The sequence below is a fragment of the Faecalibacterium sp. HTF-F genome, from assembly GCF_023347535.1.
In the GTDB taxonomy this organism is placed as follows: domain Bacteria; phylum Bacillota; class Clostridia; order Oscillospirales; family Ruminococcaceae; genus Faecalibacterium; species Faecalibacterium wellingii.
Map to the genome: position 1 here is coordinate 284,125 of NZ_CP094473.1, position 56,404 is coordinate 340,528.

The following is a 56,404-nucleotide window of genomic DNA, read 5'->3' on the forward strand; positions in this document are numbered from 1 at the left end:
CTGCTGCCGCTGGACAATGTGCTGCGCACCGGCCTGTCCATCATCGCCTGCTGCCCGGCCGGCAGCCTTGCCGCGGTGCTGGCCAAGCAGACCGGCACCGAGGCGACCCTTGCCAGTCAGGCGGTGGCCCACTCCACCGTGTGCATGCTGGTCACAGTGCCTGCCATGCTGCTGCTGACCGGTGCGATGTTCCCGATGTGAGAAGCTGTAAAAAAAGCCCGCTGTCTTTGGACGGCGGGCTTTTTTACAGCATAATGTTTGTGATCATTGCCAGCACCAGCAGATGCACCGGGTAGAACCAGTAAAAGGCCTTTTTCAGCAGCGGACTGCACGCGCCGCGCTGTCCGTTATAGAACCAGACCAGAACAAAGGCCAGCGGCGCGGTAAGCTCGAACAAAAACAGCACTGCGCCTGCAAGGCACTGCCGCTTGCGGTCTGCGCGGGTCAGGTACAGGGTGCAGATGATGAGCACGCCGATGGCGTGGTAGTCGGTGTTGGCAGCCAGCGCCAGCGCGGCGCAGCCGCCCGCCCACACAAGCCCCTGCCAGCCGGGCAGGCCGTTTTCCTTTTCAAAGCGCTTGAGCCCTGCCATGGCCAGCACGCCCAGCGCCAGCGTCCAGTAAACGTTCTGGTGCTGCGGGGCGAACGGCGTGCGGAAGAAGGCCAGATCAAAGGGTGCCTCGCTGACAAGGCCGAACAGCAGCAATCGCTGCACATAGCGCTTGACATCGTGGGTGTGGATGAAGCCCTCCACCAGCAAAAAGCAGAACAGGGGAAAGGCCAGCCGTCCGGTGAAGCGCAGCACCATGTCCAGCCGGTACAGCGGATAGGCGGAAAGGGTGTCCTGCGAGAGGGTGCCGACGTCCAGCCCGGGCGTAAGGATACCGGCCTCGATGCAGGACGCGCCGATGTGGTCCACCAGCATGGTGATGCAGGCAATGGTTTTAAGAGCGGTGCCGCTGAAGCTGCGGCGCGGGGAAAGTGCGGTCATAAAAACACCTCGGTCAGTTTGAAAAATCGTTACAGGAATTATAACGGAGGAAAGGCGGCATTTCCTGCGTCTGCTGCGGCAAAATCTGCACAGAGCGTGCAAAAACGGGGCAAAAATGCTTGACAGAAAAGGTGCGGGATAGTACAATCAAGAAGATAATTGAACTATCGCAAACCAAAGATGAAAAAGATTCACAGAGAATCGGGCGTCTCCGAACCGGATCAGAAGGAAGGAGGCTTTGGGCATGACGCTTTTTTCCTACGAGATCTTTGATGCAGTGGCACGCCAGGGCAGCTTTAACAAGGCGGCACAGCAGCTGCATCTGACCCCCTCGGCCATCAGCCACGCCATTGCCGTAATGGAGGAGGAGCTGGGCTTTGCTCTGTTCAACCGCGGCAAGAACGGCGTTTCCATGACCAGCTACGGTGCCTCGCTGTACCCGTCCATCCGCGATGTGCTCAACAGCGACGAGGCCCTCAAGCAGAGCATCGCCCGCCTGAACGGCCTTGAAAAGGGCAAGGTGAGGCTGGGCGTGTTCAACTCGGTATGCGCATCGCTGCTGCCGGGGCTGCTGAAAAGCTTTATGACCCACTACCCGCAGATCGAGATCGAGGTCTATCAGGGCACCTACGATGATGTGAAGGAATGGCTGCGCACCGGTCAGGTGGATGTTGCGTTCCTTTCTTCCACCTGCCGGGAGGAATTCAACCTCACCGAGCTGTTCCGGGAGCCGCTGCTGTGCATCGTGCCGCAGGACTGGCCCGAACCGGAAAACGGCGTCATGACCCCTGCCCTGATGAACGGTCAGAGCTTTGTGGTGCAGTGTGACGCCACCGACGCAGAAATGCGTCAGTTCCTGAAAAAATACAAGGTCGGCACCGAGCGCCGCTGCCACGTCATCGACGACCAGTCCAATATTGCCATGGTGGAAGCCGGTCTGGGCATTTCCATCATGCCGCAGATGCTGCTGCGGGACTGCAAGGCCGCTGTGAAGATCTACCCCATCGAGCCGGAGGAATACCGTGTGGTGGGTCTGGCTGTCCAGCGCCCTGCCGCGATGGCTCCTGCCGTGGAGCAGATGTTCCACCACATCGTGGACTACTGCAAGCAGGTCGAGCTGCAGTAACGCGGGATCCCTATTACTATAGCACATTTCAGCCGGTGTTTGGTGCGCCGGCTGAATTTTTTTGCAAAATGCGCCCGGATGCAGGGGTGCGGGTGGCAAGTCTATTGTATCTGCTTGGGAAATCCGGTATACTAAACAAAAAACAACAGGAGAATGCAATGCATACTTTTTCTACCCTGCCCGCCGCCGAGGGCTTCCGGATGCCGGCGGAATATGAGCCGCACCGCGGCTGTGTGATGATCTGGCCGGTGCGGCCCGGTTCCTGGCTGTACGGCGGCCGGGACGCCCAGCCTGCCTTTGCGCAGGCCGCCCGCGCCATTGCCGAGAGCGAGACGGTGTGGATGCTGGCCGGCCCGGCAGATACCGGTGCCGTGCAGGCGGAGTTTGCCGGGGACGAGAACATCCATGTGCTGACCATCGAGACCGATGACGCATGGGCGCGGGATGTAGGCCCCACCTGCGTGGTGGACGATCACGGCACCGTGCGGGGCGTGGACTGGCAGTTCAACGCATGGGGCGGCATGGTGGACGGCCTTTACGCCCACTGGGAAAAGGACAACGCAGCCGCCCGCGCCATCTGCGCGGCACTGGGCATGGACTGCTATGATGCACAGCACTTTGTGCTGGAGGGCGGCTCCATCCACTCGGACGGCGAGGGCACCATCCTTGCCACCGAAGCCTGTCTGCTGAGCCGTGGCCGCAACCCGGAGCTGAGCCGGGCCGAGATCGAGCAGGAGCTGAAAAACTATCTCGGCGCACAGAAGATCGTCTGGCTGCCCCGGGGCATCTACAACGATGAGACCAACGAGCATGTGGACAACGTGTGTGCCTATGTGGGCCCGGCAGAGGTGGTGCTGGCGTGGACGGAGGACGAGAACGACCCGCAGTATGCCCTGAGCAGGGCAAGTCTGGATGCGCTGGAAGCAGCCACCGATGCAAAGGGCCGGCACTTCACGGTGCACAAACTGCCCATCCCGGCAAAGCCCATCTGCGTGACCGAAGAGGAACTGCAGGGCTATGCCTTTGAAGAGGGCGAGGATACCCGCGAGGCCGGGGAGCGCCTTGCAGCAAGCTATGTGAACTTTTACATCTCCAACGGCGGCATCATCCTGCCGCAGTTCGGGGACGAGAACGACGCCGAGGCAGTGCGCATTCTGGGCGGACTGTTCCCGGGCCGCAGGGTGTACCCCATCCCGGCCCGGAGCATTCTGGTGGGCGGCGGCAACATCCACTGCGTCACCCAGCAGATCCCCAGAGGCTGACAGAAACGATACGAGGAGGAAAGCAGTATGAGAAACGTAACGGTGGCCGTGGTGCAGATGCAGTGCGCCAAAGAGGTGGAGGCCAACATCGCCAAGGCAGATGCCATGGTGCGGGAGGCGGCGGCAAAGGGAGCCAAGATCATCCTGCTGCCGGAACTGTTCGAGCGGCCCTATTTCTGTCAGGAACGGCAGTATGAATATTACGCCTACGCCACCCCCACGGCACAGAATCCGGCAGTGCAGCACTTCCGGGCGGTGGCAAAGGAGCTGGGCGTAGTGCTGCCCATCAGCTTCTATGAGAAGGCGGGCACCCAGCTGTTCAACAGCATCGCAGTGCTGGACGCAGACGGCACCCTGCTGGGCGTCTACCGCAAGACCCACATCCCGGACGACCACTACTATCAGGAAAAATTCTACTTTACCCCCGGCGACACCGGCTTCAAGGTGTGGGATACCCGCTTTGGCCGCATCGGCATCGGCATCTGCTGGGATCAGTGGTTCCCGGAGACGGCCCGCAGTCTGGCCCTGATGGGGGCCGAGCTGCTGCTGTACCCCACGGCCATTGGCAGCGAACCCATTCTGGACTGCGACAGCGCCGGGCACTGGCGCCGCTGCATGCAGGGCCATGCCGGCAGCAACCTTGTGCCGGTGCTGGCGGCAAACCGCATCGGTCTGGAAACGGTGGAGCCCTGCGAGGCCAACGGCGGGCAGAAGTCTGCCCTGCGGTTCTACGGCTCCTCCTTCATTGCAGACGAGACCGGTGCACTGGTGGCAGACGGCACCCGCGATACCGAACAGGTGCTGACCGCGACCTTCGATCTGGACAAGGTGGAAGAAAACCGCATGAGCTGGGGCGTGTTCCGGGACCGCCGCCCGGAGTGGTACGGAGAGATCACCCGTCAGGGCCGGGGCGTTTGAGAAAAGACCATGAAACGAAGAGATTTCTGTAAAACGGCTGCCGCGCTGCTGGCGGCGGGAACACTGGCTCCCCACGCAGCGGCAGAGGCTCTGCTGCCGGAAGAAACACAGGCCGTGGTGGGCAGCATCGTGCCGGAAGACCGGTATCCCATGACCTTCCGCAGCGACCACAGTGAGACCGACCTGACCCATGACTTTTACTATACCGACGCCTTTTTTGAGAACACGGCGCTGAAGTATGACCATCGGCTGGCGCTGGCCACGCTGGGCCTTGTGGCGGCATGCGGCAATACCTACCGCAGCGATGACCTCTATTGGCTGGAGGGGGAAGCGGGCCGCGAAGACCACATTGCAGCGGCCTACCGGGAGCTGGGCTTTGCCAATCCGGTCTGCGTGGGCTATCAGAGCAGCCTGAATACACCGGCAGACCGGGCGGGCTGCGCCTTTGCCCAGAAAACGCTGGTGCAGCAGGGACGGCGCACCACCATCATTGCGGCGATGCTGCGCGGCGTGGGTTATGGCGCAGAGTGGGTCAGCAACCTGCATCTGGGGGAGAACAGCTGGCATTATGGCTTTGTCACGACGGCAGAGCAGTTCTTTGCAGACCTGCAGGACTATCTGGCCTGCGCAAAGGCCGCAGCCGGAGAGCTGGGCACCATCAAATTGTGGCTGGGCGGTTACAGCCGCGGCGCGGCAGTGGCAAATCTGGCCGCCGCCCGGGTGCGCAGGGAGCTGCCGCAGATCGCGCAGGAGGACACCTATGTGTACACTTTTGCAGCCCCGGCGGCACTGACAGCGGCAGACCTGCCGGAGCTGCAGGCAGACTACGACAACAACCACACTGCCAGCGGCCAGCTGAAAGCGGACTGGGACGAGAGCAACATCTTCAATCTCATTTCCAGCGGCGACGTAGTGGCCCGGGTCATGCCGGAAGAGTGGGGTTATCACCGCAACGGCAACGATCGTTTCCTGCCCGCCACGACCTATCGGAACGAGCTGGACGATCTGAACATCATCGAGAGCCGCATGGGCGGCGTGCCGCTCCGGTTCGACCAGCTGGCGACCCGGGAAGATGTGGATTCGGTGATCGCGGCGGCCCTGCGTTTCTGTAAGAGCCGCGAGAACTATCACCAGAAATACGAAGCGGCATTCATGGATATGATCCAGTGCGCCTTTACCCGTTCGGAGGAAGAGGTGGCCGACGGCGTGATCCTGGACGACGAGGCCGTGATGGCCCGTCTGCGCAGCATGCCGAACATCCGGCAGATGGACTGGAGCAGAGTGCTGCGCTGCGTAATGACGGCCTCTTCCATGAGCCGCCCCATTCTGGAGCGGGTGGGGGCCATCATCCCGCTGCAGGCACGGCAGATCGTGATCCCGGTGCTGGCCGTGGGTCTGTGCTATGAGGTGGAGACCGATGTGCTGAAGCTGCTGGTGTACTACATCGTCAGTCTGATGAGTGTGAACAGTCCGGCAGACAGCGTTCTGCGTGCGGCATTCTGCCACTACCCGGAAAACTACATCACCCTGATGGAATACTACGACCCCGCCGAGCACGGCATGGCAGGATATACCAGAAGATAAAAAGCCCCGCACACCGCCGTGCATCCCATCCAAACAGAAACCCGGAACCCTTTTTGAGCCACTGGCCCTGAAAAGGTTCCGGGTTTTGTACATGATTTTTTCAGAGAGCTATTTTGCAACAGCCTCTTTCATCGCTGCGCAAACGCGAAGTTATTGATCTTCTGAATCCAATCCAAGTTCTTTCAGCTCTTTTTCGTTTTGGATATCTTCATCGGTTTTCTTTCCGGTGATAGCACTATATGCTTCTTTGATGCCATTTTTAACTGCCCATTTGATAACGAAATACAGCGCAATCAAAATAATAATTGCGGTTCCTCCGCTTATGCCTAATTCATTCCACATGATTCAATCCTCCAAATGCAGATTTGTTGAACTGAGCCGAGTATACCATACTCTATTAAGAATGGCAAAAAGCAGGATACTGCACTCATGGTGATACCCTGCCTTTGCTTGTTCCGGTTCTCGTCCTGTACCGTCCACCACGAAAAAAGTCTCCAGACCGAATGGTCTGGCGGCATCTTTCTTGGTAGACATTCCTATGCGTTGGGAACCTTGACGGAATCTGACGGCTGGCGCCTGTACGGGTTGCGTTTGCTGATTTTTCCGCAGCCCCTTGGCAGGGCTTTGAAAAATCAGAACGCGGCCCCAGCCTCGGCTCCCTGTTTCCGCCGCAGGCGGTGGTCGCCTCCGCTGCTGTTCGAGTCCTGTACCGTCCTGCTCTGACGTGGGTTAGTGGATGACGCAACAAAAAAGCCCCTGACCAAAGTCAGAGGCTCTTGTTTTGGTGGACGGTACAGGACTCGAACCTGTGACCTCCTGCACGTCAAGCAGATGCTCTACCAGCTGAGCTAACCGTCCATATTCCGTTTTTGCTGAAATCAGCTTGTTTATGTTATCATACCTTTTGAAAAAAAGCAAGCCTTTTTTGCAAAAAATATAAAACTTTTTTGAAATTACGGTCTCAAAAAGGCCTTTTCTGCGCGGGAACGCAGATTTCGGCGCAAAGGATCGGCGGCTTTCTGTTGCTCACACTGTTTTGTTGTGATATAATAATAAAGTTATAATAGGAATAGTATCGGAAGGTATCGCAGCATGAGAGTTTTGGGCATCGACCCCGGCTACGCCATCGTGGGCTGGGGCGTGGTGGATTACGGGGGCAACCGGTTTGCGCCGGTGGATTTCGGTGCGGTGTGCACCGATGCAGGCGTGCCGTTCGAGCAGCGTCTGGATGAGGTGTACACCGGTATCAAAGAGGTGATCGATCGCACCCGGCCTGAAGTGCTGGCCATCGAAAAGCTGTTCTACCAGCACAACCAGACCACCGTGATCGGCGTGGCCGAGGCGCGCGGGGTCATTCTGCTGGCGGCGGCGCAGGCGGGCCTGCCCATCTACGAGTACACCCCCATGCAGGTCAAGCAGGCGGTCACCGGCTACGGCAAGGCCGTGAAAAAGCAGGTGCAGGAAATGACCCGCGTGCTGCTGCATCTGCCCGCTGTGCCAAAGCCGGACGATACCGCCGATGCGCTGGCAATGGCCATCACCTTCTGCCACACCAACGGCAACCAGCTCAACCGCTTTGTCCGCCGTGTGGCCGGGCCGATCTGACCCTCTCACCGGTTCCGTCCGCCTGCGGCGGCGCGGTGCCGGAGCTCTCCCGAAGGGAGAGCTGAACAGAGGAAAATTGGCCGACACAGAAACTGAGAGGGTTTCAAATGATCTACTGTCTGACAGGAAAAATCGTCAAAAAAAGCATGAATGCCGTGGTGCTCAGCTGCGGCGGTGTGGGCTACTACGCCCAGTGCCCGGCCAGCGTGGCGGGCGCACTGCCCGGCGTTGGCAGGGAAGCCACCATCTACACCGTGATGAGCGTCACCGAGAACGATGTGAGCCTCTACGGCTTTGCCACCGAGGAGCAGCAGGCCTGCTTTGAGATGCTGACCGCCGTGTCCGGCGTGGGCCCCAAGGTGGGCCTTGCCATCCTGAGCGTGATGGAGCCGGAGCGGGTGGCACTGGCGATCTCGGCGGGGGACCACAAGGCGTTCAAGGCGGCTTCCGGCGTGGGCCCCAAGCTTGCCCAGCGCATCGTGCTGGAGCTGAAGGACAAGGTCGCCAAGGGCTTTGTGGATGGCATCTCGCTGGAGGATGTGGCGGGGGCTTCTGCGCAGACGCCCGCTGCCCAGAGCAGCAGTCAGGCCATTGCGGCGCTGGTATCACTGGGCTACAGCCAGAGCGAGGCCGCACTGGCTGTAGCCAAGATCGATGCAACATTGCCCGTGGAAGAGATCATCAAGCTGGCCCTGCGCGGCATGGCAGCAGGCAGGAGGTAAACGATGCAGGACGAAACCGCGCTGTATGGCGCAAAAATGATGCAGCCCGGCATGACTGCGGCGGACAGCGAGGAAAACAACCTCCGCCCGCAGCATCTGGAAGACTACATCGGGCAGGAAAAGGTCAAGCAGAACCTGAAGATCTATCTGGAAGCCGCTAAGCGGCGGGGGGAGCCCATGGACCACATCCTGCTCTACGGCCCGCCGGGTCTGGGCAAGACCACACTGGCGGGCATCATCGCCAACGAGATGGGGGTGCAGATCCGCATCACCAGCGGCCCGGCCATTGAAAAGCCCGGCGACCTTGCCGCCCTGCTGACCAACCTGCAGGAGGGCGATGTGCTGTTTATCGATGAGATCCACCGCCTGTCCCGGCAGGTGGAAGAGGTGCTGTATCCGGCGCTGGAAGACTATGCGCTGGATATCATGATCGGCAAGGGCCCCAGCGCCCAGAGCATCCGCATCAATCTGCCCCGGTTCACGCTGGTGGGGGCCACCACCCGTGCGGGCCAGATCACCGGCCCGCTGCGGGACCGTTTCGGCGTGCTGCTCAAGCTGGAGCTGTACGGCCCGGACGAGCTGAGCCGCATCATCCAGCGCTCGGCAGGCATTCTGGATCAGCCCATCACCCCGGAGGGCGCATACGAGCTGGCCAAATGCAGCCGGGGCACCCCCCGCGTGGCCAACCGCTTTTTGAAGCGCATCCGCGACTTTGCCACCGTGCTGGGCGATGGCATCATCGATCAGGACGTGGCCCTGATGGGTCTCAAGCGGATGGACGTGGACGCGCTGGGTCTGGATGAGCTGGACCGCAGCCTGCTGCGTGCCATCATTGAAATGTACAACGGCGGCCCGGTGGGTCTGGAAACGCTGGCGGCGGCTCTGGGTGAGGAAGCCGTCACGCTGGAAGACCTGTGTGAGCCGTATCTGATGCAGATGGGCTTTCTGACCCGGACGCCGCGGGGCCGCTGTGCCACCCGGCTGGCCTACGAGCATCTGGGCCTGAAAGCGCCGGAGACCGGCGCGCCTGAAGAGAATGGGCAGCAGAGTTTGTTCTGACCCTCTCAGGCCGCTTCGCGTCCAGCTCTCCCGAAGGGAGAGCTTCATGAGCGAAAAAACAAAAGATGCCAAAAAGCTCCCCCTTTTGGGGGAGCTGGCAATGCCGCAAGGCATTGACTGAGAGGGTTCTTCTTTCTATAGAAAGTGGGGTTTTATTATGGGAAAATACTTTGGAACCGATGGCGTGCGCGGTGTAGCGGGCGCAGACCTGACCTGTGAACTGGCTATGAAGATCGGCCGCGGCGCTGCTGCGGTGCTCACCGGCAGCACCGGCCACCGTCCGCGCATCCTCATCGGCAGGGACACCCGCCAGTCCGGCGATATGCTGGAAGCAGCCCTGACAGCCGGTCTGTGCAGTGTGGGTGCGGATGTGGAGAGCCTTGGCGTTCTGCCCACGCCCGCTGTGGCCTATCTGGTGGGCAGATACAATGCAGATGCCGGTATCGTGATCTCGGCGTCCCACAACCCGATGGAGTTCAACGGCATCAAGATCTTTGCCGGTACCGGCTACAAGCTGCCGGACGAGGTGGAGAACGAGATCGAGGTCTACATCGACAACGACTGCGCGGGCATCGAACTGAAGACCGGTGCCGAGGTGGGCCGTGTTTACCGCCGCGACGACGGCCTGCAGGACTATGTGGATCACCTGTATGAGTCCATCCACGGCGACCTGACCGGCCTGAACGTCTGCATCGACTGTGCAAACGGTGCTTCTGCCGCTGTGGCGCAGAAGCTGTTCCCCCGTCTGGGCGCAAAGTGCACCTTTATCGGTATTGCACCGGACGGTGAGAACATCAACAAGGGTGTGGGCAGCACCCATCTGGAAAATCTGGAAAAGGCCGTGGTGGAAGGCGGCTTTGACTGCGGCATTGCATTTGACGGCGACGCCGACCGCTGCCTTGGCTGCGACGAAAAGGGTCAGGAGATGGACGGCGACAAGATCATTGCCCTGCTGGCGATGACCATGAAGGAAAAAGGCCGTCTGGACGGTGACACCGCTGTGGTCACGGTCATGTCCAATCTGGGCTTCATCAAGTACATGGAGGCACAGGGCATCAACACCGAAAAGACCGCCGTGGGCGACCGCTATGTGCTGGAAAACATGCGCGAGAACGGGTTTGCCATCGGCGGCGAGCAGAGCGGCCATGTGATCCTGCTGCACCATGCCACCACCGGTGACGGTGAGCTGACCGCCGGCAAGCTGCTCAAGCTGCTGGCGGAGAGCGGCAAAAAGATGAGCGAACTGAACGGGATCTATGCCCAGTACCCGCAGGTGCTGGTGAATGTGACCGCCAACGCCGCCCAGAAAAAAGCCTATAAAGAGGACGAAGTGCTGGCCGGTTTCATTGAGAACGAGCAGCAGAAGCTCATGGGCATGGGCCGCGTGCTGGTGCGGGTGTCCGGCACCGAGCCGAAGATCCGCGTGATGGTGGAGGGCCAGGATCTGGACGCCATCCACCGCTGCGCCGACCGCATCGTGGATAAGATCAACAAACGCATTCTGGGACAGTAAAAGAAGGGAGGACGCCATGCGCCCTGCAGATACCTGGAAAGATTACGAACTGCTGGATGCCACCGACGGCAACCGTCTGGAGCGCTGGGGTGAGACCATCCTCATCCGCCCGGACCCGCAGGTGGTGTGGAAAACGCCCAAGCAGAGCCCCCTGTGGGCAAAGGCGGATGCGGTGTACCACCGCTCCAATCAGGGCGGCGGCGAGTGGGAGTACAAGCGCCGTCTGCCCGAAAAGTGGAAGATCAGCTGCGGCGAGGGCGAGGATAAGCTCACCCTCATCGTCAGCCCCACCGGCTTCAAGCACACCGGCGTGTTCCCGGAGCAGGCCGTCAACTGGGCATGGTACGCCAAAAAGATCCGTGCCGCAGGCCGCCCGGTAAAGGTGCTGAACCTGTTCGGCTACACCGGCGGTGCCACGCTGGCCTGTGCGGCGGCAGGTGCCACCGTCTGCCATGTGGATGCCTCCAAGGGCATTGTGGCGTGGGGCAAGGACAATGCCGCGGCAAGCGGCCTTGCCGACCGGCCCATCCGCTGGCTGGTGGACGACTGTGCCAAGTTCGTTGCCCGCGAAAAGCGCCGCGGCAACACCTACGACGGCATCATCATGGACCCGCCCAGTTACGGGCGCGGCCCTGGCGGTGAGATCTGGAAGCTGGAGGACTGCATCTACGATCTCATTAGCCAGTGCGAAGAGGTGCTGAGCGATACGCCGTTGTTTTTTGCAGTGAACAGCTACACCACCGGCCTGTCCCCGGCGGTCATGGAATATATGCTCAAGACCACGCTGGTGCCCCGCTTTGGCGGGCAGACCTCCTGCGATGAGATCGGCCTGCCGGTCTCTGCCACCGGCGGCGTGGTGCCCTGCGGCGCAACCGCCATCTGGGAAGAATAAGGAAAGAACCCTCTCAGTCGCCTTGCGGCGTCAGCCGTGACTGAGAGGGTTATACGATTCAAGAATGGGGTACAGCCCCTTTCAGAGGGGCGCACCACCAGAAAGAGAAACACAAATGGAAGAGACGATTTTAACAGCACAAAATCTGAAATTCCGCTACGACAGCGACCAGCCGGTTTACGCACTGGACGGTGTCTCAACGGAAGTAAAGCGCGGCGAATTTGTGGCCGTGCTGGGTGCCAACGGCTGCGGCAAGTCCACTCTGGCAAAGCACTTCAACGCCATCCTGCTGCCGGAGAGCGGCAAGGTCTACGTGGAAGGCATGGACACCGCAGACGATGACAAGATCTATGATATCCGCCAGACCGTGGGTATGGTGTTCCAGAACCCGGACAACCAGATCGTTGCCACCGTGGTGGAGGAAGACGTTGCCTTTGCACTGGAAAATCTTGGCGTGCCGCCGGAGGAGATGCGCCGCCGCGTGGACGACTCCATGAAGATGGCCGGCATCTATGAATACCGCGAGCGTGCGCCCCACAACCTTTCCGGCGGCCAGAAGCAGCGCGTCGCCATTGCGGGCGTGGTTGCCATGCGGCCGGACTGCCTGATATTAGACGAAGCCACCGCCATGCTGGACCCCCGGGGCCGTGAGCAGGTGATGCAGACCATCCACTACCTGAACAGGAATATGGGCATCACCGTGGTGTCCATCACCCACTACATGGAGGAAGCTGCGCAGGCAGACCGTGTGCTGGTGATGAGCAAGGGCCATGTGGTGATGGAGGGCACCCCCAAAGAGGTGTTCAGCCAGACCGAGAAGGTGCGCTCCCTGCATCTGGACGTGCCGCAGGCCGCAGAGCTGCGGGACGAGCTGGTGAAGGCCGGCATCCCGATGCCGGAGGGCATCATCAACACCGGCGAATGCGCACAGGCTCTGTACGAGCTTTTGCAGTAAGGGAGGCAGACGCAAATGGCAGATATCATCAAAGTAGAACATCTGAGCTACGTCTACAACCCCGGCATGCCCAACGCGGTCACTGCGCTGGACGATGTGAGCTTTACGGTGGAAGAGGGCGACTTTGTGGGCATCATCGGGGCCACCGGCTCCGGCAAGAGCACCCTCATCACCCACATGAACGGCCTGAACAAGCCTACCAGCGGCAAAATCTATATCGATGGGCGCGATCTGTGGGCCGACCCGGAGAAGATCCGGGATTTCCGCTTCCTCACCGGTCTGGTGTTCCAGTATCCGGAATACCAGCTGTTCGAGGAGACCTGCTATAAGGACATCGCCTTTGGCCCCAAGAACATGGGTCTGGACGAAGCCGAGATCGACCGCCGCGTGCATGAAGCCGCCGATTTCGTTGGTCTTGACCCGGCCCTGCTGGAACGCAGCCCCTTTGAGCTGTCCGGCGGTCAGAAGCGCCGGGTTGCCGTGGCGGGCGTCATGGCTATGAAGCCCCGCATCCTTGTGCTGGACGAGCCTGCTGCGGGCCTTGACCCGGAGGGACGGGACGACATCCTCAGCGAAGTAAAGGAATACCACAAAAAGACCGGCACCACTGTGCTGCTGGTGTCCCACAGCATGGAGGACATTGCCAAGTATGCCAACCGTGTTCTCGTGATGAGCAATAAGAAAATTGCCATGTACGACACGGTGGAAAAAGTCTTTGCCCGCGCTCCGGAGCTGCTGGAGCTGGGCCTTTCCGTGCCGCAGGTGACGAAAATTTTCCTCAAGCTGCGGGAGATGGGGGTGGATGTGCCCGCCGATGTGTACACCATCCCCTATGCGGTCAAGATGATCCTGGAGGCGAAGCGCCGCCGGGATGCAGGCGAGAGCCTTGTGCTCCCGCGGGAAGCAAAGCAGAAAGGAGGTGCTGACGGATGCTGAGAGATATCACCATTGGCCAGCACTTTCCGGGCAACAGTCTGGTGCACCGGTTCGACCCGCGCCTGAAGCTGGTGCTGACCATCGCTTATATCGTGCTGCTGTTTGCAGCCTCCAATCCGCTGGGCCTTACCCTTTCCATCCTGTTTCTGGCAGTGATGTACCGGGTGGCAAAGATCCCCGGCAAAATGATCCTGAAGAGCCTGAAGCCCATCCTGCCCATCGTGGTGTTCACGGCGGTGCTCAACCTGTTCTTTGTGTCGGGCGAGGGCGAACCGCTGGTGCATATCGGGTTTTTGACCATTTATGCCGAGGGCGTGCGCTATGCGGTGCTGATGGCGGTGCGCGTCATGGCGCTCATCGCGGGCACCAGCCTGCTCACCTACACCACCAGCCCCATCGTGCTCACGGACGCCATTGAGCAGCTGCTCAAGCCGCTGGGCAAACTGCACTTCCCGGTGCATGAGCTGGCCATGATGATGAGCATTGCCCTGCGCTTCATCCCCACCCTCATTGAGGAGACGGATAAGATCATGAACGCCCAGAAGGCCCGTGGTGCCCAGCTGGACACCGGCAAAATGACCGACCGGGTCAAGGCGCTGGTGCCGGTGCTCATTCCGCTGTTCATTTCGGCCTTCCGCCGTGCGGACGAGCTGGCCATGGCTATGGAATGCCGCTGCTACCGGGGCGGCGATGGCCGCACCCGCCTGAAGGTGCTGCGCTGCGAAAAGCAGGATTATATCGATCTGGCCGTGTGCATCGCCTGCTTTGCAGTGATCCTTGCCTCCCGGCTGGTGTTCCCGAATTTTTAAAAGGAGAACCCTCTCAGTCAAGGCCTGATGGCCTTGACAGCTCCCCCGAAAGGGGGAGCTTTTGCCCGGTGGACGTAAGGTCTGTTCTTTTCAACAGAAGTAGATATTTCCCCTTATAGCGCATAAAGCTCCCCCTGAGAGGAAAGACTTCCCCCGCTCCGGGGGAAGATGTCACCGTAGGTGACAAAAGGGGGAATCTGGCGCACAAGCGCCTGAGAGGGTTTTAGACTATGAATTTTTTACTTACTCTTGCCTACGACGGCACGAACTACTGCGGCTTTCAGGTGCAGCCCAACGGGCGCAGCGTGGCCGCTGCGTTTCAGGACGCGCTGGAAGCGGTGCTGGGCTCCCGGCCCGACATCAAGGGCTGCAGCCGCACCGATGCGGGGGTGCATGCGCTGGGCTTCCGGCTGAACTTCCACGCCGATACCCGCATCCCGGCAGCAAAGCTGCCGCTGGCGCTGAACCAGCATCTGCCGCCGGACATCCGGGTGCTGGATGCGCAGCCGGTGCCGGAGGACTTCCACGCCCGGTACGCCGCCCACACCAAGACCTATCTCTACCGCATCCACAACCACCCCATCGATTCGCCTTTTGATGCGGCCTATTACACCCGGGTGCCCCGGCATCTGGACGAATCCAGAATGCAGGCGGCGGCGCAGCAGTTCGTGGGCAGGCACGATTTTCTGGCCCTGTGCGCGGCGGGCTCTTCCGCTGCAGCCCATGGCGACACGGTGCGCACCATCACGGACTGTCACGTTACCCGCAAGGGGGACGAGATCGACATTGAAGTGACCGCCGACGGCTACCTGTACAACATGGTGCGCATTCTGGCGGGCACTTTGTGTGAAGCGGGTGCAGGCCGGCTGGACCCGGCGGAGATCCCCGCCATTCTGGCAAGCCGCGACCGCAGCCGCGCCGGGCCGACCCTGCCAGCCAAAGGCCTGTTTTTAAAATGTGTGGAGTATGATCTGTAAGGAGAACCATCCATGAGCAAAATTCGCCGCGGCGACCATTCCAGCGAAGGGGAGCCGCTTTCTGCCGGGCGCGTCGAATATCTGGAAGCCGCCCGGGCCCGGGTGCGCACACGGCGCATCCGCCGCACCGTCATCATCGTAGCGGTGCTGACCATCCTTGTCCTGTTTGCCACCGGCGCGGTGGGTTCCTCCATCGCACGGGCAAAGGATCTGGTGGATACGGCTGTTATCGCGCTGGCCCCGGCGCCCGGCTGGCCGCAGCAGACCGGCATCACCGACCCGGACACGGTGCAGCAGCTTTCCGGTGCCTTTGTGGAGATGGGCGGGGACAGCTGTGCTGTTTACAGCATGAACGGCACCCGGCTCAACAGCATCCAGAGCGGCTACGCCCGCCCGGCCATTGCGGCCGGCAAGACCCGCTTTGTGCTGTACAACCGCTCCGGCAGTGAGCTGCGGGTGGAAAGCCGCACCCAGAACCTTTATACCAAGACCATGGACAGCACCATCTACCTGTGCGCCGTGGCAGACGCCGGGCAGGTGGCTGTTGTGACCGACAATGCCGACAGCGCGGCAGCGCTGACCGTTTACAATTCCAGCATGCAGCAGCAGCTGGTCTGGAACCTGACCAGCGAGCAGGGCATACCCCTGCGCATGGCGTTTTCGCCGGACAGCCGCCGCCTTGCCGCAGCCGCTGTGACGGCAGTGGGCGGGCAGCTGACCACCAACCTGTATGCGCTGCCCCTTGCACAGGGCGATCCGGTGTTGCTGAGCACCGAGAACAGTGTGCCCCAGTGGATGGGCTGGCTGTCCAACGGCTTTCTGCTGGTGATCTACGAGAACCGCGCCGTGCTGTACAACACCACCGGCGGCAGCATCGGCGAGCGTGCCAGCTATGATTTTGGCGGCAGCACCCTCGTCAGCGTGTCTGCCGAAAACAATGGTGTGGCCCTGCTGCTGAGCAATGGCCAGACCAGCACGGCGGTGCTGCTGGACGGGGAGCTGACCGTGGGTTACAGCGGCAGCGTGCTCTCGGCCAGCCAGATCATCCGGGCAAAGAACGACGGCTTCTACCTGCTCACCGACAGCACGGTGGAACGCTTCAACAATGTGGGCGAGTTCCAGTGGAGCCAGCCGCTTTCGGCCCGGCCCCGGGCACTGGTCGAGGGCAGGCAGATCTTGGTGTTCACCGGCAACACGGTGCAGGTGCTCACGCCGCCGGAGCAGGCAGCTTCCAGCGGACAGTGACTTTTTCAGGTGGGAAATCATGCGGAAATAGCACTCTTGCGGGGAAAGTGATAAAAATAACAGGGAAAACAAGGTATGTTCAAGAATCCGTCATTTCTTTTTGATATTATATGCACTGTAGTATGGGTGATCCTGATGGTGCGCTATGCGCGCAAGGGCTTCCTTGCGTCCATGGTGGGGCTGGTGGGCAATCTGCTCAGCCTGCTGGGTGCCCACCAGCTTTCCGCCGCCTGTGCCGGATGGGTGTTCGAGCACATGCTGGCCGGCGGCTTCCGCACCCAGATCGCCGCCAGCATCGCCGCAGGCGGTGCGGTGGACCTTTCCGGCATTGCAGAAAAGTACGCAGGCTTTCTGCCCGCCAGCTTCCGCGCGTCCATCGTGGCGGCCTGCGAGCGCTCCATTGGGGCCGTTCTGGCCGACAATGCCGTGGTGCTGGCCGATTCCATTGTGGAGAATGTGCTGCAGCCCCTGCTCACCCCGGTGATCACACTGGTGCTGTTCTTCCTGTTCTACGCGCTTCTGCGCCTGCTGGTGAGTATGCTGGTCACGGTGCTGGGCCTTGTGAACAAGCTGCCGGTCATCGGCACGGTGAACCGCGGCCTTGGCTGGCTGGTGGGAGCCGGTACGGCACTGCTGGATGTCTATCTGGTGCTGTGCATCCTGTGGGGCCTCATCGTGATCACAGGCGGCAGCCTGAATGTGCTTAACGATACGGTGATGAGCACGAGCCTTTACTACAAAATCTTCAATCTCTTCAACCCTTTCCTGTAAAGGGTTTTGAATAAAGGAGGAACTATGCTCTGTATTCGATGCCAGAAACGTCCGGCGATCATCTTCATCCAGCGGATGGATGGCGGTCAGATGAAGCAGGAGGGCTACTGCCTGCACTGCGCACGGGAACTGCACATCAAGCCGGTGGATGATCTGATGAAGCAATTCGGCATGTCGGATCAGGACCTCGATAACATGGAGAGCCGCATGGAAAGCATGATGGAGGAAATGGGGGACTCGAACCCGCTCTCCATGATGATGAACATGGCAAACGGCGGCGAGGACGCCGACCCGGACAGCATGGACGAGGATCTTGTGCCCGGCAGCAATGCCACCTTCCCGCTGGGCTTTACCAGCAGCGATAAAAAGGAAGGCGATAAAAAGACCGACCGCAGGAACGGCAAAAAGCCGCCCAAGCGCAAATTTCTGGATACCTATTGCGAGAATCTGACCCGCAAGGCCCGGGAAGGAAAGCTGGACGATATCATTGGCCGCGACCGCGAAATTTACCGCACCATCCAGATTTTGAGCCGCCGCCAGAAGAACAACCCCTGCCTCATCGGCGAAGCCGGTGTGGGCAAGACCGCCATTGCCGAGGGCATTGCGGAGCGCATCGCAAAGGGAAATGTGCCCATCGGCCTGAAGGATAAGGAGATCTATCTGCTGGACCTCACCAGCCTTGTGGCAGGCACCCAGTTCCGCGGCCAGTTCGAGCAGCGGGTCAAGGGTCTGCTGAGCGAGGTAAAGGCTGCGGGCAATGTGATTTTGTTCATCGACGAGATCCACACCATCACCTCGGCCGGTGAGAGCGAGGGCGCCATGAACGCGGGCAACATCTTAAAGCCCGCCCTCTCCCGCGGAGAAATTCAGGTCATCGGTGCCACCACCTTCAACGAGTACCGCAAGTACATTGAAAAGGATCAGGCGCTGGAGCGCCGCTTCCAGCCCGTGCGGGTGGAGGAGCCCAGCGTTGCCGACACGTTGGCCGTGATGAACGGCATCAAGCGCTACTACGAGCAGCACCATCATGTTCAGGTGCCGGCCGATGTGCTTTCGGCCACCGTCACCCTGAGCGAACGGTATATCACCGACCGCTTCCTGCCCGATAAGGCCATCGACCTGCTGGACGAAGCTTGTGCCTGCTGCAATCTGGCCCATCCGGTCATTTCCGAGTATCTGGGGATGCAGAAGGAGCTGGATGCCCTGAAGCAGGAAGAGGCCGAGATGGAGAATGCGGACGTCAATGAGCCCATCGACTACGAGCGTGTGGCAGAGCGCAAGACCCGCATCGCCAAGCTGGAGGCAGAGCTGCCCGCAAAGCAGGCCGCCGCCAGCGAGATCCAGGTGACCATGGACGATGTGGCCAAGGTCATCGAGCTGTGGACCGGCATCCCGGCGGTGAAAATCCGCGAGACCGAGTTCGCGAAGCTGGCAAACCTTGAGAGTGAGCTGAAAAAGAAGATCATCGGGCAGGACGAGGCCGTGCATCTGGTGGCGCAGGCCATCAAGCGCAGCCGCGCCGACCTTTCGGGCCGCCGCCGTCCCGCAAGCTTTATCTTTGTGGGCCCCACCGGCGTGGGCAAGACCGAGCTGGTCAAGCAGCTGGCAAATCAGCTGTTCGATGGCCCCGATCCGCTCATCCGTCTGGACATGAGCGAGTATATGGAAAAATACGCGGTGTCCCGCATGATCGGTTCGCCTCCGGGCTATGTGGGCTACGAGGAGGCCGGTCAGCTCACCGAGAAGGTGCGCCGCCGCCCCTACAGCGTGGTGCTGTTCGACGAGATCGAAAAGGCACACCCGGATGTGATGAACATTCTGCTGCAGATTTTGGACGAGGGCAAGATCAACGATGCGCAGGGCCGCACGGTAGACTTCTCCAACACGGTCATCTGCATGACCTCCAACGCCGGCAGCAGCGACCAGAGCACCGGCGGGCTTGGTTTCAACAAGAGCGAGGAACAGCTCAGCGAGGAAAAAACCCGCAAGGCGCTGGCCCAGTTCCTGCGGCCGGAGTTCCTTGGCCGCGTGGACGAAGTGATCGCCTTCAAGCCTTTGACGGAACAGACCCTGCAGGGCATTGCGGCCCTGATGCTGGACGAGTATAAGCCCGGCATGGAGGCCAAGGGCATCGCTTACAGCTACACCCCGGCAGCGCTCAAGACACTGGTGCAAAAGAGTCAGGGCGGCAAGTTCGGCGCCCGCGACCTGCGCCGCGTGATCCGCAAGGCGGTGGAAGACCCCGCCGCCGAGCGCCTGATCGACGGCAGCCTTGCTTCCGGCAGCACCCTTGTGGTGGATGCCGATGAAAACGGCGAAATTATCTTGAAGTAAACAAAAAAGCCCCTGCATCCGTTTTGGAATGCAGGGGCTTTTCCGCTGTTTGGCGCTGTACGGCAAACTGGAATTTTTGTTATTCTACGATACCTTCAATATAGCTGTAATCAATATTTCCCTTTGTAACAGAATAGAAAAATGGATCTTTTCTAATTGTATCATCTGAATTGATAATAAAATTATTCCAATCGCCTGCCTCGTTGCCATCAGACAAATAAATAGTAACTTTGAAACTATATCCCATATATCCCAAAGACGGCTTTGACCGCTTTAATTCGACGCCATTCAAATTTTCGACAATATGCTGAATCTGCTCTTTGTCGGTAATATGTGTTGCGTTTCCGCTATTGCCATTGAAAACAACTATTTCCATGACCTCATTAGGGTCTAAGTCCATCAAGTCGAGTGGAATATTAAACCATACAACAATGCCCATCAAAAGAATTATCACAACAGACAGCAATAGGATGATTTTCTTTTTCATATCAGCTCAACTCCTTTGTCAACTTTCGATTTGTTGAATCAAGTATAGCATGTTGCGAACAAAAGGAAAAGGGTTAGATGTGAATGCATGATGTTATCCCGCATTGACAAAACAGCGCAGAATCAGTACAATAAAACATAGCTATCCGCAAATTTTTTGCATGAGAATAAAGGAGCGTTTTTCTATGCCGAGCAATAAAGTCCGCACCCGTTTTGCGCCGTCGCCCACGGGTTATATGCACGTTGGCAACCTGCGCACTGCCCTGTACACCTACCTGATGGCAAAGCACGAGGACGGCACCTTCATCCTGCGCATCGAGGATACCGATCAGGGCCGCTATGTCGAGGGTGCGGTGGATGTCATCTACAACACCCTGCGGGAGACCGGCCTGCTGTGGGACGAAGGCCCGGACATCGGCGGCCCCGTGGGCCCCTATGTGCAGAGCGAGCGCATGGGCATGTTCAAGCAGTATGCCGAGCAGCTGGTGGCCGAGGGCAAGGCATATTATTGCTTCTGCACCGAGGAGCGTCTGGAAGCCCTGCATGCTGAGCAGCGCGCCAACGGTGAGATGACCCACTACGACGGCTGCTGCCGCGACCTGCCCAAGGAGGAAGTGGAAAAGCGCCTTGCCGCCGGGGAACCCTATGTTATCCGCCAGAAGATCCCCCGCGAGGGCGTGACCGGCTTTGACGATGTGGTGTACGGCCACATCGAGGTGAACAACAGCGAGATGGACGACCAGATCCTCATCAAGACCGACGGCATGCCCACCTATAACTTTGCCAACGTGGTGGACGACCACCTCATGGGCATCACCCACGTCATCCGCGGCAGCGAGTATCTGTCTTCCACCCCCAAGTACAACCTGCTGTATCAGGCCTTTGGCTGGGAGATCCCCACCTACATCCACTGCCCGCCGGTCATGAAGGACGCCCAGAACAAGCTGTCCAAGCGCAACGGCGACGCCAGCTATCAGGATCTGGTGGCAAAGGGCTACCTGACTGAGGCCGTGCTGAACTACATCTGCCTGCTGGGCTGGAGCCCCAAGGGCGAGTATGCCGAGCAGGAGATCTTCTCCCTGCCGGAGCTGGTCAAGATCTGGTCTCCGGACGGCATCTCCAAGTCTCCCGCCATTTTTGACCCCCTCAAGCTGCGGGCCATCAACGCGGAATATATCCGCCGCCTGTCTCCCGAGGAGTTCCAGAAGAAGGCGGAGCCGTGGATCGACAGCGCTGTGCACACCTCCATCGACAAAAAGCTGTTGTGTGCAAACCTGCAGCCCCGCTGCGAGGTGCTGGGCGAGATCCCCGAGCAGCTGGATTTCTTTGACGTCATGCCGGAGTATGATGTGAGCCTGTATGCCAACAAAAAGCAGAAGACCACCCCGGAAACGGCGAAGGAGGCACTGGAAGCCCTGCTGCCGGTGCTGAGCGATGAGGCGCTGGATTTTGGCAATCGCGATGCCGTTTTTGATGCCTGCAAGGCCAAGGCTGAAGAGCTGGGCAAAAAGAACGGCTGGCTGCTCTACCCGCTGGGCATTGCCCTGTCCGGCAAACAGCGCACCCCCGGCGGCGGCACCGACCTTGCCTGCATGATGGGCCGTGAGACCACCCTTGCCCGCGTCAATGCGGCAATTGAAAAGCTGAACGGTTAAGCATAAGTACAGAGATCTGGGAGGTGGAACCTATGATGTACCCGTTTATGACATTGGATGACGATACCGAGATCGTGCATTCCGAGATGAAGCCCGATGGCCGGGTAAAGGTGTACCTTGAAAAACCGGATGCAGAAGATTGTTTCCACTCAGCAGTGTGCTGGCTGCCGGGTTATGACTGGCAGGAGGTACACGGCTTCACGCCCGAGGAGATCGTGCGGTATCAGAAGATCGTGGAGTCTACCGCGCATCTGATCTTGCGGTTCTCCCAAGAAGGAGGCGTGGAAAATGCCGCAGGTTTTTAAGGTTGGTTCCTACTGGGTCTATTTCTGGGCCAACGAGAATGAGCCATTGGAGCCAATCCATGTGCACGTTGCGCAGGGCGCACCCAACAGCAACGCCACGAAGATCTGGATCACCAAGGCGGGCGGCTGCTATCTGTGCAATAATAACTCCCAGATCCCACCCCGGGTGCTGCGTAACATTATGGCGGTTATTGAGGCCCGCAGCGGCGAAGTGATCGAAAAATGGACAGCCTTTTTTGGCGAGATCCGCTATTTCTGCTGAACAACTGAAAATCCTCCCAAAGCCCTGCGGCAAAATGACAGCCGCAGGGCTTTTTTGCGTCTTTGGGCCGGTTTGCGGCAGAACACTGCACTGCGCTAAAAATCGCCGCCGCCCCGCGCTACAGTATATGCAGAAAGCGCGGGGCACAGAACAACAGGACCCCGCCGGAAAGCGGGGAGTTTTTATGACAGAGCGGATGGGTCTGGTAACAGCAGGGCGGCAGGACGGGCGTTCGGCGGCATTGGCACGGCGGGCAGAGCTGCGCCCGGCAGCCCGCAGGCTGGCGGCGGTGGCAGTGGGATTTGCAGGCGGCTGGGCCGTTCTGTACGGTGCACTGATGCCCTTTGGTCTGGGCTTTGTGTTGGGCTTTGCAGAGGACTGCTTTGCCCCCTGCGCGGCAGGTGCGGCGCTGGGGATGCTGTTGCACGGGTTTGGCGCACTCTCGCTGCGCAGCGTCTGTATGCTGTGCGCATTGAGCGCTGCAGTGGCGGCACGGTGGATGGGAACCAGAAAGCTGGCTCCGGCTGCGCTGGCGGGCTGCGGCACGCTGGTCGGAATGGCGCTGTGCTTTGCCTTTGGCGGAGATGGGACGGAGCTGGTGCTCTACAGTGCGGCAGATGCCCTGCTGGCTGCAGCCATCGGGTTCTGTCTGCGGCAGTTCGCACCCGAAAAGCCGGGTGCAGGGATGCTTCTGGTAGGGGTTGCAGCGGCAGCGGCGCTGGGCAGTGTGCAGCTGTGGCAGCTGCAGCCGGGGGTCATTGCCTGCGCGGCACTGGAGCTGTACCTGTGCAGTAAGGCGCAGGTCAAGGCGGCCCTTGCCGCCAGCGCGGTGCTGGGGGCAGCCCTGTGCGCCGCAGACCCTGCCCTCAGTTTTGCGGCGGCGGGCCTTGCCTGTGCCACGGTGGCGGCAGCCGTGCTGGCACCCGGGCGGCGGATGGAAGCGGCCGCGGCTTATGCGGGCGGCTGCGTGACCGGCGCACTCTGTGTCCAGCCGCCCGGAAGTGCGTTCCAGTACCTGCTGAACGTCTGCATCGGCATCACGGCGACGGCATTGATGCCGGCGCGGTGGCTCGTGCCGGAGCCGGAGGACAAGACACCGCCCCGGCAGGCACAGCGCCCGCAGTACAGCGCTGCCGCTACCCGGCTGGAACAGGTATCCCAGAGTCTTGCATCGCTGGCCGAGACCGTGAACGATGTCTACGACACGCTGCCGCACCGGCGTGAAAATTTCCGGTGGGTGATCGACAACACGCATGATACCCTCTGTTTTAATTGTGGGCGGCGGGATACCTGCTGGAAACAGGAGTATGCCGCCACGCTGGAGGGAATGGAGGCACTGCGCCCGCTGCTGGAGCAGAACGGCGGGCTGGAAACCGCCCAATTGCCCGGGCAATTATCCCGCTGCATTCACCCGGCGGCGCTGTGTGCGGCCGCAAGCCGCTCCTTTGCGCTGTACCGCAGCCGCAGGGAGGCCCGCCTGCACGCGGAAGCCATGCGCACCGCCCTGACCGAGCAATACAGCGCGGTGGCCGAAGCGCTGGGCGTGTTGGGAGAACAGCTGGGCCGTCCGGGCGACCCGGAACCCTATAAATCCGGCCGGGTGGCGGACTTTTTTGCGCAGCTTGGCACTCCGCCGCAGGAGTGTGCCGTCACGCTGGATGATCTGGGCCGCACCCATGCGGCGGTCACGCTGCCGCGCACCCGCTTCTCGGCGCAGGAGCTGGCCGCGCTGGCCGGGGAAGTGGGCCGCATCTGCCGCCGCACGCTGGAAGTGCCGCAGGTGCTTTCCTGCAAGGGAATGACCACCCTGCTGTTCTGTGAAAAGCCTGTGCTGCGGGCGGTGTTCGGCATGGCGGGCGCGGCGGCGCGGGGCAGTATTTCCGGCGATGCGGTGCAGCAGTTCTGCAGCCCGGCAGCGGCGCAGATGATCCTGTGCGACGGCATGGGCACCGGCCGGCCTGCGGCGGTGGACGGAAACCTTGCCGCAGAGCTCACTGCCCGGCTGCTGAAGGCGGGGTTTACTGCGGAGCTGGCGGCAAGGCTGGTCAACGTGGCCCTTGCCCTCAAGAGCGAGGATGAGAGCGGGGCTACGCTGGATCTCATCAGCGTGGACCTTTACACCGGTACGGCAAGGCTCTTCAAGGCCGGGGCAGCGCCGGGGTTCCTTGTGCACGGCGGGCGAGTGCGGGCAGTTGGGGACGCCAGTCTGCCGGTAGGGATCCTGAGCGGGGTGAACGGTCAGAGCCGGGTGGTGCATCTGACGGCCGGGGATTACGCGGTGCTGGTGTCGGACGGCCTTCTGGTGGATGGCCCGGGCTGGGTGGCAAAACAGCTGGAGCTTTCGGCGGCAGCAGGGGAGCCGCCGGAGCAGATCGCAAAGACGCTGGTGGAGACGGCCCGTGTGCGTGCCCAAAAGACCGGCAGGCCGGACGACATCACGGCGGCGGTGCTGCGGCTGGAAAAGTGCTGAGTTCACACAAACTTCGTTGATTTTCGGCAGGGAAGAAGGTATACTATGGAAGCATAGAAACAAAACGGGAGGGCAGAAAGATGCTTACCATTACCGTGGCGCAGGACGGCAGCGGCGATTTTGCTTCGGTGTCCGAAGCAGTGCTGGCCGTGCCATATGACTGCAGGGCAGAGATCCATATCGGGCCGGGTACTTACCGGGAAAAGCTGGTCTGCGAAAAAAAGGACATTGCCCTGCTCGGTGCAGGCATGGACGAGACCCGCATCGTGTGGGGCGACGGCGGCAGGCTGCCGCACCCGGACGGCAGGCCCACCCATACCTTCCGCAGCTACACGGCGTTTTTCAGCGGAGAAGGTCTGCGGGTGGAAAATTTGACCATCGAGAATGATGCCGGTCCCGGGGCCGAGGTGGGTCAGGCTGTGGCGGCTTACGTGGACAGCGCCCGCGCGTTTTTTGCAGATGTGCGGCTGCTGGGTAATCAGGACACCCTGTTCTGCGCCCCTCTGCCGGAGAAGGAGCGGGAGAAGGACGGCTTTCTGGGCCCGCGCGGTCTTGCGCCCCGCCGCCCGACTGCCCAGTATTACCGGCACTGCCAGATCGCAGGGGACATCGATTTTATCTTTGGCGGTGCGGACGCCCTGTTTGAGCAGTGCACCATCCGCACCGTGAACAATCACCTGCCCGCCAGCTATGTCACAGCTCCCTCGGGCCGTGCCGATGGCCTCGGGTTTGTGTTCTGGGACTGCGACTTTGTTTCGGACGACTGCCCGGCGGGCACGGTGTTTCTGGGCAGGCCATGGAGGCCCACCGGAAAGACTGCCGTGCTGGACTGCTGTCTGGGAGCCCACATTGCACCGGAAGGCTTTTCGCCCTGGCAGAGCCGCACCGACTCGGACCTGGCCTGCTTTGCGGAAGCGGGCAGCACCGGTGCGGGCGCAGCAGCGCGCGGTGCATGGGTGAAGCAGCTGGACAGCCAGCAGGCCGAAGAGCTGCTCAGATGTGCGCGGAAGCTTTGCAGACCGGAATAAAAGCAAAAAATATAAAATAAAGTATAAAACGGATTTGAAGGATCTTCTATGAAAAAACTGCCGAATTTTGTCAAATGGCTCATCATTCTGGCGGCACTGGCTGCAATGGGCTGGATGATGTGGGCTGTGAACGATCGTGCCTCCCGGGTGGAAATGCCCGCACCGGATAATACATTCGGAATTTATCGCACAGCAGATTCCAATTCGTAATCGGCCCGTAACAGAAAAACGGCCTGCTGCAGCTGAGCAGCAGGCCGTTTTGGCTTTTCTGGGAGAACTCAGTTCCAGAGCTGGGAGAGCCGGTCCAGCAATGTGTCGGCCGGTGTACTGGCCCGGAGCGAAAGATCGGCCTTTTCCTTCAGGGTCAGGATGCGACGGACGCTCTCGTCAAGCCGTTCCTCGGAGATCCGGCCGGACTCCACGGCGGCAACGACACCGTCAAAGGCTTCCTGCAGGTCGGCAGGGAGCAGAAGGAGATCGGCACCGGCATCCAGAGCGGCAATGGCAGCCTCTGCCGGAGAATAATGGTCGGTGATGGCTTTCATGCCCAGCCCGTCCGTGCAGATCACGCCGGTAAAGCCAAGCTCGCCGCGCAGACGTTCGGTCAGCATCGTGTAGGAAAGCGAGGCCGGCAGGCCGTCCTCGGTGGCGTTGGGGGTTGTGATGTGTGCGGCCATGACCACATCGGCTCCGGCCGCAATGCCGGCCTCAAAGGGCAGCAGTTCCACCGCTTTCATCTCTTCCCATGTCTTTGTGCTGGTGGCAGTCCCGGCATGGCTGTCCTCAAGGGTGTCTCCGTGTCCGGGGAAATGTTTCAGCGTGCAGAGCATCCCGGCTTCATGGAAGCCCTGCACCGCAGCACGGACCATCCCGGCGGTGACGTCCGGGTCGGAGGAAAAGGCGCGGCGGCCGATGACCGGGTTCAGGGGGTTGGAGTTGACATCGGCGACGGGGGCAAGGTCCAGATTGAAGCCGTAAGGCTTCAGGTAGCCGCCGATGGTGCGTCCCATGGTCCTGGCCTGCTCGGGATCGCCGGTGGTGCCGATGGCGGAAGCACTCGGGAATTTCGGCAGGTCGAAGGCAGAGCTGTTTGCCAGACGTGCCACCGGGCCGCCCTCTTCATCCACCGCGACCAGAAGGCTGTTCCCGGCGGAACGCTGAAAATCCCGGATCAGTGCGGTCATCTGGGACTGGCTGGAAATATTGGTGGCAAACAGCACGATACCGCCCACCGGGTAGGAGCGCAGATGCTCCCGCATGGAGCAGGTCAGCTTCATGCCGCCGGAGCGCTGCTCAAAATCCAGCGCTTCCGGCCGCACGGCAAACAGCTGGCCTACCTTTTCCCGCAGAGTCATGGAGGCGAGTGCAACTTCCACTTCATCCGAAGCGGCTCCTGCCGCGGGGGGCATCCCGGCCAGCAGTGCCAGACTGACGATGGCGACCGCCGCTCTTTTCCAAAATTGCTTCATGAAGGCTCCTCCTGCTTTTGACGATATCTTATTCTATCATCTTTTCCCCGGGATTTTCACCGCCTCTGTCTTCCACCGTTTTCTTTTCGTTGGCGGGCAGATCGTTCATGACGAACCAGAATGTGGTGCCCATGCCAATGGCGCTCTGCACGCCAAAGCGGAAGCCGTGCTGCTGGAAGATCGCCTTTGTGATGGAAAGGCCAAGGCCGGTGCCCTGCTTTCCGGCGTCGGAGCGGGAGCGGTAGTACCGGTCGAAGATATAGGGCAGGTCGTCGGCGGCAATGCCGGGGCCGTGATCCTCCACCTCGATCCGCACGCCCTCGGTGCAGCGCTGGGCCCGCAGGATGAAGATGCCGTCTTTGCCGATGTGGTGCATGGCGTTGCCCAAAAGGTTGTGCAGTGCACGCTGCATCATATCCGGGTCGGCGTAGACCGGCAGCTCCTCGTCCGGCAGTTCCAGCTTCAGCTGCCAGCCGTTCTGGGCGCAGATGGCGTCGTAGCGCTCGCTCACCTCGTCACACAGCTGAGCCATGTCAAAGTGCACGCGCTCACATTTTGCCGCGCCGCTGGTCACTTTGCTCAGCTCCATCACGCTGGAGACCAGCGCGGTCAGACGGTCGGTCTCGTCCACGATAATGTTCATCTGTTCATCGCGGTGGGCCTTGTCATCGCCGGTAATGTCGCGCACCGTCTCGGCATAGCCCTTGATGAGGGTCAGCGGGGTGCGCAGGTCGTGGGAAACGTTGGCCAGCAGGTCGCGCTGCATCTGTGAAGAGCGCTGCACCTCGTTTGCCATGTGGTTGAAGTCCTGCGCCAGATCGCCCAGCTCATCGCTGCGGCGGGTGTCCACCTGCACGGCGTAGTTGCCCATTGCCATCTGGCGGGCAGCGCTGGAAAGCTGACGCAGCGGTTTTGTGAACCACTCGCTGAACAGCCACCCTGCCGTCATGGCAAAGGCGAAGATCACGGCTGCTGCCATGGGCAGCACGGTGCTCAGGATCTTGCCTGCCTCGGCCACATGCACAAGACTGGTAGTGACAAGCACGGTGTATTCGCCGCCGGCTGTGTTGCGCCCCACCAGCAGCTGGGCGGAGCCGGACAGCCGCGGCGGGTTCAGGGTCTGCACAAAGCCGCCGGTGGTGCGGCATTTTTTGCGCATGGCCACGGCGGTGGAAACGATCATGTCGTTGTTGGCAGAGTCGGAAAGCAGCGTTTCATGCAGGTTGCAGTAGGACTGGTTCTCGATCTTGTAAATGGTGCGCATGGTGGAATCCGAGATATCCACACAAAAGCTGTTCAGAGAACCGCTGGCGTACAGCTGGGTGGCCAGCCGGTCAAAAAAAGACGTGTTTACAGAAAGCCGGCCAAAGGACCAGGAGGAAAGCGTTTCGTCCTCCGCAAGGGCTTTATCCAGATCTGCCGTGATGTTTTCGGCCTGCGTGGTCAGCTGCTTTTCAATGTGCTTGGTGTACAGCGGTTCCAGCAGCTGGGTGGACAGAAACCACACCAGTGCCAGCAGGAACAGACAGATACAACACAAAAACCACATCAGCTGGCCGCGGATACCGGGAGAGTGATGGTGCCGCATGAACCCTACACTCCTTTATCAGCGCGTTGCGTCGGGGTCGAATTTGTAGCCGATGCCCCACACGGTAGCAATGTAGCTGCGGCACTTGCCCAGATGGCCCCGCAGCATTTTGACATGGGTATCCACCGTGCGGTCCTCGCCGAAGTAGTCGTAGTTCCACACCTTCTGCAGGATCTTTTCACGGCTGAGGGCGATGCCCTTGTTGGAAGCAAGGAACACCAGCAGGTCGAACTCCTTGGGGGTCAGGGCGACCTCCTCGCCGGAAACGCGCACGGTGTGGCTGGCGGTGTCGATGGTCAGTTCGCCGAAGGTCATGGTGTCGGAGGCTGCAGCGGGCTTGGGCATGGTGCGGTTCAGCACCGCTTTCACGCGGGCCACCAGCTCCCGGGGCGAGAACGGCTTGACCACATAGTCGTCTGCACCGCCCTCAAGGCCCGCCAGCTTGTCGTATTCCTCGCCGCGGGCGGTCAGGATGATGACCGGCGTGTTGATGTGACGGGCACGCATCTCCCGCAGGCAGGTCATGCCGTCCATGAACGGCATCATCAGATCCAGAATGACCAGATCAAAGGCCCCGCCGGAAAGCTGCGTCAGCGCAGCAGTGCCGTCAGCGGCCTCTTCACAGATGTAACCGGAATATTGTAAATGTTCACGGATCAGCTCGCGGATACGCGGCTCATCGTCAACGATCAGGATCTTAGCCATAGTACACAGTCCCCTTCCTCGAAAATAGACTTCATCTCTATCATATCATACAGCAAGAATAAAAAAAAGCTGTGAAGTTTGCGTGAACGCTTTTCAAAAAGCATCGGCAGGGCAGCCTGCAGCCCTGCTGTCAGTATACCACAGAAAACCGGCCCTGCACAGCCGGAGTCTGCCGCAGGGGAAAACAAATGCCCTCCCGGAAGGACCGGAAGGGCATCGCTCCGCGGAATGGTCAGGAAAGTCACTCAGCCGCTTCAATGCGCACAAAGCGCGGCTGCACCCTGCCGTCCCGCTCCACGGTCTCACACCACATGGCGGCCGGGCGCACCCAGAGGCCGCGCTCACCGTACAAAGCGCGGTACACCACCATTTCCTCTTCGGTCTCGCTGTGCCGGGCCATGCCCAGCACCTCGTATTCGTTGCCCTTGAAATGCCGGTAGCGGCCCGGCAGAACGTTGTATTTGAATGGTTCCATTTTCATCCTCGATTCCGGTCGTTTGTGCACGATGTTATCACCAAACGGATTATAGCATACTTTCGTGCAGCTAAAAAGCCTTTTGCAGGAAAGATGCGGAAAAAGGTCTGCGGCGGAAATCAACTTTTGATGCTTGACCCAGAGCAAAAGCCTTCACCCCTTGGGGGGAAGGTGGCGCGTAGCGCCGGATGAGGGGTATTTAGAGCAAAATGCTGTTGTCCTGCGCCCTCATCAGTCACCTGCGGTGACAGCTTCCCCCGACCGGGGGAAGCCTTTAGAGGAAAATTGATTTCCTTGAAGGTCTGCGGCGGATGCTTGCACTGCCGCGCCGCAAATGCTATACTGAAACGATAAGGGCAGGCAAACCTGCCAAGACTGCTGACAAACAAAGGAAATAGCCCTATGAGGATCGGACTTGTTGAATTTCTGCTCATCCTTGCCATTGCGTCGCTCACCATCGGGCCGCAGGTGGCATTGTTCGTGGACCGCTGGCTGCGGCGGGCAAACCGCGTCAATGCCAGAGCCGCCCGCCGCCGGGCAGAATATGCCGCGCAGGCGGCTGCCGAGCGGGACGCCCTGCTCAAGCGCTTCCGCACGGCCAGCACGGTGTTTGGCGTGTGCATTCTGCTGGCGCTGGTATATACACTGGTGTTCCGGCCCATCGATACACCGCCGCAGGCGTACGATGCCCCTGCTGTGCGGCAGGATACCGGTGCAGCACAGACGGCCCTTGCAACCGACGATAAGGGCACGCTGGATCTGGGCGGGTATCAGAACGTGGACTGCATCCGCGCCCGGGACGGCCTTGTATATGCTGCGGCCTGCGATGGTGCCGCGCTGAAAAAGTGCAGCAGCGACCTTGTGCGCACCGATGGCGGTCACACGGCGGCGGTGCTGACGGTGGACGGAGAGCTGACCGGCTTTGCCTTTGACGGCAGCGGGGACCTGTGGCTGAGCATCCTCACGCCCGGCGGCGGCAGTCTGTGCCGTGCCGCCCACGACAGCTGGGGCACGGCGGTGGAGCAGGTGGTGACCCAGATCGACGGTGCACCGCTGGGGGCAGTCTCGGCGGTGGAAGCCGCGCCGGACGGCAGGATCTATTTTGCGGTTGCTGCCGCTGCCGGTGCTGCCGACGGGCTGGAGAGCGCTCTGCGCACCGAACTGCTGGCCCACACCGGCACCGGCTGTGTGTATGTGTACGACCCGGCGGCACGCTCGGTGCAGAAGGTGCTGGGCGGCGTGGCCGGTGCTGCCGGTCTGGCGCTGAGTCCGGACGGCAGCACCCTGTATGTCTCCGACCTTGCAAACCGCTGTGTGTGGAGGGTGAGCGCTGACGCGCAGGATCTGACCGCAGGCGGAAAGAACTGCAGCAGCTTGGTCTCCGGCCTGCCGGGGTATCCCGGTGCGCTGGCGATGGACCCGGACGGGACCCTGTACATCGGCTACCGCTGGGCCCGCAGCAGCTGGCTGGAAAAAAATGCAGGCAGCACCCTGCTGCGGGGCATCGCCCTGCGTGCAGGCCGGAATCTGCAGGAGAAGCTGTTCAGCCTGCCTGCGGACGCCCCCTGCACCGAGGTGGTGGACACCGCAGACGGCAGCTGGCAGCGGGTGGTCTCCGGCCGGGGCGCAGGCAGCGTGACGGCCCTGTGCCCGGTGGAAAGCAGGCTGTATCTCGGCCTTGCAGGCAGCGAAAAGGTGCGCAGTGCAAATCTTTGATTTTTGATAAAAAACGAGGTGTTTTTTATGACAGAGGAATTCAAAAAACAGATCGAAACCGAGGCGCGGCAGGCCGTGACAGAGCTGCTGGCGCAGGCTAAGCTGAAAAAAGGGGACGTGTTCGTAGTGGGCTGTTCCTCCAGCGAGATCGTGGGCGGGCACATCGGCAAGGATTCCAGCCTCGAGGCGGCACAGGCCGTGTATGCAGGCGTGGCACCGGTGCTGGCCGAAAACGGCATCTGGCTGGCCGCGCAGTGCTGTGAGCATCTGAACCGCGCCATCATAATTGAGCGGGAAGCCGCCGAAAAATACGGCTGGGAAGAGGTGTGCGTGGTGCCCCGCCCCCATGCAGGCGGCAGCTGGGCCACCACCTGCTGGAAGAAGTTCCGGGAGCCGGTGGCCGTGGAAGAGATCCGCGCCCACGCAGGCATTGATATCGGCGGCACCCTCATCGGGATGCACCTCAGAAGGGTGGCAGTGCCGGTGCGGCTGAGCCTTTCAAAGATCGGCGAAGCCAACATCCTGTGCGCCCGCACCCGCCCGAAGCTCATTGGCGGCGAGCGCGCCAAGTATACCGAGGAGGACTGAGCATCATGGCAGAAAAGAATCTGGAACAGATGAAGGAGGCCGTGGCGGAGATCCGGGAAAAGATGGCTGCTGCCGCCCGTGAAGCAGGCCGCGACCCGGCAGCGGTGCAGCTGTGCGCTGCCTGCAAGACCCGCACTGCACAGATGGTGGCCGCAAGTGCCGCGCTGCCCATCGATGTGTTTGGCGAGAACCATGTGCAGGAGCTGTGCGCAAACTTTGACGCCGGTGCCTACTGCGGTAAGCCCAGCCACTTTATCGGCCATCTGCAGACCAACAAGATCAAAAAGGTGCTGGGCCGCGCCAGCCTCATCCAGAGCGTGGACAGTGAGCATCTGCTGAATGCCATCGAGAAGGAAGCAGCCAGGGCCGGCATCGTGCAGGACGTGCTGCTGGAGGTGAACATCGGCGGGGAGGAGAGCAAGACCGGCGTGGCACCGGAAGCGCTCTGGCCGCTGCTGGATGCCGCTGCCGCACAGGAGCACATCCGGGTCAAGGGGCTGATGGCCATTCCTCCCGTGAACGACGATGATGCCCGCAACCGCCGCTATCTGGCCGAGGTGTACAAGCTGTTCGTACAGGCAGGCGAACGCGGCTATTCCAACGTGTCCATGGAGACCCTCTCCATGGGCATGAGCGGCGACTTTGAAAACGCCATCCGGGAGGGTGCCACCCTCGTGCGCATCGGCACCGCCATCTACGGTGAACGGGATTACAGTAAAAAGTAAGAGAACGAACCCTCTCCGTCATTGCTGCGCAATGCCAGCTCCCCCGAAAGGGGGAGGTTTTGTACAGCTTCCCGAAAGATGCAAAGGCTCCCCCTCTCGGGGGAGCTGGCGAACGAAGTGAGCCTGAGAGGGTTTTACAACAGGAGGAACCATGTCAAAAACCAAGATCAACGACCCCGGGGCGCACCACGCAGGCAGCGGTGCGCTGATCCAGCGGTTTCTGCCCTATCTGGCAAAGTACAAAAAGACCCTGTTTCTGGATCTGTTCTGTGCAGCACTGACCACCCTGTGTGATATCGTGCTGCCCAAGATCATGAGCACCATCACCAACGCCGCCATGGGCGTGGGCATCACCCTGACGGCAGGCATCGTGCTGCGGCTGGCAACGCTCTATTTTGTGCTGCGCATCATCGACGGTGCAGCCAGCTACTACATGTCCAGCATCGGTCATATCATGGGCGTCCACATCGAGACCGACATGCGCCGCGATGCCTTTGACCACCTGCTGAAGCTGGACCACACCTACTACAACAACACCAAGGTGGGCACCATCATGGGCCGCATCACCAACGACCTGTTCGATGTGACCGAGTTTGCCCACCACTGCCCGGAGGAATTTTTCATTGCGGCCATCAAGATCGTGGTGTCCTTTGTCATCCTGTGCCGGGCCAGTGTGCCGCTGACGCTGGCGGTGTTCGCCTGCGTGCCGCTGATGGGGGTGGTATCGGTATACCTGAACGGACGTCTGCGGGCACGGTTCCGCCAGCAGCGCGTGCAGATCGGCGAGCTGAACTCCACCATTGAGGACAGCCTGCTGGGGCAGGGCGTCGTGAAGGCCTTTGCCGCCGAGAATGAGGAACGGGAAAAGTTCGCCAAGGGCAACCGGGAGTTCGAGGAGATCAAGACCCTCGGCTACTACGCCATGGGTGCCTTCAACACCTCCACCCGCCTGTTCGACGGCCTGATGTATCTGGTGGTCATTCTGGCAGGCGGCCTCTCGCTGGTATACGGCAGGATCACCGCCGGTGACATGGTGGCCTATATGCTGTACGTCACCACCCTCATTGCCACCATCCGCCGCATCGTGGAGTTTGCCGAGCAGTTCCAGCGCGGCATGACCGGCATCGAGCGCTTTGCCGAGATCATGGACACCCCGGTGACCATCGGCGACGCCCCGGACGCGGTACCGCTGCAGCCCGGCCCCGGTGACATCCGGTTTGAAAATGTCAGCTTTGAGTACCCGGACGACCACAACAAGGTCCTGCACAACGTCAGTCTGGATATCCGGGCGGGCGAACGGCTGGCGCTGGTCGGCCCCTCGGGCGGCGGCAAGACCACCCTGTGCAACCTCATCCCCCGCTTCTACGAGGTGACCAGCGGCCGCATCCTGATCGACGGGCAGGATATCCGCCATGTCACCCTGAAGAGCCTGCGGCAGGATATCGGCATCGTGCAGCAGGATGTGTACCTGTTCAGCGGCACGGTGGCCCAGAACATCGCCTACGGCAAGCCCGGTGCTACCCGCGAAGAGATCATGGAAGCGGCGCGTCTGGCGGGTGCGGAAAAGTTCATTCTGGCCCTGAAGGACGGCTTCGACACCTATGTGGGTGAGCGCGGCGTCAAGCTCTCCGGCGGGCAGAAGCAGCGCATCGCCATTGCGCGGGTGTTCCTGAAGAACCCGCCCATCCTCATTCTGGACGAGGCCACCAGCGCACTGGACAACGAAAGCGAGATCCTGGTGGGCCAGAGCCTTGAAAAGCTGGCCCATGGCCGCACCACCCTCACCATCGCCCACCGCCTGACCACCATCAAGGACTACGACCGCATCCTTGTGCTGGGCGAAGAGGGCATCGTGGAGTCCGGCACCCATGACCAGCTGCTGGCAAAGCAGGGCGTCTACTACCGCCTGTGGAACCAGCTGCCGGGGGATGAAACGCTGTAAAAAACACATGCATACAAAAAAGCTCTGCCGCAAGCACGGCAGAGCTTTTTGCGTACAGAAGGATCATTCGCCCACGATCAGGCGCACAGAACCATAGATACCGGCATCGTTGCCAAGGATGGCGGGCACGATGGGGGTCTCACGGCAGGACTTGAAGGCATAGACCTTGAAGTGCTCCCGCAGCGGGGCAAACAGCACATCGCCTGCGCGGGACACGCCGCCGCCCACCATGAACATCTCCGGGTCCACGGTGGCGGCAATGGTTGCCAGCGCCATGCCGAGGGTATCGGTCATCTCGTCCACCTCGCGGGCGGCAAGGACATCGCCGCTGCGGGCGGCATCAAACACGTCCTTGGCGGCAAACTCGGTGCCGCGCAGGGTGCAGGGGGTGTCCGGGTTCTCGTCCAGCAGCTTCTTCATGCAGCGCACAACGCCGGTAGCACTGGAATACTGCTCCAGACATCCGTGCTTGCCGCAGCCGCAGGCAGCGGTTTCGTGGCGGTCCACCGTGATGTGGCCGATCTCGCCGCCGGCACCGTGGGTGCCATCAATGACCTTGCCGTTGACGATGACGCCGCCGCCCACGCCGGTGCCCAGTGTGACCATGACCGCGCTGCGGCAGCCCTTGGCTGCACCCATCCAGATCTCGCCCAGAGCAGCCACGTTGGCGTCATTGCCCACCAGGACCCGGATGCCGCCCAGCATGGTGCTCAGCTCTTCGGCTACATTATGCTTGCCCCAGCCGCCGAGGTTTGCGCAGATGATGGGCACGATGCGGCTGTCCAGCACAGGGCCGGGCACGCCCACGCCCACGCCTTCCACCTGAGCGGCGGCAAGGCCTTTTTCCTGCATCTTGCCCTGCACGGCGGCAGCCAGATTTTCCAGAATGTGTTCACCGGCGTTGGAGGTGTCGGTGGGAACTTCCCACTTTTCCAGCAGCTCGCCGGTGGTCTTGAACAGGCCGATCTTAGCGGTGGTGCCGCCCAGATCGATGCCGAATGCGTATTCCTTCATAGTTCATTTACCCCTTCTGCGGCCCGGGGCCGCATTTTTCATTCATACAGCCAGTATAGCACACCCGCTCCGAAAAGAGCAGTGCCGCTGCGGATTTTCATGCAAACAGACGGAAAACGCAGTGGATATTTGGCACAAATGCCAGTACTCACCGCACGGTGTTGGTCAGGCTGCCAATGCCGTCGATCTCGCAGCGCACCGTGTCGCCGGGCTTCAGAAACTGCGGCGGGTCCATGCCCATGCCCACGCCTGCCGGGGTACCGGTGGCAATGATGGTTCCGGCCTTCAGGGTCATGCCCTGGGTCAGCTCGTGAATGACATGGTCGATGTCAAAAATCTGCAGGCCGGTGTTGGAGTCCTGCCGCTTTTCGCCGTTGACAAAGCTGCGGATGCCCATTTTGGGCGGATAGGTGTCGAATTCGTCTGCGGTAACGATGCAGGGGCCCATGGGCGTAAAGCCGTCCAGACTCTTGCCGAAATACCACTGCTTGTGGGCGGTCTGCACATCGCGGGCGGAAACGTCGTTCAGGATGGTGTAGCCGAACACATAGTCCTTCGTCTGCCCGGCGAGTACGTCTCGGGCATCTCTGCCCAGAACCACAGCCAGTTCGCATTCGTAGTCCAGCTTCTGCACAAGGTCGGTGTGGGCTTCAATGAAGCCGCCGTCCGGCACGGCGCGGCTGACCCGCTTGGAAAAATAAATGGCGTCCTGATGCTTTGTGGCAAAGGCATCGGCAGAGTATTTTTCTGCCTCGTCCGAGTGGGCCATGTAGTTGATGCCAAGGCACACCACGTCCTGTGCAGGGCAGGGGATGGGGCTTTGCAGCTGTACGGCATCGACGGGCAGAGCCGGGATGCCTGCAATGGCAAGCTGCAGCCCGGCCCGCACCTGCGGGGTCAGAAAGGGGATGGCGTCGGACAAGGTTTCATAGGAAAGGCCCAGCCAGCTCAGGGGCCAGACCTGTGTGCCGTCGGCAGAAAGAATGGCCGGATCTTCCACGCCGTCCGGCAGGCGGCAGGTAACAAAACGCATGTGGACTCCCTCCCTCAGTGGCGGTAGGCGATGGCGTTCCGGATGCGGTCGGCCTCAGCCTGTCCGGCCAGCTGGCGCACCAGCTCCAGCGCAAAGGGAATGGCACCGCCCAGACCGTAGCTGGTGGTGATATTGCCGTCCACGACGACCTCAGCATCCAGCACCTCGGCACCGGCCAGCTGATCCTGAAAACCGGCGTGAGCCGTGGCCTTTCTGCCTTCCAGCAGGCCCAGCTGTGCCAGCACGCTGGGGGCGGCGCAGATGGCGGCGACCTTTTTGCCCGTCTGTGCAAAGGAAACACAGGTGTCGGTGACAGTCTTGTTGGCGGCAAGGTTTGGGGTGCCGGGGATGCCGCCGGGCAGCACCACCATGTCCACATCCGAGTAATCGATGTCCTCTGCCAGTGCGTCGGCGGTGATGTGCACCTTGTGGCTGCTGGTGATGGCGCGGTTGCCGGTGGCGCTGGCAATGGTCACCTCCACCTTGGCGCGGCGCAGCAGATCGACCACCAGCAGGGCTTCACACTCTTCGGTGCCCTCGGCAAAAAATACAACAGCTTTACTCATAAAAATATCCCTCCTGTGAAGGTTTTCTCCGGAGAAAGGCAGCGCAGGATCCCCGCGCGGCGGGAACCGGCTGCTTCCCGGTCGGATGACAAAAAAACCGCATGCCGCTCCGGGCGGCACGCGGCACAGCTTCTCATTTTTTGGTTTTGCCGGCAGATTTTTCCGCTTCCAGCAGGCTGCGCAGCACGCTGTCGTCGGCACTGAGCACCCGGCTGACCCGGCTGATGATGGCACTGGACGCACCGGTCTTATCCATGATCTCGGTGTAGATGCGTTTGTCCACCAGCATTTCGGCAATGTTGTAGCGCTGCTCCATTGCGCTCAGCTCGGAATAGCTGCACACATCCTGTAAAAAGCGGTAGCACTGTTCCGGGGTCTTGAGCTGCAAAAATGCCTGATACAGACCGGACTGACCGGTAGGATGATCTTTTGCCATGTCGTTCTCCTTCTTTGCAGATGCCGCCCACAGGCAGGCACTTTATTACACTACATTAGTGTAGAACAAACGAAGAAAAAATTCAATAGCATTTTGCGGTTTTCCGACAGCAAAATCAGCCCAGAGTATGCTCAAACACCACTTCGTCCCGGGGAACGGTGCCGGTATCCTGCTCGGCAGGCTTTAAATTGCGGTAGCGCAGTGCCTTGAAGAACTGCTGCACCGGCAGGGCCTTGGCGTGCACGGTGCACCACACACGGCCCTTGCCCTCGCCGCGGGCCAGCCGCTCGCAGGAGAGCACAATGTCCCGGCCCAGTGCCTTGCCGCGGTATTCGGGCTTGAGGTACAGGTGCATCAGATGCAGGGCGGTGTTCTCCATCTTCCACGCAAAGTAGCCGATGGTCTTGCCGCCCAGAACGACCAGAAAATAGTTCACATCGTTGTCGATGTCCGCTTCGATGGCGTCTGCGCTCTGCAGCTCCTCCACAAGAGTGTCCAGCTGCTTTGCGGGATAGTAGCGCTTGTACACCTCGTGCCAGAGCTCGCTGGCAAGGTCGGCGGTGGCGTGGATGTATTTGGCCTTGGCGACCAGCTTGTAATCAGGCTTCATAGTTCTCCTTATACTTTTACGATATAATCCGGCTTGCGGGGGGCGGCGGGCTTGGAATCTGCAGCAGGATAGCCCAGAATGCAGTGGCCGACGCCGACCCAATCACCCTCGATGCCCCACTGCCGGAGCAGGGCCTTGCCCTCGTCGGATTCAAACTCTTCCTTTGCGCGGTTGATCCAGCAGCTGCCCAGCCCCAGCGAGGCTGCGGCCAGCATCAGATTGCCCATGACAAGGCTGCCGTCCTGCACGGCATTCTTGGAACCGGCATCGGCCAGCACCACCAGAATGGTGGGAGCGCCGTACATGGGGTCGGTGTCCTTGCCCATGACAGCGGCGTTCATGCGGGTGAGCTGGGCGCGGGTGGCAGCGTCCTGCACCACCACGATCTTTGCGCTCTGGCGGCCCATGGCACTGGCGGCGTAGGTGCCGGCTTCCAGCACGGCATTCAGCTCTTCGTCGGTGATCTGCTCCGGCTTATAGGCACGGCAGCTGCGGCGGCTCTTAATGGTTTCCAAGGTTTCGTTGGTCATTCCAAATCCCTCCCTAAAAGCGTGTGCCTTTATTGTATCACAAGACGGGCCGGAGTGTAAAGAAATTCCCTGCAGAGACGGTTTTGTTGCGCGTAAACGTTATCGTTGCGGGAATCATGTCAAAATGCACAATAAAACGTAAAAAGATTATGGAAAAGCATCCTTGCTGCCAAAGGACAAATACGTTATAATAGGGCTACCAAACTGGAAAGGAGTCGTGCTCTATGGCAAAGGCATCGCAGGCAGTCATTCTGGAAAATGAATTTTATATCATCAAAGCCCCCAATGGAAAGGTGCTGGAAGTAAAGAACTTCAACACCGAGAATGGCGCGGCCATCCAGCTGTGGAGCTATGCAGGCCATCCGTGGCAGCAGTGGCAGTTCGTGGATGCGGGCGAGGGCCGCTGGCGCATCTGCAACCGCTTTACCGGCAAGATGATGGATCTGGCCCTTGGCGGTGTGGTGGAGGGCACATGGCTGCACCAGTGGGGCCGCACCAGCGGGCTGAGTCAGTGCTGGGCGCTGGAGCCCACCCGCAGCGGGCGCACCCGCATCCGCAATGTGCTGGCGGATAAATACATCGACCTTGTGGGCATGAACACCGCCAACGGCGCACAGGCCCAGATCTGGAACTTTGTGGCCGGCGGCAATCAGGAATGGACGCTGGAACGCATCGACCCGGACGCCGCCCAGAGCGGACGCCGTGCCGAGGAGGCCAAAGACCCGCAGCCCACGCCCAGCCAGCGCAAGCATCAGAACGACCTTGTGCGCAAGCTGAACAATGCGGGCAAGGGAAGAGCAAGCCGGAAGGGACAATGACTTTAAATTGCCGCCGCGTTGCTCTGGCATATTCAGAGGAAAAAGTTATTTTTGGTTTGCACCCCGGCAAAGCCTGCGGGCTTTGCCGGGGTGCTTTTTCACGGGAGGGGCCGCAGCGTAAAACGGCATTTTCCACAAAAACAAGATCAAAAGGAGAACGCAATGAATCTAGGAGCCTTCATGAACCCGGAATTTCCCATTTTCAGCACCACGCTGTGTTATTTGGAACGGGAGGATGCCTACCTGATGCTGCACCGCATCAAAAAGCAGGACGACTACAACCACGACAAATGGATCGGTGTAGGCGGAAAGTTTGAGCGGTTTGAAAGCCCGGAGGACTGTCTGCTGCGGGAAGTGAAGGAGGAGACTGGCCTGACTTTGAAGCGCTTCCGCGCCCGGGGCCTGCTGACCTTTATTTGGGGCAACATGACCGAGTTCATCCATCTGTATACCGCCGACCGCTGGGAAGGCGAAATGGTGCGGGACAGCGCCTGCAGGGAGGGCGTGCTGGAATGGGTGCCGAAGGAGAAGGTGACCGGCCTGCCCATCTGGGAGGGCGACAAGATCTTCTTCCGGCTGCTGAATGAGGACCGGCCTTATTTCTCCCTCAAGCTGGTGTATGAAGGCGATACCCTTACGCAGGCGGTGCTGGACGGGAAACGGATCGTTTGAGCGCTTCCTGTGCAGAGCGTAGTCGTGTGGGTTGGGTTTAATGGCTTTTGAAAAAATGTATCGCCGCTGGGTACGTTCTCTTTTGCGTGCCAAAAGAGAACCAGAAAGGACGGCGGTGCCCGCAGGGCATGAAAGCCCCAGTGGGGCTTTTAAGCCGCAGACCGGTTTGCGCAGCAAATGCCGCGTGTTCAGCGCGGCAAGGTCTCCGCTACTTTCGAGGCGCGGGAGGCACGAATTAAGGGCTGCTCGCCCTTAATAATCTCAAAGCAGATGGGCTCCATACAAAAAATCCAAGTCGCTGCGCTAGAGGATTTTTTGTGTTGCGCCGATTTTGAGTCGCTTACGCGACGAACCGTGTGGGCAAGTTTGTGCTCCATCTGCTGCGCGACAGCTGCAGGCTGACGGTAGCAAAAGGCTGTTCACCGCCCGGCCCCTTATCGTGAAAAGGCAACGCCGGAATGACCGCAGTCATTCCGGCGTTGCTATATATAAAAATATTTTTCCGCTGATATTGCAACGGCGACGACTGCGGCCTGCGGCCAAAGACTTCCCCCGGCCGGGGGAAGATGTCGCATAGCGACAAAAGAGGGAATGCAGGGAGGAGCTGTTGGGGCCGTGGCCAGCAGGATGCAAGGCCCGCTCAAGGGCCGTAGTAGCCGCTGGGTGCCACAACTCGTCCAGAGCGAAGCGGAGACAATTCTAAAAGTTAGTTCAGCTTCAGATCGCCCTCTTTGATCCAGCCCATCTTCCGCTCGATCTCGCAGAAGATCACGCTCAGCACGGCGGGCAGAACAAAGCACAGCAGCACCATTGCAGCCCAGTCCATGGGGGTGATGGCGGTCTTGGCGCCGGAGGCAATGTCGCTGACCCAGCCGGTGTACACGCCGATCTGGCCCACCAGACCGCAGGTGCCCATGCCGGAGGACACGGCGGCACCGTTCATCTCAAAGTGGAACACGCAGGTAGCCAGCGGGCCGGTGATGGCACTGGCCAGCGTGGGTGCGATCCAGATGCGGGGGTTCTTGACGATGTTGCCCATCTGCAGCATGCTGGTGCCAAGGCCCTGACTCACCAGACCGCCCACACCGTTTTCCTTGTAGCTCATCACGGCAAAGCCGATCATCTGGGCGCAGCAGCCTGCCACGGCAGCACCGCCGGCAAGGCCGGTCAGACCCAGCGCGGCGCAGATGGCAGCGGAGGAAATGGGCAGAGTCAGTGCAACGCCCACGATGACGGACACCAGAATGCCCATGACCAGCGGGGCCTGCTCGGTGGCCCACATGATCAGGGTGCCCACCTGACTTGCAGCGGCACCGATGGGGGCGGCGATCAGCATGGAAAGGCCCACGCCGGAAAAAATGGTCACCAGCGGGGTCACGAGGATGTCCACGCGGGTCTCCTTGCTTACGGCCTTGCCCAGCTCGGAAGCCGCGATGGCGATGATGAGCACGGCCAGCGGGCCGCCTGCACCGCCCAGAGCGTTGGCCGAATAGCCCACGGTGATCAGGCTGAACAGCACCAGCGGCGGGCAGTGCAGTGCCCAGCCGATGGCACAGGCCATGGCGGGGCCGCTCATGGCGGTGGCGTAGCCGCCCAGATCCACCAGCACGTCCAGACCGGTCTGCTGGCCCAGCGTCTTGATGATGGTGCCGATCAGCAGGCTGGCAAACAGGCCCTGTGCCATGGCACCCAGCGCCTCAATGAGATAGCGCTGCGGGGTGATGACGATATCCTTGCGTTTTAAGAAATCTTTCACATTTGACATGAGAAACTGCCTTTCTGTTTCAAGATGGTTGATTCAATGCAAAAACTGCATGTCAAGTATAATACCATACACATGTCAAGACAGCAAGATGAAACGCTGATTTTACTGGAAATATCTGCAATTTTTGGCTTTGTGCAATGTTTTTGCCGGTGCAGACGTATCTGTTTTGGAGCATTTTCTGGTACGGGGTCTTGGGCAGCGCAGAGGGCGCACGGCACAGGAGCGGCAATTGACGGAAGCTTGTCTGCGGGTGTATACTGGAACCGTATCCGAAATATGAAATGCTGCTCTCTGCGAGGGCGGCATCCCGATAAATTCAGAAAGTTTGGAGCACAGCATGAAAAAAATGTTCTGGAACAAGTTCAAGGTCCGCAGTGCGGCGGCAGTTCTGGTGGCGGCACTTGCCTTTTCGATGAGCGTACCGCTGGCACTGGCTGCACAGCCGGAGAAAGCGGCAGCGTCTGCCGGGACGGTGCAGGAGGCGGATATGCCCACCCTGCAGCCGGAGACGCCGGAGCTGGCCGCCGAGGACCCGGAGGCACCGCCCGTACAGGCCACAGAAGCCGAAGAAAACAGCACGAATCAGCACACCCCGGAAAACAGCGTTGTACTGACCCCGGAGGAGATCCGTGCCGCACTGGATGCCGGTGCCATGGATGCCGCCGAAGCTCAGTGCATCGACCTGAGCGATGAGAACGGTTTTTTCAGCTGGCTGTTCAATTTCCTGTTTGGCTGGCTGGGCAAAAAAGACGAGACCCAGCCGGAGCCGGCCTACTCCGGCTGGCGCACCTCCGGCGGCAAGACCTACTACTACAGCCAGAGCACCAACAAGCCGGTGACCGGCATCCAGTGCATCGACAATAAACTCTATTATTTCAATGCGGACGGCGTGCTGGAAAAGGGCAAGACCTTCGGCGTGGATGTTTCCAAGTATCAGAAAAATGTGGACTGGGCGAAGATCAAAAAGGCAGGCGTCAGCTTTGTCATCGTCCGCATCGGCTACCGCGGTTATGGTGCGGCCGGTACGCTGGTGCTGGACCCCATGTTTGAGGAACATTTCACCAATGTGAAGAACGCAGGCCTGAAGGTGGGCGTGTACTTCTTCAGTCAGGCCACCACCGAAGCGGAAGCCAAGGAGGAAGCCTTTGCCTGCGCCTATGTGCTGAACGGCCGCAAGCTGGATTACCCCATCTTCTTTGACACCGAGGCGTCCGGCGCTTCCAACGGCTCCGGCCGCGCAGACGGTCTGGGTATGGAGGACCGCACCAAGTGCGCCATCGCCTTCTGTGAGGAGGTCAAGGCACAGGGCTACAAGCCCGGCGTGTACGCCTCTACCCTGTGGTACCGCAAGCGTATCAATCTGAACAGCCTGAAAAAGTATACCATCTGGAACGCACATTATGGCGTTGCCAGCAGCCCCATCGACTGCGCACTGTGGCAGGGCACCTGCACGGCACGTCTGCCCGGCTATAAGGGCGATATGGATGTGAACATCAGCTACATTGGATAAGGGATAAGTGAGGAACCTATGGACCACATTCGCCTGATCGCGTCGGACATGGATGCGACCCTTCTGGACGAACGCAGCCAGCTCCCGCCGGATTTTGCGGAAACGATCCGCGCATTGGCCGGGCAGGGCATTCTGTTTGCCGCTGCCAGCGGCAGACCGCTTTATACGTTGGAGACCATGTTCCCGGAATTGCTGGAGGAGATCATCCTCATTGGCGATAACGGCGGTGCAGCCCGCTGGAAGGGCAAGGATCTGTTTGTGTCCGAAATGCCTGCTGAAGGCTGGCGGCAGCTGGCCCGGAGCACGAAGCAGGCCGGAGATGTGGGCCTTTTGTGCGGACTGCAGGCGGCCTACGCGGAAAAGCGGGATGAAGGATACGATGCCGTGTTCAAGAACTTCTACACCCGGGTGGAGTACGTGGATGACCTGACCGCTGTGGAAGCGGCGGCGGATAAGTTTACCATCTATCTGCCCAACGACGACTCGCAGAAAGCCTTCGACCGGACCTACGGCGCATTCCACACCGGAAATGGCGGTGCATTCTCGGTGGCGGTGGCAGGCAGAAACTGGGTGGACGTGATGAACCCCGGTGTGCACAAGGGCGCAGCACTGGCGAAGGTGGGCGCACTGCTGGGCATTCCGGCCGACAGCATGATGGCCTTTGGCGACACCTACAACGATGCCGAGATGCTCACCACCGCAAAGTACGGCTTCCTGATGGAAAATGGCAGCGAGCCGCTGCGGACGCAGGTGCCGTTTCTGGCACCGTCCCATCGGGAATACGGCGTGATGCAGGTGCTGAAACAGGTGCTCCGCCAGAACGGCGAAGTCTCGCCGGAGGATTTTGTGAAGGCGCATTGAGAAAAATTTGATTTAGAATTGTCTCCGCTTCGCTCTGGACGAGTTGTGGCACCCAGCGGCTACTACGGCCCTTGAGCGGGCCTTGCATCCTGCTGGCCACGGCCCCAACAGCTCCTCCCTGCATTCCCTCTTTTGTCGCTATGCGACATCTTCCCCCGGCCGGGGGAAGTCTTTGGCCGCAGGCCGCAGTCGTCGCCGTTGCAATATCAGCGGAAATATTATTTTATAATTAGTAAATCCGAAAAGCCTGCGGGCTTTTCGGATTTACTTTTTCACGGGAGAGGCCGTGAAGGGAAACTGCATCTTATCAAACTCCTCCAGTCTGCTCCGCAGACAGCCCTCTCACGGAGGGGGCCCTTGGCAAAACCGAAAATCGTTCCTCTTCGCCAGAGGGGCGGTGGGCGTTTTAAATCGTCATAACCTGCCCGGACTCTGAATAAATTGTTCTCAGAGCAATAAACAGGCTGGGGAGGCATGGGGATATGTTTGTAGTTACACTGAGCAAAACGAGCCTGAAAAAACTGGGTCTTGGCGCCATGTGCTGCGCACTGGTGGTGTGCAGCGCTCTTCTGGGCCGGTTCATCAGCCAGCGCACTGTTGCGGTCTCGGCGGCGGTGAACCGGATCGAGAGCGCGCAGGATATCCAGACCTGGTTCACCGGCTATGGTCTGGATGTGGACGGCGCGTCCATCACGGCAGATAAGGTAAAGATCCCCCGCAAATGGGATGACAGCTTTTCGGCCTTCAACGGGGTGGTGCAGCAGAGCGGCATGGATCTTGCTCGCTATAAGGGCAAGACGGTGGAGAAATGGACGGCCCTGATCCCGGCAGCCAGCAGCGGCGAGACCAGCCGCTACGGCGTGCTGCTGGTGTATAAGAAAAAGGCTGTGGGGGCCTATCTGCAGGAACGGCCTTCCGGCGTGGTGGTGGGCCTGAAAGACATGCAGGCCGCCATGGCAGAGGCAGAAGCACAGCAGACCTCCGGCGAGGATTACAGCGGTGACTGGGGCGAGCGCCACGACGAGGAACTGACCGACGAAGCACAGCAGACCTCCGGTGAGCCGGACGCTGCCCCGCAGGCGGTGCCGTATACAGAACTGCCGCTGGATGCGGAAGGCTACCCGGTGGAATGAGCACCGGAATGACCCGCAAAAACCGGGGACAGCTGGAAATGCCTTTGGCTCCTGCTGCAAAGCCAAAGGGCAAAATGCCTAAAATTTGCGCACAAGCGGAAGAAAAAGTGAAATCTGTGCATTTTTGTCGCATTTGTATGTTCAATTGTACCAAAATTTTGCATAAAAAATTAGCAATATAAAATGGTGAAAAATTTCCGACTAGGGTTTATAATAGAAGTATCAACCGTGCCGCAGCTGGGCTGCGTCTGGCGCAGGTGCAGAAGCGCCGCACGGGATCTAAGTAAGGAGAAAATGATTATGAAGGAATTCCAGTATACCGTTAAGGATGCATGCGGCATCCACGCTCGTCCCGCCGGCCTGCTCGTCAAGACCGTCAAGGGCTTTGCCAGCAGCGTCACCCTTGAAAAGGACGGCAAGAGCTGTGATATGCGCAAGCTGATGGCTCTGATGGGCATGGGCGTCAAGCAGGGTGAGACCGTTACCATCAAGGTCGAGGGTGACGATGAGGAAGCTGCAGCTGCAGCTGTCCAGAAGTTCCTGACCGAGAACGTCTGATTCCGCAGTTAACATGAGGAAGGCCCTCGCGGGTGAGCTGCGGGGGCTTTTTTGGACTGTCGGAGCAGTGTGGCCCCGGCACAGATGAAGAAGGAGTAGTGTGCAATGCAGGTAGGCACCGGCAAAAGCGTACTCAATGGCATCGCCATTGGCAAGCTGAAGATCTATAAGAAAAAAGATACCGCTATTTCCACCGCCCCTGTGGCAGATACTGCCGCAGAACTGGAGCGTTTTGAAGCTGCCCGCCAGAAGGCCATTGAGCAGCAGACCGCCCTGTACGAAAAGGCACTGGCAGAAGCCGGCGAGGACATCGCCGAGGTGTTCAACATCCACGCCATGATGCTGGATGACGACGACTTTGTGGACGCCATCAAGGAGATCATCAACGGGCAGAAGATGTGCGCCGAGTACGCCGTCAAGACCGCCGGCAACAATCAGGCTGCGGTGTTTGCCGCCATGGACGACCCGTATCTGCAGGCCCGCAGCGCCGATGTGCTGGACATTGCGCAGGCCATGCTGGACATCCTGCAGGGGGTGGACAATGCCAGCCTGCAGGGTACCGAGCCCAGCATTCTGGTCGCGGAGGATCTGGCCCCGTCTGAGACCGTCCGCATGGATAAGAGCCTGCTGCTGGGCTTTATCACCCGGGAGGGCAGCTCCAACAGCCACACTGCCATTCTGGCCCGCAGCATGAACATCCCCGCCCTGATCCAGTGCAAGGATATTCAGGACGACTGGGACGGCAAGATGGCGGTCATCGATGGCTACAATGCCTGCGTTTACGTTGACCCCACCCCCGACCTGCTCAAGAGCCTGAAGAAGCGCCAGCAGGAAGATCAGAAGAAGCAGGCCCTGCTGCAGGAGCTGAAGGGCAAGCCCAATACCACGCTGGACGGCAAGACCATCAATGTCTTTGCCAACATCGGCGGCATGAGCGATGTGGGCGCTGTGCAGCAGAACGACGCCGGCGGCGTGGGCCTGTTCCGCACCGAGTTCGTCTATCTGAACTGCAAGGACTTCCCCACCGAGGACTACCAGTTCGAGGCCTACAAGCAGGTGGTGGAGAGTCTGGCTCCCCGCAAGGTGGTCGTCCGCACCTGCGACATCGGTGCCGATAAGACCGTTGATTACATGAAGCTGGATCACGAGGATAACCCCGCTCTGGGCTACCGCGCCATCCGCATCTGCCTGACCCGCAGGGACTTCTTCAAGACCCAGCTGCGCGCTCTGCTGCGTGCTTCTGCCTACGGCAACATGAGCATCATGTTCCCCATGATCACCAGCCTGCGGGAGCTGCAGGACGCCAAGGCTGTTCTGGAAGAGTGCCGTGCGGAGCTGACCGCTGAGGGTGTCAAGATGGGTCAGAACATCGAGGTCGGCACCATGATCGAGACCCCCGCCGCTGTGCTGATCGCGGACGAGCTGGCTGCTGAGTGCGACTTCTTCTCCATCGGCACCAACGACCTGACCCAGTACACCTGCGCGCTGGACCGCCAGAACGCAAAGCTGGAGCCGTTCTTCAACCCGCACCATCCCGCTGTGCTGCGCGCCATCAAGATGACCATTGAGGCGGGCCACCGCCACGGCATCTGGGTGGGCATCTGCGGTGAGCTGGGCGCAGACACCGCCCTCACCGAGACCTTCCTGCGCATGGGCGTGGACGAGCTGTCCATGAACGCCAAGAGCATCCTGCCGGTGCGCAAGATCATCCGCAGCGTGGACCTGAGCAAGCCTTCTGAGAAGTAATTCATCCGAGAATCCCGGTTTACCGTTCCCATAAAGCTCCCCGACAGGGCATCCCGCTCTGCCGGGGTCTTTCTATACCGGGCAAAAGTTTACGGAAAATACTTTAAAACGATAAAGCGAAATGCTATACTATAAGCGATAACCGGGTATGCAGGTGTCCAGCGCTGCCCATGGAGGACCGTTATGACTCAGTTTTTGATCCGTCTTTTCATTCGTCAGCCCGACCATGCGCAGGACCCTAAGGTGCGCGCCGCCTATGGCAACCTTGCCTGCTGGGTGGGTATGGCGTGCAACCTGCTGCTGTGTCTGGGCAAGCTGACCGTGGGCACCCTGTTCGGCTCCATTGCCATCATGGCAGATGCCCTGAACAACCTGTCGGACGCCTCGTCCAACGTGGTCAGTCTGGTGGGCTTCAAGCTGGCCGCCAAGGCCCCGGACGCAGAGCACCCCTTTGGCCATGCCCGGTATGAATATCTGGCGGGGCTGGCAGTCAGCGTGACCATTCTCGGCATCGGCTTTTCGCTGCTGAAGGAATCGGTGGTCAAGGTGCTGCACCCCACCCCGGTGATGTTCAGCTGGCTCACGGTGGCAGTGCTGGCGGCGTCCATCCTCGTCAAGCTGTGGATGAGCGGCTTCAATCGCACCATCGGGCGCATCATCGGCTCCGAGACCCTCATTGCCACTGCTGCCGACAGCCGCAACGATGTGTTGAGCACCGGCGCGGTGCTCATTGCCGCAGTGCTGTGCCGCGTGACCGGCTGGGATGTGCTGGACGGTCTGATGGGCGTAGGCGTGGCGGCGTTCATCCTGATCTCCGGCTGGGGCCTTGTGATGGATACGCTCAGCCCGCTGCTGGGCGAAAGCCCCAGCGAGGATCTGGTGGACCACATCGAGCAGAAGGTGCTCTCCTATCCCGGCGTGCTGGGAATGCATGACCTGATGGTGCACGACTACGGCCCGGGACACCAGTTCGCCTCCCTGCATGTGGAGCTGCCCGCCGAGCAGGACCCGCTGGAGGCACACGACCTGATCGACAACATCGAACGGGACTTCTTTAAAAACGACAACCTCATGGTGACCATCCACTACGATCCCATCGTCACCTCGGACGCCGCAGTGGGGGTGCTGCGTGCCCGTCTGACCGAAAAGCTGCGTCAGATGGACCCGGAGCTTTCTCTGCACGATCTGCGCATCGTGCCGGGCAGGACCCACACCAACGTGCTGTTCGATCTGGTGCTGCCGGCAGGCTATGCAGGGGATAAGGTAGAACTGCTGACTCAGCTGGAACAGTTCATCAAGGAACAGGATGCAGCCTACAGCTGCATCATCAAGGTGGAGCAGAGCTATACGGCTGCCCACAAATAAACTCTCAGGGGGAAGTATTATGCTGAATGAGACCTACCGCGCGATGCTCGGCAATAAGAGCGTCATCCGCGAGACCTTCATGTACGGCAAACAGCGTGCCGCAGAGATCGGATATGAGAATGTGTTCGATTACTCGCTGGGCAACCCCAGCGTGCCCTGCCCGAAGGAGTTCACTGCCGCCATGCAGGACCTGCTGGCCAACGAGGAACCGGTAAACCTGCACGGCTACTGCCCCAGTCAGGGCGACCCGGGCTTCCGCACCGATGTGGCAGCGCACCTGACAAAGACCTTTGGCCTGCCCTATGAGCAGAAGCACATCTTCCCCACCACCGGTGCGGCGGGTGCCATCGCCCATGCCATCCGCGCAGTGACCCGGCCCGGCGATGAGGTGCTGACCTTTGCACCCTACTTTCCGGAGTACGGCCCCTATGTGGCGGGCACCGGGGCGGTGCTCAAGGTGGTGCCGCCGCAGGCACCGACCTTCCAGCCCAATCTGGATGCCTTTGAACAGATGCTCACCGAGAAGGTGACGGCGGTGCTCATCAATACCCCCAACAACCCCACCGGTGTGGTCTACTCTGCCGGGACGCTCACCCGCATGGCAGAGATCCTGACCGAAAAGAGCCGGGCATTCGGCCACAACATCTTCCTTGTCAGCGATGAGCCCTACCGGGATATCGCATTTGACGGCAAAAAGGTGCCTTACCCGGCGGCCTTCTACCCCCACACTCTCACCTGCTTCTCCTATTCCAAGAGCCTGAGCCTGCCCGGCGAGCGCCTTGGTTATGTGGCGGTGCGTCCGGGCTGTGAAGGCGAGGACATCCTTGTGGACATGATGGCCCAGATCTCCCGCTTCACCGGCCACAACTGCCCGCCCAGCATCATCCAGCGGGCCGTAAGCCGCTGTCAGGATGTGACCAGCGATCTGAGCGTGTATGAGACCAACATGAACCTGTTGTACGATAAGCTCACCGCGCTGGGCTTTGAGGTGGAGCGTCCCGGCGGCACCTTCTACATTTTCCCGAAGGCGCTGGAAGAGGACGCCAACGCCTTCTGCAGAAAGGCCCGGGAGTTTGACCTGCTGCTGGTGCCCAGCGACAGCTTTGGCGTCAAGGGCTATGTGCGCCTTGCCTACTGCATCGACACCGAGAAGGTACAGCGCAGCCTGCCGGCCCTTGAAAAGCTGGCGGCGGCCTACCGCAAATAAACAAGCCGAACCGCTCCGGCGCGGCGATCGGCTGCGCGGGGCTGAAAACAAACCGCAAGAGAGGAAAGGGAACTCTGCTATGGAAAAGATCAAAATGACCACGCCCCTCGTCGAGATGGACGGCGACGAAATGACCCGCATTCTGTGGAAGATGATCAAGGACGAACTGATCCTTCCGTTTGTGGACCTCAAGACCGAATACTATGATCTGGGCCTGCCCAACCGCGACGCTACCGCAGATAAGGTGACCATGGATGCCGCCCTTGCCAACAAGAAGTACGGCGTTTCGGTCAAGTGTGCCACCATCACCCCCAACGCCCAGCGCATGGACGAGTACAAGCTGCACGAAATGTGGAAGAGCCCCAACGGCACCATCCGCGCGGTGCTGGACGGCACCGTGTTCCGTGCACCCATCATGATCGACAGCATCAAGCCGGTGGTCAAAAACTGGAAAAAGCCCATCACCATTGCCCGCCACGCCTACGGCGATGTGTACAAGTGCACCGAGTTCCGCATCCCGGGCGCCGGCAAGGCTGAACTGGTGTTCACCGGTGCCGATGGCTCTGAGCAGCGTGCCACCGTCTTTGATTTTGAGGGCGCAGGCGTTCTGCAGGGCCAGTACAACAAGGACGATTCCATCCGCAGCTTTGCCCGCAGCTGCTTCAACTACGCACTGGATGTGAAGCAGGACCTGTGGTTCGGCGCAAAGGATACCATCTCCAAGAAGTACGACCACACCTTCAAGGATATCTTCCAGGAGGTGTACGATGCCGAGTATAAGGCAAAGTTCGAGGCTGCAGGCATCACCTACTTCTACAGTCTTATCGACGATATCGTTGCCCGCGTCATTCGCAGCGAGGGCGGCTTTGTCTGGGCCTGCAAGAACTACGACGGCGACGTGATGAGCGATATGGTCTCCACCGCCTTTGGCTCTCTGGCTATGATGACCAGCGTGCTGGTCAGCCCGGACGGCAAGTACGAGTTCGAGGCCGCCCACGGCACTGTCACCCGCCATTACTATAAGTATCTGAAGGGCGAAAAGACCTCCACCAATCCCATGGCTACCATCTTTGCATGGTCCGGCGCGTTCAAGAAGCGCGGTGAACTGGACGGCCTGCCGGAGCTGGTGAAGTTTGGCGAAGCACTGGAAGCTGCCAGCCTGCAGACTCTGAACGACGGCATCATGACGAAAGACCTGTGCGGTCTGGCTGAGGGCATCACCCCCACCGCCGTGGACAGCGAGGGCTTTATCAAGGCCATCCGCACCCGTCTGGAAGCCAAGCTGGCATAATCATCTCTTTGTGACATAAAAAGAAAGACCGGAACTGTAAGTGCGACCTACAGCTCCGGTCTTTTTCGTTAAAATGATGCGAACGAGCCTTGAATGTACCCGACAAAGAATGCAATAAATGTGCTGATGAGAATGCAACTAAGCCACAAAAGGTCTGCGAGAAGCCGTTTGCCGGTCAACTGCTGGATGGCCTTTGAATAATCCAAGGCAAACCACAGCATGGCAGCAGAAAACAGAATGGAGCTCCAATGAAGCCGAAAAGACAGCACCATGCTGAGAAGCACATAATTGATAAGCGTGTAAAAAATACTTCGCAAAAGAAGTTCTGAGAGAGCAGAATACTGCTTTTTCATAAAAGCTCCTTTCTGGATTTATAAATGCAGTGCATCCAATACTTCGTTTACGACCTCCAGCGAAACCTGCCCCGGGGCACTGGCCTGCCCGGGGTTGGCAAAGGTCATGGCAGAGCCGAAAGTCTCCCCAGCCAGACGGCTCACCGCGCCCAGCGCTCCCATGCTCATGGTGATGACCGGTGTTTCCGGATGCCGGTCGGCCATTTCAGCGGTGGCAGCCAGAAGCTCCAGCACGTCGGTGCGGCTCTGGGGCATCACAGCCAGTTTGGGCAGGTCGGCACCGGCCCGCTGCATCTGCAGCATGCGGGAGACAAGCTCCGTGCGAGGAGGTGTTTTATGGAAGTCGTGGCTGGAACACACCACTGCAGCCCCGGCGGTGTGGGCTTCTTCGATCAGCGCAGGAAGCTCTGCGCCCGCAGTGAAAAATTCAATGTCGATCAGATCGGCGCAGTCGGTGGCAAGAACGGTGCGGATAAAATGAAGATACTCTTCGTGAGCCAGAGCGACTTTGCCGCCCTCGGCCTTTGTGCGGAAAGTGAAAAGAAGCAGTTTGTCCTTCAAGACAACGCGAAGCTTTGCAGCGCAGTGCACGATGGACGGAAAGTCTTTTGCACCTTCAAAGCAATCGATGCGCCATTCCACACAATCGGCGCGCAATGTGGAAAACTCGGCGGCCTTTTCCAGAATGGCGGCTTCCGTGGGCTCTATAATAGGAATAATAACTTTGGGGCGGCCCTCACCGATGCAGCAGCCGCGGATGTTGACACAGGACATGGCGCTTCTCCTTTATAGAATAAGTATAGCTACCTTACACAGGATACGGGGATGACTCCATAATACGTTCTGCCCGCCGCCTTGTCAAGAAAACAAGGACTATATATGTATTTATATTTATTATAGAGCAGGCGACTGCCCGCCGCAGCTGCGGCACAGTTTTCCCTGCGGTTTGCTGCTGTTTTGGGGTGAACGCAAAAAAGAATGGAAAAAATCTGTAAAAAAGTGTTGACAAGGAGGCGGGGGTGTGGTATTATACTTGAGCGCCAAGCGCTGAGGCAAAAGAATGACTTCCGAAGCCTTAGCAGGAAGCCCTTGAAAAGAACCAATAGACGCAGAAAATACCAGCTGACACTGAGATGTTTGAAGCGCTCCAAGTTCAGAAAGTTCAAAAGCTTCTAAAAAATAAGGCTTGACAAAAAACCACTTCGGTGGTACAATAAGCAGGTCGTCAGCCGCAAGGCTGAGGCGCACAGGACCTTGAAAATTGAACAATATCGAAAAACTTGTAAGGAACCTTTATGTGTTTGGAAAAACACTTAAAACAATTCCAAAAGTAATTCACACAGGACGCAAGCGATTGCGTGCTGAGCGAACAAGATTTAACACTTTTAAGTGATAAATATCATTTATAAAGAGTTTGATCCTGGCTCAGGACGAACGCTGGCGGCGCGCCTAACACATGCAAGTCGAACGAGCGAGAGAGAGCTTGCTTTCTCGAGCGAGTGGCGAACGGGTGAGTAACGCGTGAGGAACCTGCCTCAAAGAGGGGGACAACAGTTGGAAACGACTGCTAATACCGCATAAGCCCACGGCTCGGCATCGAGCAGAGGGAAAAGGAGTAATCCGCTTTGAGATGGCCTCGCGTCCGATTAGCTAGTTGGTGAGGTAACGGCCCACCAAGGCGACGATCGGTAGCCGGACTGAGAGGTTGAACGGCCACATTGGGACTGAGACACGGCCCAGACTCCTACGGGAGGCAGCAGTGGGGAATATTGCACAATGGGGGAAACCCTGATGCAGCGACGCCGCGTGGAGGAAGAAGGTCTTCGGATTGTAAACTCCTGTTGTTGGGGAAGATAATGACGGTACCCAACAAGGAAGTGACGGCTAACTACGTGCCAGCAGCCGCGGTAAAACGTAGGTCACAAGCGTTGTCCGGAATTACTGGGTGTAAAGGGAGCGCAGGCGGGAAGACAAGTTGGAAGTGAAATCTATGGGCTCAACCCATAAACTGCTTTCAAAACTGTTTTTCTTGAGTAGTGCAGAGGTAGGCGGAATTCCCGGTGTAGCGGTGGAATGCGTAGATATCGGGAGGAACACCAGTGGCGAAGGCGGCCTACTGGGCACCAACTGACGCTGAGGCTCGAAAGTGTGGGTAGCAAACAGGATTAGATACCCTGGTAGTCCACACCGTAAACGATGATTACTAGGTGTTGGAGGATTGACCCCTTCAGTGCCGCAGTTAACACAATAAGTAATCCACCTGGGGAGTACGACCGCAAGGTTGAAACTCAAAGGAATTGACGGGGGCCCGCACAAGCAGTGGAGTATGTGGTTTAATTCGACGCAACGCGAAGAACCTTACCAAGTCTTGACATCCCTTGACGATGCTGGAAACAGTATTTCTCTTCGGAGCAAGGAGACAGGTGGTGCATGGTTGTCGTCAGCTCGTGTCGTGAGATGTTGGGTTAAGTCCCGCAACGAGCGCAACCCTTATGGTCAGTTACTACGCAAGAGGACTCTGGCCAGACTGCCGTTGACAAAACGGAGGAAGGTGGGGATGACGTCAAATCATCATGCCCTTTATGACTTGGGCTACACACGTACTACAATGGCGTTAAACAAAGAGAAGCAAGACCGCGAGGTGGAGCAAAACTCAGAAACAACGTCCCAGTTCGGACTGCAGGCTGCAACTCGCCTGCACGAAGTCGGAATTGCTAGTAATCGTGGATCAGCATGCCACGGTGAATACGTTCCCGGGCCTTGTACACACCGCCCGTCACACCATGAGAGCCGGGGGGACCCGAAGTCGGTAGTCTAACCGCAAGGAGGACGCCGCCGAAGGTAAAACTGGTGATTGGGGTGAAGTCGTAACAAGGTAGCCGTAGGAGAACCTGCGGCTGGATCACCTCCTTTCTAAGGAGTCAGGCGAAAGAGCGACATCAAAGATGACGATCTTTCGGACAGGTAACAAACAAGCAGAGTAGATATTGTTCGATTTTGAGGGCCCTGAAGAGCGAAAGCTTGAAAGAACCTTCAAAGACGTACCTTGAAAACTGAATAATAACTGCGAAACAAAGATTATAGTAAGTTCTTTTTAAGAAATATTACAATTTCAAAAGGAAGGGTAACAATAATCTTCGTTGGCAAGAGAGAATCAAGAGGATACCAAATGTTCCAAGAGAACGTTTGAAAGGTCAAGCGAACAAGGGCGCAGGGCGAATGCCTTGGCACTGGGAGCCGATGAAAGACGTGATAAGCTGCGATAAGCTTCGGGGAGCTGCAAATAAGCATTGATCCGGAGATTTCTGAATGAGGAAACTCACCTGGGTTCATACTCAGGTACGTTATACTGAACTTCAAAATAGGTATATCGAGGGAACCGCCTGAACTGAAACATCTAAGTAGGGCGAGGAAGAGACATCAAACGAGATTCCGTAAGTAGTGGCGAGCGAACGCGGAAGAGGGCAAACCGAGAGTAGAAATACTTTCGGGGTACGGAGCGCATTTAGGACTTAAGTTGTTAACCGAACGGCATGGGAAGGCCGGTCAGAGAGTGTGAAAACCACGTAGGTGAAAACGACAAGAGCCGAGCGAATTCCAGAGTACGGCCAGACACGTGAAACCTGGTCGGAATACGGGGGGACCACCCTCCAACCCTAAATACTACCCAGTGACCGATAGCGTATAGTACTGTGAAGGAAAGGTGAAAAGCACCCCGGGAGGGGAGTGAAAAAGAACCTGAAACCCTGTGCCTACAAGCACCTAGAGCGCGTCAAAGCGTGATAGGGTACTTTTTGTAGAACGGTCCGGCGAGCGATTGTAT

54 protein-coding genes, 1 tRNA gene and 2 rRNA genes (2 of these 57 running past the window's edge) are annotated in these 56,404 nt (G+C 59.5%); 40 read left to right on the forward strand and 17 right to left on the reverse strand.

The features are described 5' to 3' along the window. Positions 1-201: the final stretch of an AEC family transporter gene (locus MTP37_RS01355; protein ID WP_249237872.1), read on the forward strand. The gene continues 729 nt to the left of window position 1, outside the view; 201 of the gene's 930 nt are visible here — the last part of the coding sequence; the start codon falls outside the window, past its left edge; the stop codon is at positions 199-201. A 43-nt stretch (positions 202-244) separates the two neighbouring features. Here the strand turns inward: MTP37_RS01355 and MTP37_RS01360 are convergent, their stop codons facing one another. Beyond that, positions 245-991 carry a TraX family protein gene (locus tag MTP37_RS01360; protein WP_249237873.1) on the reverse strand — a complete coding sequence of 249 codons (747 nt, stop codon included), beginning with the start codon at positions 989-991 and terminating at the stop codon, positions 245-247. Positions 992-1,235: 244 nt separating this feature from the next. On the opposite strand from MTP37_RS01360, the gene MTP37_RS01365 reads away from it, so the two are divergent. From MTP37_RS01365 to MTP37_RS01380, 4 genes are all read left to right on the forward strand, one after another. Continuing rightward, entirely contained in the window at positions 1,236-2,117 is an 882-nt protein-coding gene (locus MTP37_RS01365) for a LysR family transcriptional regulator (protein ID WP_249237874.1), read from the forward strand. A 158-nt stretch (positions 2,118-2,275) separates the two neighbouring features. Next, positions 2,276-3,379, forward strand: a complete 1,104-nt coding sequence (aguA, locus tag MTP37_RS01370; protein WP_249237875.1) for an agmatine deiminase — start codon at positions 2,276-2,278, stop codon at positions 3,377-3,379. Between the two features lie 27 nt (positions 3,380-3,406). Beyond that, positions 3,407-4,297, forward strand: a complete 891-nt coding sequence (gene aguB / locus MTP37_RS01375) for an N-carbamoylputrescine amidase (protein ID WP_249237876.1) — start codon at positions 3,407-3,409, stop codon at positions 4,295-4,297. 9 nt (positions 4,298-4,306) lie between these two features. Further along, the gene (locus MTP37_RS01380) at positions 4,307-5,881 is read left to right on the forward strand and encodes a lipase family protein (protein WP_249237877.1); all 1,575 of its coding nucleotides are present in this window, start codon (positions 4,307-4,309) and stop codon (positions 5,879-5,881) included. Positions 5,882-6,031: 150 nt separating this feature from the next. On the opposite strand, the gene MTP37_RS01385 is transcribed toward MTP37_RS01380, so the two are convergent. Together MTP37_RS01385 and MTP37_RS01390 are read right to left on the reverse strand one after the other, a co-directional pair. Further along, positions 6,032-6,223, reverse strand: a complete 192-nt coding sequence (locus MTP37_RS01385; protein WP_154260588.1) for a DUF6019 family protein — start codon at positions 6,221-6,223, stop codon at positions 6,032-6,034. A gap of 440 nt (positions 6,224-6,663) precedes the next feature. Then, positions 6,664-6,739, reverse strand: a tRNA-Val gene (locus MTP37_RS01390). Between the two features lie 234 nt (positions 6,740-6,973). Here MTP37_RS01390 and ruvC point away from each other — a divergent pair. The 12 genes from ruvC (at position 6,974) to MTP37_RS01450 (ending at position 19,699) form a co-directional block, all read left to right on the forward strand. Then, a complete protein-coding gene (gene ruvC, locus MTP37_RS01395; protein ID WP_249237878.1) occupies positions 6,974-7,486 on the forward strand; it encodes a crossover junction endodeoxyribonuclease RuvC in 513 nt (170 codons plus the stop codon). Between the two features lie 107 nt (positions 7,487-7,593). Continuing rightward, a complete protein-coding gene (gene ruvA / locus MTP37_RS01400; protein ID WP_249237879.1) occupies positions 7,594-8,208 on the forward strand; it encodes a Holliday junction branch migration protein RuvA in 615 nt (204 codons plus the stop codon). Between the two features lie 3 nt (positions 8,209-8,211). After that, positions 8,212-9,267, forward strand: coding sequence for a Holliday junction branch migration DNA helicase RuvB (gene ruvB / locus MTP37_RS01405; RefSeq protein WP_249237880.1), 1,056 nt, complete (start codon positions 8,212-8,214; stop codon positions 9,265-9,267). A 157-nt stretch (positions 9,268-9,424) separates the two neighbouring features. Next, complete coding sequence (gene glmM, locus MTP37_RS01410) at positions 9,425-10,780, forward strand: phosphoglucosamine mutase (RefSeq protein WP_249237881.1); 1,356 nt, start codon at positions 9,425-9,427, stop codon at positions 10,778-10,780. A 16-nt stretch (positions 10,781-10,796) separates the two neighbouring features. Next, a complete protein-coding gene (locus tag MTP37_RS01415) occupies positions 10,797-11,672 on the forward strand; it encodes a class I SAM-dependent methyltransferase (RefSeq protein ID WP_097781215.1) in 876 nt (291 codons plus the stop codon). Positions 11,673-11,787: 115 nt separating this feature from the next. Continuing rightward, a complete protein-coding gene (locus tag MTP37_RS01420) occupies positions 11,788-12,627 on the forward strand; it encodes an energy-coupling factor transporter ATPase (RefSeq protein WP_249237882.1) in 840 nt (279 codons plus the stop codon). A 15-nt stretch (positions 12,628-12,642) separates the two neighbouring features. After that, a complete protein-coding gene (locus MTP37_RS01425) occupies positions 12,643-13,563 on the forward strand; it encodes an energy-coupling factor transporter ATPase (RefSeq protein WP_249237883.1) in 921 nt (306 codons plus the stop codon). Further along, complete coding sequence (locus MTP37_RS01430) at positions 13,557-14,372, forward strand: energy-coupling factor transporter transmembrane component T family protein (RefSeq protein ID WP_249237884.1); 816 nt, start codon at positions 13,557-13,559, stop codon at positions 14,370-14,372. The genes MTP37_RS01425 and MTP37_RS01430 overlap by 7 nt, the downstream gene beginning before the upstream one ends. 230 nt (positions 14,373-14,602) lie before the next feature. Further along, positions 14,603-15,349: a tRNA pseudouridine(38-40) synthase TruA gene (gene truA / locus MTP37_RS01435; protein WP_249237885.1), complete on the forward strand. Its 747-nt coding sequence runs from the start codon at positions 14,603-14,605 to the stop codon at positions 15,347-15,349. 12 nt (positions 15,350-15,361) lie between these two features. Next, complete coding sequence (locus MTP37_RS01440; protein WP_249237886.1) at positions 15,362-16,594, forward strand: DUF5711 family protein; 1,233 nt, start codon at positions 15,362-15,364, stop codon at positions 16,592-16,594. Between the two features lie 75 nt (positions 16,595-16,669). Beyond that, a complete protein-coding gene (locus tag MTP37_RS01445) occupies positions 16,670-17,365 on the forward strand; it encodes a hypothetical protein (RefSeq protein WP_249237887.1) in 696 nt (231 codons plus the stop codon). A 24-nt stretch (positions 17,366-17,389) separates the two neighbouring features. Next, entirely contained in the window at positions 17,390-19,699 is a 2,310-nt protein-coding gene (locus MTP37_RS01450) for an ATP-dependent Clp protease ATP-binding subunit (protein WP_249237888.1), read from the forward strand. Between the two features lie 79 nt (positions 19,700-19,778). Here MTP37_RS01450 and MTP37_RS01455 read toward each other — a convergent pair whose 3' ends face one another. Continuing rightward, positions 19,779-20,186 carry a hypothetical protein gene (locus MTP37_RS01455; RefSeq protein WP_207698823.1) on the reverse strand — a complete coding sequence of 136 codons (408 nt, stop codon included), beginning with the start codon at positions 20,184-20,186 and terminating at the stop codon, positions 19,779-19,781. A 184-nt stretch (positions 20,187-20,370) separates the two neighbouring features. Here MTP37_RS01455 and gltX point away from each other — a divergent pair, with 184 nt between their 5' ends. The 6 genes from gltX (at position 20,371) to MTP37_RS01485 (ending at position 26,115) form a co-directional block, all read left to right on the forward strand. After that, on the forward strand, positions 20,371-21,840 hold the full coding sequence (gene gltX, locus MTP37_RS01460; protein WP_256469115.1) for a glutamate--tRNA ligase: 1,470 nt from the start codon (positions 20,371-20,373) through the stop codon (positions 21,838-21,840). A 32-nt stretch (positions 21,841-21,872) separates the two neighbouring features. Further along, positions 21,873-22,145 carry a hypothetical protein gene (locus tag MTP37_RS01465; protein ID WP_249237889.1) on the forward strand — a complete coding sequence of 91 codons (273 nt, stop codon included), beginning with the start codon at positions 21,873-21,875 and terminating at the stop codon, positions 22,143-22,145. After that, positions 22,129-22,407 (forward strand): DUF4160 domain-containing protein, encoded by a 279-nt coding sequence (locus MTP37_RS01470; RefSeq protein ID WP_005921956.1) that lies wholly within the window; start codon positions 22,129-22,131, stop codon positions 22,405-22,407. Before MTP37_RS01465 ends, MTP37_RS01470 begins: the two co-directional genes overlap by 17 nt. 184 nt (positions 22,408-22,591) lie before the next feature. Then, entirely contained in the window at positions 22,592-24,877 is a 2,286-nt protein-coding gene (locus MTP37_RS01475; protein WP_249237890.1) for a serine/threonine-protein phosphatase, read from the forward strand. Between the two features lie 80 nt (positions 24,878-24,957). Further along, positions 24,958-25,905 carry a pectinesterase family protein gene (locus tag MTP37_RS01480; protein ID WP_249237891.1) on the forward strand — a complete coding sequence of 316 codons (948 nt, stop codon included), beginning with the start codon at positions 24,958-24,960 and terminating at the stop codon, positions 25,903-25,905. Between the two features lie 48 nt (positions 25,906-25,953). After that, complete coding sequence (locus MTP37_RS01485; protein WP_249237892.1) at positions 25,954-26,115, forward strand: hypothetical protein; 162 nt, start codon at positions 25,954-25,956, stop codon at positions 26,113-26,115. A gap of 68 nt (positions 26,116-26,183) precedes the next feature. Here MTP37_RS01485 and MTP37_RS01490 read toward each other — a convergent pair whose 3' ends face one another. The 4 genes from MTP37_RS01490 to MTP37_RS01505 all read right to left on the reverse strand — a co-directional run bounded on the left by MTP37_RS01490 (position 26,184) and on the right by MTP37_RS01505 (position 30,142). Continuing rightward, on the reverse strand, positions 26,184-27,374 hold the full coding sequence (locus MTP37_RS01490; RefSeq protein ID WP_249237893.1) for a glycoside hydrolase family 3 protein: 1,191 nt from the start codon (positions 27,372-27,374) through the stop codon (positions 26,184-26,186). A gap of 28 nt (positions 27,375-27,402) precedes the next feature. After that, on the reverse strand, positions 27,403-28,962 hold the full coding sequence (locus MTP37_RS01495) for a sensor histidine kinase (RefSeq protein WP_249237894.1): 1,560 nt from the start codon (positions 28,960-28,962) through the stop codon (positions 27,403-27,405). An 18-nt stretch (positions 28,963-28,980) separates the two neighbouring features. Next, entirely contained in the window at positions 28,981-29,667 is a 687-nt protein-coding gene (locus MTP37_RS01500) for a response regulator transcription factor (RefSeq protein ID WP_249237895.1), read from the reverse strand. Positions 29,668-29,908: 241 nt separating this feature from the next. Continuing rightward, positions 29,909-30,142, reverse strand: coding sequence for a DUF1653 domain-containing protein (locus MTP37_RS01505; RefSeq protein WP_249237896.1), 234 nt, complete (start codon positions 30,140-30,142; stop codon positions 29,909-29,911). 402 nt (positions 30,143-30,544) lie between these two features. On the opposite strand from MTP37_RS01505, the gene MTP37_RS01510 reads away from it, so the two are divergent. The 4 genes from MTP37_RS01510 to MTP37_RS01525 all read left to right on the forward strand — a co-directional run bounded on the left by MTP37_RS01510 (position 30,545) and on the right by MTP37_RS01525 (position 35,113). After that, positions 30,545-31,858 (forward strand): SMP-30/gluconolactonase/LRE family protein, encoded by a 1,314-nt coding sequence (locus MTP37_RS01510; protein WP_249237897.1) that lies wholly within the window; start codon positions 30,545-30,547, stop codon positions 31,856-31,858. Positions 31,859-31,885: 27 nt separating this feature from the next. Further along, on the forward strand, positions 31,886-32,446 hold the full coding sequence (locus MTP37_RS01515) for a TIGR01440 family protein (protein WP_249237898.1): 561 nt from the start codon (positions 31,886-31,888) through the stop codon (positions 32,444-32,446). Between the two features lie 5 nt (positions 32,447-32,451). Beyond that, positions 32,452-33,171 (forward strand): YggS family pyridoxal phosphate-dependent enzyme, encoded by a 720-nt coding sequence (locus MTP37_RS01520; protein ID WP_249237899.1) that lies wholly within the window; start codon positions 32,452-32,454, stop codon positions 33,169-33,171. 151 nt (positions 33,172-33,322) lie between these two features. Continuing rightward, on the forward strand, positions 33,323-35,113 hold the full coding sequence (locus MTP37_RS01525) for an ABC transporter ATP-binding protein (RefSeq protein ID WP_249237900.1): 1,791 nt from the start codon (positions 33,323-33,325) through the stop codon (positions 35,111-35,113). Positions 35,114-35,176: 63 nt separating this feature from the next. Here MTP37_RS01525 and MTP37_RS01530 read toward each other — a convergent pair whose 3' ends face one another. The 6 genes from MTP37_RS01530 to MTP37_RS01555 form a co-directional block, all read right to left on the reverse strand. After that, positions 35,177-36,127: an ROK family glucokinase gene (locus tag MTP37_RS01530; protein WP_249237901.1), complete on the reverse strand. Its 951-nt coding sequence runs from the start codon at positions 36,125-36,127 to the stop codon at positions 35,177-35,179. A 148-nt stretch (positions 36,128-36,275) separates the two neighbouring features. Continuing rightward, positions 36,276-37,160, reverse strand: coding sequence for a fumarylacetoacetate hydrolase family protein (locus tag MTP37_RS01535; protein WP_249237902.1), 885 nt, complete (start codon positions 37,158-37,160; stop codon positions 36,276-36,278). Between the two features lie 14 nt (positions 37,161-37,174). Next, positions 37,175-37,726, reverse strand: a complete 552-nt coding sequence (locus MTP37_RS01540; RefSeq protein WP_249237903.1) for a DJ-1 family glyoxalase III — start codon at positions 37,724-37,726, stop codon at positions 37,175-37,177. A 133-nt stretch (positions 37,727-37,859) separates the two neighbouring features. After that, positions 37,860-38,162 carry a YerC/YecD family TrpR-related protein gene (locus MTP37_RS01545; protein ID WP_249237904.1) on the reverse strand — a complete coding sequence of 101 codons (303 nt, stop codon included), beginning with the start codon at positions 38,160-38,162 and terminating at the stop codon, positions 37,860-37,862. Between the two features lie 115 nt (positions 38,163-38,277). Next, positions 38,278-38,772 carry a GNAT family N-acetyltransferase gene (locus MTP37_RS01550; protein WP_249237905.1) on the reverse strand — a complete coding sequence of 165 codons (495 nt, stop codon included), beginning with the start codon at positions 38,770-38,772 and terminating at the stop codon, positions 38,278-38,280. A gap of 8 nt (positions 38,773-38,780) precedes the next feature. Next, positions 38,781-39,302 carry a nitroreductase family protein gene (locus MTP37_RS01555; RefSeq protein ID WP_249237906.1) on the reverse strand — a complete coding sequence of 174 codons (522 nt, stop codon included), beginning with the start codon at positions 39,300-39,302 and terminating at the stop codon, positions 38,781-38,783. Positions 39,303-39,526: 224 nt separating this feature from the next. On the opposite strand from MTP37_RS01555, the gene MTP37_RS01560 reads away from it, so the two are divergent. After that, a complete protein-coding gene (locus tag MTP37_RS01560; protein WP_249237907.1) occupies positions 39,527-40,120 on the forward strand; it encodes an RICIN domain-containing protein in 594 nt (197 codons plus the stop codon). Between the two features lie 162 nt (positions 40,121-40,282). Beyond that, positions 40,283-40,792, forward strand: a complete 510-nt coding sequence (locus MTP37_RS01565) for an NUDIX hydrolase (protein ID WP_249237908.1) — start codon at positions 40,283-40,285, stop codon at positions 40,790-40,792. Between the two features lie 706 nt (positions 40,793-41,498). On the opposite strand, the gene MTP37_RS01570 is transcribed toward MTP37_RS01565, so the two are convergent. After that, a complete protein-coding gene (locus tag MTP37_RS01570) occupies positions 41,499-42,557 on the reverse strand; it encodes a PTS transporter subunit IIC (RefSeq protein ID WP_249237909.1) in 1,059 nt (352 codons plus the stop codon). 337 nt (positions 42,558-42,894) lie between these two features. Here MTP37_RS01570 and MTP37_RS01575 point away from each other — a divergent pair, with 337 nt between their 5' ends. The 9 genes from MTP37_RS01575 to MTP37_RS01615 all read left to right on the forward strand — a co-directional run bounded on the left by MTP37_RS01575 (position 42,895) and on the right by MTP37_RS01615 (position 52,228). Then, on the forward strand, positions 42,895-44,067 hold the full coding sequence (locus MTP37_RS01575; RefSeq protein WP_249237910.1) for a glycoside hydrolase family 25 protein: 1,173 nt from the start codon (positions 42,895-42,897) through the stop codon (positions 44,065-44,067). 18 nt (positions 44,068-44,085) lie between these two features. Next, positions 44,086-44,928: a Cof-type HAD-IIB family hydrolase gene (locus tag MTP37_RS01580; RefSeq protein WP_249237911.1), complete on the forward strand. Its 843-nt coding sequence runs from the start codon at positions 44,086-44,088 to the stop codon at positions 44,926-44,928. A 482-nt stretch (positions 44,929-45,410) separates the two neighbouring features. After that, positions 45,411-46,061 (forward strand): DUF4830 domain-containing protein, encoded by a 651-nt coding sequence (locus MTP37_RS01585; RefSeq protein ID WP_249237912.1) that lies wholly within the window; start codon positions 45,411-45,413, stop codon positions 46,059-46,061. A gap of 8 nt (positions 46,062-46,069) precedes the next feature. After that, positions 46,070-46,243 carry a hypothetical protein gene (locus MTP37_RS01590; RefSeq protein WP_249237913.1) on the forward strand — a complete coding sequence of 58 codons (174 nt, stop codon included), beginning with the start codon at positions 46,070-46,072 and terminating at the stop codon, positions 46,241-46,243. A 112-nt stretch (positions 46,244-46,355) separates the two neighbouring features. Then, on the forward strand, positions 46,356-46,619 hold the full coding sequence (locus tag MTP37_RS01595; protein ID WP_249237914.1) for an HPr family phosphocarrier protein: 264 nt from the start codon (positions 46,356-46,358) through the stop codon (positions 46,617-46,619). A gap of 105 nt (positions 46,620-46,724) precedes the next feature. Continuing rightward, positions 46,725-48,365 (forward strand): phosphoenolpyruvate--protein phosphotransferase, encoded by a 1,641-nt coding sequence (gene ptsP / locus MTP37_RS01600; RefSeq protein WP_249237915.1) that lies wholly within the window; start codon positions 46,725-46,727, stop codon positions 48,363-48,365. 183 nt (positions 48,366-48,548) lie between these two features. After that, positions 48,549-49,730 carry a cation diffusion facilitator family transporter gene (locus tag MTP37_RS01605; protein ID WP_249237916.1) on the forward strand — a complete coding sequence of 394 codons (1,182 nt, stop codon included), beginning with the start codon at positions 48,549-48,551 and terminating at the stop codon, positions 49,728-49,730. 19 nt (positions 49,731-49,749) lie between these two features. Further along, positions 49,750-50,937, forward strand: coding sequence for a pyridoxal phosphate-dependent aminotransferase (locus MTP37_RS01610; protein ID WP_249237917.1), 1,188 nt, complete (start codon positions 49,750-49,752; stop codon positions 50,935-50,937). 79 nt (positions 50,938-51,016) lie between these two features. Then, positions 51,017-52,228, forward strand: a complete 1,212-nt coding sequence (locus MTP37_RS01615; protein ID WP_005937607.1) for an NADP-dependent isocitrate dehydrogenase — start codon at positions 51,017-51,019, stop codon at positions 52,226-52,228. Between the two features lie 68 nt (positions 52,229-52,296). On the opposite strand, the gene MTP37_RS01620 is transcribed toward MTP37_RS01615, so the two are convergent. Together MTP37_RS01620 and aroD are read right to left on the reverse strand one after the other, a co-directional pair. Beyond that, on the reverse strand, positions 52,297-52,581 hold the full coding sequence (locus MTP37_RS01620) for a hypothetical protein (RefSeq protein ID WP_249237918.1): 285 nt from the start codon (positions 52,579-52,581) through the stop codon (positions 52,297-52,299). An 18-nt stretch (positions 52,582-52,599) separates the two neighbouring features. Continuing rightward, entirely contained in the window at positions 52,600-53,355 is a 756-nt protein-coding gene (gene aroD, locus MTP37_RS01625) for a type I 3-dehydroquinate dehydratase (protein ID WP_249237919.1), read from the reverse strand. A 628-nt stretch (positions 53,356-53,983) separates the two neighbouring features. Between aroD and MTP37_RS01630 the strand changes: the two genes are divergently transcribed. Continuing rightward, positions 53,984-55,494, forward strand: a 16S ribosomal RNA gene (locus tag MTP37_RS01630). A 279-nt stretch (positions 55,495-55,773) separates the two neighbouring features. Further along, positions 55,774-56,404: ribosomal RNA gene (locus MTP37_RS01635) — 23S ribosomal RNA — on the forward strand; it runs 2,204 nt beyond the window's last position. Together the 16S and 23S rRNA genes form the textbook arrangement of a ribosomal RNA operon.

Bases quoted from the DNA above. Each gene is read 5' to 3' on its own strand.
- MTP37_RS01445 (WP_249237887.1), top strand. From the start codon at position 16,670: ATGTTCAAGAATCCGTCATTTCTTTTTGATATTATATGCACTGTAGTA.
- MTP37_RS01575 (WP_249237910.1), top strand. From the start codon at position 42,895: ATGAAAAAAATGTTCTGGAACAAGTTCAAGGTCCGCAGTGCGGCGGCA.
- MTP37_RS01500 (WP_249237895.1), bottom strand. From the start codon at position 29,667: ATGGCTAAGATCCTGATCGTTGACGATGAGCCGCGTATCCGCGAGCTG.
- MTP37_RS01605 (WP_249237916.1), top strand. From the start codon at position 48,549: ATGACTCAGTTTTTGATCCGTCTTTTCATTCGTCAGCCCGACCATGCG.
- MTP37_RS01470 (WP_005921956.1), top strand. From the start codon at position 22,129: ATGCCGCAGGTTTTTAAGGTTGGTTCCTACTGGGTCTATTTCTGGGCC.
- MTP37_RS01540 (WP_249237903.1), bottom strand. From the start codon at position 37,726: ATGAGTAAAGCTGTTGTATTTTTTGCCGAGGGCACCGAAGAGTGTGAA.
- MTP37_RS01570 (WP_249237909.1), bottom strand. From the start codon at position 42,557: ATGTCAAATGTGAAAGATTTCTTAAAACGCAAGGATATCGTCATCACC.
- MTP37_RS01560 (WP_249237907.1), top strand. From the start codon at position 39,527: ATGGCAAAGGCATCGCAGGCAGTCATTCTGGAAAATGAATTTTATATC.
- MTP37_RS01555 (WP_249237906.1), bottom strand. From the start codon at position 39,302: ATGACCAACGAAACCTTGGAAACCATTAAGAGCCGCCGCAGCTGCCGT.
- MTP37_RS01595 (WP_249237914.1), top strand. From the start codon at position 46,356: ATGATTATGAAGGAATTCCAGTATACCGTTAAGGATGCATGCGGCATC.
- MTP37_RS01380 (WP_249237877.1), top strand. From the start codon at position 4,307: ATGAAACGAAGAGATTTCTGTAAAACGGCTGCCGCGCTGCTGGCGGCG.
- MTP37_RS01530 (WP_249237901.1), bottom strand. From the start codon at position 36,127: ATGAAGGAATACGCATTCGGCATCGATCTGGGCGGCACCACCGCTAAG.
- MTP37_RS01525 (WP_249237900.1), top strand. From the start codon at position 33,323: ATGTCAAAAACCAAGATCAACGACCCCGGGGCGCACCACGCAGGCAGC.
- ruvA (WP_249237879.1), top strand. From the start codon at position 7,594: ATGATCTACTGTCTGACAGGAAAAATCGTCAAAAAAAGCATGAATGCC.
- MTP37_RS01610 (WP_249237917.1), top strand. From the start codon at position 49,750: ATGCTGAATGAGACCTACCGCGCGATGCTCGGCAATAAGAGCGTCATC.
- MTP37_RS01590 (WP_249237913.1), top strand. From the start codon at position 46,070: ATGACCCGCAAAAACCGGGGACAGCTGGAAATGCCTTTGGCTCCTGCT.
- MTP37_RS01465 (WP_249237889.1), top strand. From the start codon at position 21,873: ATGATGTACCCGTTTATGACATTGGATGACGATACCGAGATCGTGCAT.
- MTP37_RS01475 (WP_249237890.1), top strand. From the start codon at position 22,592: ATGACAGAGCGGATGGGTCTGGTAACAGCAGGGCGGCAGGACGGGCGT.
- gltX (WP_256469115.1), top strand. From the start codon at position 20,371: ATGCCGAGCAATAAAGTCCGCACCCGTTTTGCGCCGTCGCCCACGGGT.
- aguB (WP_249237876.1), top strand. From the start codon at position 3,407: ATGAGAAACGTAACGGTGGCCGTGGTGCAGATGCAGTGCGCCAAAGAG.
- MTP37_RS01520 (WP_249237899.1), top strand. From the start codon at position 32,452: ATGGCAGAAAAGAATCTGGAACAGATGAAGGAGGCCGTGGCGGAGATC.
- MTP37_RS01440 (WP_249237886.1), top strand. From the start codon at position 15,362: ATGAGCAAAATTCGCCGCGGCGACCATTCCAGCGAAGGGGAGCCGCTT.
- MTP37_RS01455 (WP_207698823.1), bottom strand. From the start codon at position 20,186: ATGAAAAAGAAAATCATCCTATTGCTGTCTGTTGTGATAATTCTTTTG.
- ptsP (WP_249237915.1), top strand. From the start codon at position 46,725: ATGCAGGTAGGCACCGGCAAAAGCGTACTCAATGGCATCGCCATTGGC.
- ruvB (WP_249237880.1), top strand. From the start codon at position 8,212: ATGCAGGACGAAACCGCGCTGTATGGCGCAAAAATGATGCAGCCCGGC.
- MTP37_RS01425 (WP_249237883.1), top strand. From the start codon at position 12,643: ATGGCAGATATCATCAAAGTAGAACATCTGAGCTACGTCTACAACCCC.
- MTP37_RS01510 (WP_249237897.1), top strand. From the start codon at position 30,545: ATGAGGATCGGACTTGTTGAATTTCTGCTCATCCTTGCCATTGCGTCG.
- MTP37_RS01535 (WP_249237902.1), bottom strand. From the start codon at position 37,160: ATGCGTTTTGTTACCTGCCGCCTGCCGGACGGCGTGGAAGATCCGGCC.
- MTP37_RS01490 (WP_249237893.1), bottom strand. From the start codon at position 27,374: ATGAAGCAATTTTGGAAAAGAGCGGCGGTCGCCATCGTCAGTCTGGCA.
- MTP37_RS01485 (WP_249237892.1), top strand. From the start codon at position 25,954: ATGAAAAAACTGCCGAATTTTGTCAAATGGCTCATCATTCTGGCGGCA.
- MTP37_RS01580 (WP_249237911.1), top strand. From the start codon at position 44,086: ATGGACCACATTCGCCTGATCGCGTCGGACATGGATGCGACCCTTCTG.
- MTP37_RS01415 (WP_097781215.1), top strand. From the start codon at position 10,797: ATGCGCCCTGCAGATACCTGGAAAGATTACGAACTGCTGGATGCCACC.
- MTP37_RS01360 (WP_249237873.1), bottom strand. From the start codon at position 991: ATGACCGCACTTTCCCCGCGCCGCAGCTTCAGCGGCACCGCTCTTAAA.
- MTP37_RS01495 (WP_249237894.1), bottom strand. From the start codon at position 28,962: ATGCGGCACCATCACTCTCCCGGTATCCGCGGCCAGCTGATGTGGTTT.
- MTP37_RS01385 (WP_154260588.1), bottom strand. From the start codon at position 6,223: ATGTGGAATGAATTAGGCATAAGCGGAGGAACCGCAATTATTATTTTG.
- MTP37_RS01430 (WP_249237884.1), top strand. From the start codon at position 13,557: ATGCTGAGAGATATCACCATTGGCCAGCACTTTCCGGGCAACAGTCTG.
- MTP37_RS01545 (WP_249237904.1), bottom strand. From the start codon at position 38,162: ATGGCAAAAGATCATCCTACCGGTCAGTCCGGTCTGTATCAGGCATTT.
- MTP37_RS01420 (WP_249237882.1), top strand. From the start codon at position 11,788: ATGGAAGAGACGATTTTAACAGCACAAAATCTGAAATTCCGCTACGAC.
- MTP37_RS01480 (WP_249237891.1), top strand. From the start codon at position 24,958: ATGCTTACCATTACCGTGGCGCAGGACGGCAGCGGCGATTTTGCTTCG.
- MTP37_RS01565 (WP_249237908.1), top strand. From the start codon at position 40,283: ATGAATCTAGGAGCCTTCATGAACCCGGAATTTCCCATTTTCAGCACC.
- ruvC (WP_249237878.1), top strand. From the start codon at position 6,974: ATGAGAGTTTTGGGCATCGACCCCGGCTACGCCATCGTGGGCTGGGGC.
- MTP37_RS01515 (WP_249237898.1), top strand. From the start codon at position 31,886: ATGACAGAGGAATTCAAAAAACAGATCGAAACCGAGGCGCGGCAGGCC.
- MTP37_RS01620 (WP_249237918.1), bottom strand. From the start codon at position 52,581: ATGAAAAAGCAGTATTCTGCTCTCTCAGAACTTCTTTTGCGAAGTATT.
- glmM (WP_249237881.1), top strand. From the start codon at position 9,425: ATGGGAAAATACTTTGGAACCGATGGCGTGCGCGGTGTAGCGGGCGCA.
- MTP37_RS01585 (WP_249237912.1), top strand. From the start codon at position 45,411: ATGTTTGTAGTTACACTGAGCAAAACGAGCCTGAAAAAACTGGGTCTT.
- aroD (WP_249237919.1), bottom strand. From the start codon at position 53,355: ATGTCCTGTGTCAACATCCGCGGCTGCTGCATCGGTGAGGGCCGCCCC.
- MTP37_RS01450 (WP_249237888.1), top strand. From the start codon at position 17,390: ATGCTCTGTATTCGATGCCAGAAACGTCCGGCGATCATCTTCATCCAG.
- MTP37_RS01505 (WP_249237896.1), bottom strand. From the start codon at position 30,142: ATGGAACCATTCAAATACAACGTTCTGCCGGGCCGCTACCGGCATTTC.
- MTP37_RS01550 (WP_249237905.1), bottom strand. From the start codon at position 38,772: ATGAAGCCTGATTACAAGCTGGTCGCCAAGGCCAAATACATCCACGCC.
- aguA (WP_249237875.1), top strand. From the start codon at position 2,276: ATGCATACTTTTTCTACCCTGCCCGCCGCCGAGGGCTTCCGGATGCCG.
- MTP37_RS01365 (WP_249237874.1), top strand. From the start codon at position 1,236: ATGACGCTTTTTTCCTACGAGATCTTTGATGCAGTGGCACGCCAGGGC.
- truA (WP_249237885.1), top strand. From the start codon at position 14,603: ATGAATTTTTTACTTACTCTTGCCTACGACGGCACGAACTACTGCGGC.
- MTP37_RS01615 (WP_005937607.1), top strand. From the start codon at position 51,017: ATGGAAAAGATCAAAATGACCACGCCCCTCGTCGAGATGGACGGCGAC.